General features: G+C 55.6%; 42 protein-coding genes (2 of these 42 cut by a window edge). 23 read left to right on the top strand and 19 right to left on the bottom strand.

Annotated elements, in window-relative coordinates; translation table 11 throughout:
- The 7 genes in view from BHW66_RS11305 to nuoD are tightly spaced (at most 52 nt apart) and all read right to left on the bottom strand, a layout consistent with a single transcriptional unit that may run on beyond the window.
- Window positions 1-273, bottom strand: the beginning of a protein-coding gene (locus tag BHW66_RS11305) for an NADH-quinone oxidoreductase subunit J (protein ID WP_022198757.1). 438 nt of this gene lie to the left of the window's left edge; only the first 273 of its 711 coding nucleotides appear in the window; its start codon is at window positions 271-273; its stop codon lies off the left edge, out of view.
- Window positions 274-301: 28 nt separating this feature from the next.
- On the bottom strand, window positions 302-865 hold the full coding sequence (locus BHW66_RS11300; RefSeq protein WP_012420644.1) for an NADH-quinone oxidoreductase subunit I: 564 nt from the start codon (window positions 863-865) through the stop codon (window positions 302-304).
- A gap of 34 nt (window positions 866-899) precedes the next feature.
- Window positions 900-2,168 carry a complex I subunit 1 family protein gene (locus BHW66_RS11295; RefSeq protein WP_012420645.1) on the bottom strand — a complete coding sequence of 423 codons (1,269 nt, stop codon included), beginning with the start codon at window positions 2,166-2,168 and terminating at the stop codon, window positions 900-902.
- A 35-nt stretch (window positions 2,169-2,203) separates the two neighbouring features.
- The gene (locus tag BHW66_RS11290) at window positions 2,204-3,940 is read right to left on the bottom strand and encodes a molybdopterin-dependent oxidoreductase (protein ID WP_022198758.1); all 1,737 of its coding nucleotides are present in this window, start codon (window positions 3,938-3,940) and stop codon (window positions 2,204-2,206) included.
- 52 nt (window positions 3,941-3,992) lie between these two features.
- Window positions 3,993-5,393 (bottom strand): NADH-quinone oxidoreductase subunit NuoF, encoded by a 1,401-nt coding sequence (gene nuoF / locus BHW66_RS11285; protein ID WP_022198759.1) that lies wholly within the window; start codon window positions 5,391-5,393, stop codon window positions 3,993-3,995.
- Between the two features lie 33 nt (window positions 5,394-5,426).
- Entirely contained in the window at window positions 5,427-6,008 is a 582-nt protein-coding gene (locus BHW66_RS11280) for an NAD(P)H-dependent oxidoreductase subunit E (protein ID WP_012420648.1), read from the bottom strand.
- A 49-nt stretch (window positions 6,009-6,057) separates the two neighbouring features.
- Complete coding sequence (gene nuoD / locus BHW66_RS11275; protein ID WP_012420649.1) at window positions 6,058-7,302, bottom strand: NADH dehydrogenase (quinone) subunit D; 1,245 nt, start codon at window positions 7,300-7,302, stop codon at window positions 6,058-6,060.
- Window positions 7,303-7,723: 421 nt separating this feature from the next.
- Here nuoD and BHW66_RS11270 point away from each other — a divergent pair, with 421 nt between their 5' ends.
- A complete protein-coding gene (locus tag BHW66_RS11270) occupies window positions 7,724-9,079 on the top strand; it encodes a DUF6056 family protein (protein WP_046435757.1) in 1,356 nt (451 codons plus the stop codon).
- 10 nt (window positions 9,080-9,089) lie between these two features.
- Here the strand turns inward: BHW66_RS11270 and BHW66_RS11265 are convergent, their stop codons facing one another.
- A complete protein-coding gene (locus BHW66_RS11265) occupies window positions 9,090-10,556 on the bottom strand; it encodes a polysaccharide deacetylase family protein (protein ID WP_046435756.1) in 1,467 nt (488 codons plus the stop codon).
- A 192-nt stretch (window positions 10,557-10,748) separates the two neighbouring features.
- Here BHW66_RS11265 and BHW66_RS11260 point away from each other — a divergent pair, with 192 nt between their 5' ends.
- Together BHW66_RS11260 and BHW66_RS11255 are read left to right on the top strand one after the other, a co-directional pair.
- Entirely contained in the window at window positions 10,749-12,362 is a 1,614-nt protein-coding gene (locus tag BHW66_RS11260; protein WP_286689039.1) for a putative Na+/H+ antiporter, read from the top strand.
- A gap of 24 nt (window positions 12,363-12,386) precedes the next feature.
- Complete coding sequence (locus tag BHW66_RS11255) at window positions 12,387-12,992, top strand: riboflavin synthase (protein ID WP_022198766.1); 606 nt, start codon at window positions 12,387-12,389, stop codon at window positions 12,990-12,992.
- Between the two features lie 191 nt (window positions 12,993-13,183).
- Here BHW66_RS11255 and BHW66_RS11250 read toward each other — a convergent pair whose 3' ends face one another.
- Window positions 13,184-14,044 carry a 50S ribosomal protein L11 methyltransferase gene (locus BHW66_RS11250; protein WP_102733509.1) on the bottom strand — a complete coding sequence of 287 codons (861 nt, stop codon included), beginning with the start codon at window positions 14,042-14,044 and terminating at the stop codon, window positions 13,184-13,186.
- Between the two features lie 378 nt (window positions 14,045-14,422).
- Between BHW66_RS11250 and BHW66_RS11245 the strand changes: the two genes are divergently transcribed.
- Window positions 14,423-17,587, top strand: coding sequence for an autotransporter outer membrane beta-barrel domain-containing protein (locus BHW66_RS11245; protein ID WP_286689038.1), 3,165 nt, complete (start codon window positions 14,423-14,425; stop codon window positions 17,585-17,587).
- A 94-nt stretch (window positions 17,588-17,681) separates the two neighbouring features.
- Here BHW66_RS11245 and BHW66_RS11240 read toward each other — a convergent pair whose 3' ends face one another.
- Window positions 17,682-19,541 (bottom strand): 4-alpha-glucanotransferase, encoded by a 1,860-nt coding sequence (locus tag BHW66_RS11240; protein ID WP_286689037.1) that lies wholly within the window; start codon window positions 19,539-19,541, stop codon window positions 17,682-17,684.
- Between the two features lie 378 nt (window positions 19,542-19,919).
- On the opposite strand from BHW66_RS11240, the gene BHW66_RS11235 reads away from it, so the two are divergent.
- A complete protein-coding gene (locus tag BHW66_RS11235; protein WP_022198775.1) occupies window positions 19,920-20,531 on the top strand; it encodes a hypothetical protein in 612 nt (203 codons plus the stop codon).
- A gap of 114 nt (window positions 20,532-20,645) precedes the next feature.
- On the opposite strand, the gene rimO is transcribed toward BHW66_RS11235, so the two are convergent.
- Both rimO and BHW66_RS11225 read right to left on the bottom strand, forming a co-directional pair.
- A complete protein-coding gene (rimO, locus tag BHW66_RS11230) occupies window positions 20,646-22,004 on the bottom strand; it encodes a 30S ribosomal protein S12 methylthiotransferase RimO (RefSeq protein ID WP_022198776.1) in 1,359 nt (452 codons plus the stop codon).
- Window positions 22,005-22,030: 26 nt separating this feature from the next.
- Complete coding sequence (locus tag BHW66_RS11225) at window positions 22,031-23,467, bottom strand: NfeD family protein (protein ID WP_022198777.1); 1,437 nt, start codon at window positions 23,465-23,467, stop codon at window positions 22,031-22,033.
- 179 nt (window positions 23,468-23,646) lie between these two features.
- Between BHW66_RS11225 and dnaG the strand changes: the two genes are divergently transcribed.
- The 5 genes from dnaG to BHW66_RS11200 all read left to right on the top strand — a co-directional run bounded on the left by dnaG (window position 23,647) and on the right by BHW66_RS11200 (window position 29,586).
- Complete coding sequence (gene dnaG, locus BHW66_RS11220) at window positions 23,647-25,446, top strand: DNA primase (RefSeq protein WP_161994098.1); 1,800 nt, start codon at window positions 23,647-23,649, stop codon at window positions 25,444-25,446.
- Window positions 25,447-25,505: 59 nt separating this feature from the next.
- Complete coding sequence (gene rpoD / locus BHW66_RS11215; RefSeq protein ID WP_094136472.1) at window positions 25,506-27,572, top strand: RNA polymerase sigma factor RpoD; 2,067 nt, start codon at window positions 25,506-25,508, stop codon at window positions 27,570-27,572.
- Between the two features lie 38 nt (window positions 27,573-27,610).
- Window positions 27,611-28,351 (top strand): M15 family metallopeptidase, encoded by a 741-nt coding sequence (locus tag BHW66_RS11210; RefSeq protein ID WP_022198780.1) that lies wholly within the window; start codon window positions 27,611-27,613, stop codon window positions 28,349-28,351.
- Between the two features lie 226 nt (window positions 28,352-28,577).
- On the top strand, window positions 28,578-28,994 hold the full coding sequence (locus BHW66_RS11205) for a hypothetical protein (RefSeq protein ID WP_022198781.1): 417 nt from the start codon (window positions 28,578-28,580) through the stop codon (window positions 28,992-28,994).
- Between the two features lie 76 nt (window positions 28,995-29,070).
- A complete protein-coding gene (locus BHW66_RS11200) occupies window positions 29,071-29,586 on the top strand; it encodes a hypothetical protein (RefSeq protein WP_022198782.1) in 516 nt (171 codons plus the stop codon).
- 199 nt (window positions 29,587-29,785) lie between these two features.
- Here BHW66_RS11200 and rpiB read toward each other — a convergent pair whose 3' ends face one another.
- Complete coding sequence (gene rpiB / locus BHW66_RS11195) at window positions 29,786-31,474, bottom strand: ribose 5-phosphate isomerase B (RefSeq protein WP_275539867.1); 1,689 nt, start codon at window positions 31,472-31,474, stop codon at window positions 29,786-29,788.
- 175 nt (window positions 31,475-31,649) lie between these two features.
- Complete coding sequence (locus BHW66_RS11190) at window positions 31,650-33,863, bottom strand: carboxy terminal-processing peptidase (RefSeq protein ID WP_237970313.1); 2,214 nt, start codon at window positions 33,861-33,863, stop codon at window positions 31,650-31,652.
- Window positions 33,864-34,380: 517 nt separating this feature from the next.
- Between BHW66_RS11190 and BHW66_RS11185 the strand changes: the two genes are divergently transcribed.
- The 11 genes from BHW66_RS11185 to BHW66_RS11135 all read left to right on the top strand — a co-directional run bounded on the left by BHW66_RS11185 (window position 34,381) and on the right by BHW66_RS11135 (window position 52,053).
- On the top strand, window positions 34,381-35,346 hold the full coding sequence (locus tag BHW66_RS11185) for a phosphatidate cytidylyltransferase (RefSeq protein WP_022198785.1): 966 nt from the start codon (window positions 34,381-34,383) through the stop codon (window positions 35,344-35,346).
- A 36-nt stretch (window positions 35,347-35,382) separates the two neighbouring features.
- A complete protein-coding gene (hrpB, locus tag BHW66_RS11180) occupies window positions 35,383-37,968 on the top strand; it encodes an ATP-dependent helicase HrpB (RefSeq protein WP_102737878.1) in 2,586 nt (861 codons plus the stop codon).
- A gap of 114 nt (window positions 37,969-38,082) precedes the next feature.
- On the top strand, window positions 38,083-40,323 hold the full coding sequence (locus BHW66_RS11175; protein ID WP_172973239.1) for an inorganic phosphate transporter: 2,241 nt from the start codon (window positions 38,083-38,085) through the stop codon (window positions 40,321-40,323).
- Between the two features lie 503 nt (window positions 40,324-40,826).
- The gene (locus BHW66_RS11170; protein WP_286689036.1) at window positions 40,827-42,125 is read left to right on the top strand and encodes a redoxin domain-containing protein; all 1,299 of its coding nucleotides are present in this window, start codon (window positions 40,827-40,829) and stop codon (window positions 42,123-42,125) included.
- An 8-nt stretch (window positions 42,126-42,133) separates the two neighbouring features.
- On the top strand, window positions 42,134-43,516 hold the full coding sequence (locus BHW66_RS11165) for a CCA tRNA nucleotidyltransferase (protein WP_232051404.1): 1,383 nt from the start codon (window positions 42,134-42,136) through the stop codon (window positions 43,514-43,516).
- 26 nt (window positions 43,517-43,542) lie between these two features.
- Window positions 43,543-45,312 (top strand): alpha-amylase family glycosyl hydrolase, encoded by a 1,770-nt coding sequence (locus BHW66_RS11160; protein ID WP_102734541.1) that lies wholly within the window; start codon window positions 43,543-43,545, stop codon window positions 45,310-45,312.
- 135 nt (window positions 45,313-45,447) lie between these two features.
- On the top strand, window positions 45,448-47,949 hold the full coding sequence (locus BHW66_RS11155) for an Amuc_1098 family type IV pilus outer membrane protein (RefSeq protein WP_046435745.1): 2,502 nt from the start codon (window positions 45,448-45,450) through the stop codon (window positions 47,947-47,949).
- Between the two features lie 78 nt (window positions 47,950-48,027).
- Window positions 48,028-49,611 (top strand): hypothetical protein, encoded by a 1,584-nt coding sequence (locus BHW66_RS11150; protein WP_146018658.1) that lies wholly within the window; start codon window positions 48,028-48,030, stop codon window positions 49,609-49,611.
- 15 nt (window positions 49,612-49,626) lie between these two features.
- Window positions 49,627-50,355, top strand: a complete 729-nt coding sequence (locus BHW66_RS11145) for a lysophospholipid acyltransferase family protein (protein ID WP_022198796.1) — start codon at window positions 49,627-49,629, stop codon at window positions 50,353-50,355.
- Entirely contained in the window at window positions 50,328-51,203 is an 876-nt protein-coding gene (gene folD, locus BHW66_RS11140) for a bifunctional methylenetetrahydrofolate dehydrogenase/methenyltetrahydrofolate cyclohydrolase FolD (RefSeq protein WP_022198797.1), read from the top strand. The genes BHW66_RS11145 and folD overlap by 28 nt, the downstream gene beginning before the upstream one ends.
- A 67-nt stretch (window positions 51,204-51,270) precedes the next feature.
- Window positions 51,271-52,053 carry an enoyl-ACP reductase gene (locus tag BHW66_RS11135; RefSeq protein WP_022198798.1) on the top strand — a complete coding sequence of 261 codons (783 nt, stop codon included), beginning with the start codon at window positions 51,271-51,273 and terminating at the stop codon, window positions 52,051-52,053.
- Window positions 52,054-52,195: 142 nt separating this feature from the next.
- On the opposite strand, the gene BHW66_RS11130 is transcribed toward BHW66_RS11135, so the two are convergent.
- Genes BHW66_RS11130 through BHW66_RS11120 form a run of 3 tightly spaced genes read right to left on the bottom strand, consistent with a single transcriptional unit; the run spans window position 52,196 to window position 55,260 of the window.
- A complete protein-coding gene (locus BHW66_RS11130; protein WP_022198799.1) occupies window positions 52,196-53,053 on the bottom strand; it encodes a diacylglycerol kinase family protein in 858 nt (285 codons plus the stop codon).
- The gene (locus BHW66_RS11125; protein WP_022198800.1) at window positions 53,050-54,189 is read right to left on the bottom strand and encodes a transglutaminase-like domain-containing protein; all 1,140 of its coding nucleotides are present in this window, start codon (window positions 54,187-54,189) and stop codon (window positions 53,050-53,052) included. Before BHW66_RS11125 ends, BHW66_RS11130 begins: the two co-directional genes overlap by 4 nt.
- Before the next feature lie 12 nt (window positions 54,190-54,201).
- Window positions 54,202-55,260, bottom strand: a complete 1,059-nt coding sequence (locus BHW66_RS11120; RefSeq protein WP_012420680.1) for a tRNA-dihydrouridine synthase — start codon at window positions 55,258-55,260, stop codon at window positions 54,202-54,204.
- Between the two features lie 70 nt (window positions 55,261-55,330).
- Here BHW66_RS11120 and BHW66_RS11115 point away from each other — a divergent pair, with 70 nt between their 5' ends.
- Entirely contained in the window at window positions 55,331-56,530 is a 1,200-nt protein-coding gene (locus BHW66_RS11115) for a 4-hydroxy-3-methylbut-2-enyl diphosphate reductase (protein WP_012420681.1), read from the top strand.
- Window positions 56,531-56,664: 134 nt separating this feature from the next.
- On the opposite strand, the gene BHW66_RS11110 is transcribed toward BHW66_RS11115, so the two are convergent.
- Complete coding sequence (locus BHW66_RS11110) at window positions 56,665-56,886, bottom strand: hypothetical protein (protein ID WP_022198802.1); 222 nt, start codon at window positions 56,884-56,886, stop codon at window positions 56,665-56,667.
- Window positions 56,887-56,966: 80 nt separating this feature from the next.
- Window positions 56,967-57,230: a 30S ribosomal protein S20 gene (rpsT, locus tag BHW66_RS11105; RefSeq protein ID WP_094140175.1), complete on the bottom strand. Its 264-nt coding sequence runs from the start codon at window positions 57,228-57,230 to the stop codon at window positions 56,967-56,969.
- 160 nt (window positions 57,231-57,390) lie between these two features.
- Between rpsT and BHW66_RS11100 the strand changes: the two genes are divergently transcribed.
- On the top strand, window positions 57,391-57,671 hold the 5' end (the start) of the coding sequence (locus BHW66_RS11100; RefSeq protein WP_012420683.1) for a beta-phosphoglucomutase family hydrolase. Its footprint extends 328 nt past the window's final position; 281 of the gene's 609 nt are visible here — the first part of the coding sequence; the start codon lies at window positions 57,391-57,393; its stop codon lies off the right edge, out of view.

The following is a 57,671-nucleotide window of genomic DNA, read 5'->3' as shown; positions in this document are numbered from 1 at the left end:
AGGCCTGCTGAAGGGGGATGTTTCCTGCTTCACATTCAGCAGCATGATGATGAACGCGAAGAGCACCATAATGGCCCCGGCGTATACAAGGATTTGGAGAATGCCCAGGAAGTGGGCTCCCAGCCCGATCATGACGGCGGCGGTGGCTCCAAAGGAAAGAGCCATCATCATGGCGGAGGAGACGGGGTTGCGCATGAAGACGACCATCAGGGACAGGACCACGGCCAGGGCCCCGAAAACGTAAAAAAGTATGTCGCTGGCAAAGATGTTCATAACGTACGGGAAATGGAGTGTTCGGGGGTTATTTGTATTGGTTCCACTTGTTGACCAGCCCCTTGCGGGTGCCGCCCAGTTCGTAGAGCTTGGCCTTGTTGTGGATGGCCTGGGTTTTATCCGTGGGGGTGAACAGGTAGTTATGGCTCATGAAGATGGCCTGTTCCGGGCAGGCTTCCTCGCACATGCCGCAGTAGATGCAGCGCAGCATGTCAATCTGAAATTCCCTGGGGGCTTTTTCCACTTTGCCCCACGGTCCTTCCTGTATGGGGCCGGGGGTGATGGTGATGGCGCGGGCCGGGCAGATGAATTCGCAGAGCTGGCAGGAAACGCAGCGTTCACGGCCGTCTTCGCCTTTCACCAGCACGGGAGCTCCGCGGTAATATTTCGGCAGATGTTTGTCCCATCTGGCTTCCGGATATTGCATCGTAACGCCGATGCCGGAACCGGCCAGTTCTTTTTTGTTGCGGGATTTGCCCAGCAGAGCCAGAACGAGGTGCCTGATAGTGAGCCAAAGACCGCCAAGAATGGATTGCAGATAGAACCGCTCTCCAAGGGAAATCTTCGGACGCTTGATCGTTTTGAAGGCCATAATAGTAATGTTGTCGGAATGAAGAAGGGGGGGATTACTTGACGAAGTACAGGATGGCGGCTGTAAGGAAGATGTTGATGACGGCCAGTTCAAAGAAGACCATCCAGCCGAGCTTCATCACCTGGTCATAGCGGAAGCGGGGGAGCGTCCACCGCACCCAGACGAAGAAGAAGGCGAAGAAGAGAAGCTTGAGCACATATGCGATGAGCTGGCAGATGACCGCCACCCAGTTGGCTACGTTTTCATTGAGCCAGCCGTCCAGGCCGAAGCCGATGGACCAGCCCCCCAGGAACAGCGTGATGACAAGGGAGGATCCCACCACCATGGCGGCATATTCCCCCATGAAGAATTGGGCGAATTTCATGGAGGAGTATTCCGTATGGTAGCCGCCCACGAGGTCCGTTTCACATTCGGACATGTCAAACGGCGTACGGTTGGCTTCCGCAAAAATGGAGGTGAGGAATATGATGAAACTGATAGCTACGGGCACCAGCAGTATCCAGCGCTGCCAGCTCAGGCCCTCGCCCCACACGGGAAGCAGGAGCCAGCCGTTGGCGGCCTGGTATTCCACGATGTTGGACAGGTCCAGCGTGCTGTAAATCATCAGCACAGGGATGATGGACAGACCCATGCTGATTTCATAGGAAATCATCTGGGCTGAGGAGCGCACGCCGCCCAGGAAGGGGAATTTGGAGTTGGATGACCATCCGGCCAGCACCAGTCCGTACACGGAGAGGGAGGAGATGGCGAACATCCAGAGGGGGCCTACGCTGAGGTTGGCCACCGCCATGTTGACGTTTCCGTAAGAGGTTTGAAGGTCTCCGGCGAAGGGAACCACGGCCGCCGTCATCAGCGGTGGCGCAAGCACTAGGATGGGAGCGATCCAGAAGTATACGCGGCGTACGAAGGGGGGCGTGAAATCCTGTTTCAGGAACAGTTTGCCGCCGTCCACCATGGGCTGCACGAGACCGAAGATGGGGATGTCGCGGTCCAGGCGGAAAAAACGGCACAGGTTGGCGATTTTGCCGTCATGGGGCAACCCGAAGTAGTCCAGCGTCTTTTTGAACGGCAGGTCGGATTTCATGCCGAAGCGGCGGAAGATGCTTAACGGAATGCCGGCGCGGTTGGGGCCTACGCGGTCCTGGATCCAGGCGGCCACCCGGCGTTCAATGTACACGCAGACCGGAATGAACAGAATGGTGATGGCAAAGCAGATGACGATTTTGATCAGCAGAGTGATGATATAAAACCACACAGGGTTGCTGAGCACCTCGTCGCAAAAGGTTAGAATCGAATCAATCATGGCGGATTAACAGGTTGTATGCGTGTGAAGTGTGATTAGCGGCCCTGGTTTTTTTCGCGTTCCACCACGGGAATGGTGACGCCGGTTTCCAGAATGGGCTGGCCCCCGTCTCCGATGGAACCCCAGGAGACTCCATTGAGTGCGCCGTATTCCGTGCTCATGGCGGTGAGGATGTCCAGGGCGGAGTTGAAGTCTTTCAGAGCAGGATTGCCTCCCAGCAGAAGGGTGATGTCTCTGAAAATCTGCCAGTCGTCCCGGGCGTATCCTATGGGCTGGATAGCGCGGTTCAGGCGTTGAATACGGCCCGTGACATTAATCATGGTGCCGAATTTTTCAGCGTAGGTGACGCCCGGCAGAACCAGGTCCGCATGGCGCGCCGTTTCATTGGCGCTGTGGGCGGTCATGAACAGGTAGTCCAGCTTGTCCAGATCTTCCGCCGTGAAGCCTGCTTCCGGGGAGATGAGGTCTTCCCCCAGGGAGAGGATGCCCTTGATGGAACCGCTGCGAACTCCTTCGCGAATGGCGTCCAGCCTGGAACCGGGTTCGATATCCAGCACCAGCCTGGCCCCGTTCGTGTTCGGGTTGCGATCCGCAGAAATAAGCATGCCGTCGCTTTCTCCCATGCGGGGAACGATGTCCACCATATCCGTGCCGATTTGGGCGGCCAGATGGCGGACCATGTAAAGCTCTTCATTGGTCATGCGCCCGGAGGCAATGATGGCGAGCTGGTTCGGAGCAATGCGCTTGACGGCTTCCGCGGCGGAAGCCAGAGCCGGTTCCCAGGTGGAGGGGCGGTGGGGCGCTTCCGCATCCGTACGGATGACGGGCTGGGGAATGCGGGTTTCCGCATTGATGTATTTGTAGTTAAGGCGGTGAGAGTCCGGCATCCAGCAGGAGTTTACGGCATCATTCTGGCGCGGGGTAATGCGGTATACCTTGTCTTCTCTTGTCCAGAGGGTGATATTGGTGCCCGTTCCGCAGTCCACGTCAATGGTCTTTGTTTCCTTCAGGAACCAGACGCGCATTTTAAAGCGGAAATCCTTGGAAGTAAGGGCTCCTACCGGGCAGAGGTCCACGGTGTTCATGGAGTAGTTGCTGTCCAGCTCGCGGCCGGGGTAAACCGTGATGGCGTTGAAGGTGCCGCGTTGGGACATGGTGAGCACCTCATCGTGCATGATGTCGCGCATGAAGCGCACGCAGCGGCCGCAGAGCACGCAGCGTTCCTGGTCCAGGTTCACGCGCGGACCAATGCTCAGGTTTTTTCCTTTTTTGGTCTTTTTCTCTTCAAAACGGCCTTCCACCTGGCCGTAGTCGTTGGAGTATTCCTGAAGCTTGCATTCCCCGGCCTGATCGCAGATGGGGCAGTCCAGAGGGTGGCTGGTGAGCAGGAATTCCATTACGCCGCGGCGCGCTTCACTGGCCAGGGGGCTGTCCGTGCGGATGCCCATGTTTTCCGCCACCGTGTTTGCGCAGGAGATGATGGGGCGGGGCATCCACTGGATGCGCTGATAGCCGTTTTCATCATAGGAGGGTGTCTGTCCCGGAGCGAGCCTGGGCGGCATCCCCTGTTCCACCATGCACATGCGGCAGGAGCCGGCGACAGCCAGCTTGGGGTGGTAGCAGAAGCACGGAATGGGCACGCCCACGGAACGGCAGGCGTCTGCAATCCGCGTGCCGCGCGGGAACCGGTGCCACGTTCCGTTGATTTGGACGTTCACCTTGCCTTCCGCGGCGGCAATGTCTTTGGGGAGTTTGGAAGCTTCTTCACTCATGATGACGGATGGGAGAGGGATGGTTTTGAGAACTGGTGTTGCGTGCTGCTGTTTAGCGGGTGAGGAAACGGTTTTGCTCCCTGCCTTCCTCCGTGTGGGGCAGACAGGCGTTGAATGGATCCGTCAGGGCTACGAATTCCTCCTTGAATTTGGAGACCATGGCCTGGGTGGGCCAGGAGGCGGCTTCACCAAAGGCGCAGACCGTTTTTCCTTCAATCTGGTTGGCCACTTCAATGAGCAGATCCACATCCGACGGGGCGGCTTTTCCTTCCAGGATGCGGGTGCTGAGTTTCATCATCCACGGACAGCCTTCCCGGCAGGGAGTGCACTGCCCGCAGGATTCATGGGCGTAGAAACGGTTGATGTTGTTCATGGCCCAGGGCATGGAGCGGGAGTCGTCCATGACGATGACCGCGCCGGAACCGGACATGGAGCCGTGCTGGGCGATGCTGTCCAGATCCAGCGGAATGTCGAAGAAGGTGATTTTTCCCATGGTGCCGTCCGGATTCTGCACTTTGTATTCCGCATCCGTGCGCATGACCTTGGAGGAGGAGCCTCCGGGTATCACGGCCTTGAACTGGCGCCCGTCCCGCGGGCCGCCGCAGACGTCATACAGCAGTTCACCGAAGGTCATGGAGCCGGAGACGATTTCATAGAACCCAGGACGTTTGACGTCGCCGGAAACCCCGATGATGCGGGTGCCGGGGGAACGTTTGGCTCCTTCCTGGCTGTAGGCTTCTCCTCCCATGGCCATGATGTGTTTCACCTGGCAGAGGGATTCCACGTTGTTGACAATGGTGGGGCATCCGTACAGGCCGATGGCGGCCGGGAAGTAGGGGGGCTTGATGCGGGGATAGGGGCGATCCCCTTCAAGGGAGTTGAGCAGGGCCGTTTCCTCACCGCAAATGTACGCTCCCGCTCCGCGGTGCAGGTGGATTTCCAGATTATAGCCGGACCCCTGGATATTGCTGCCCAGGAAGCCGCGTTCGCGAGCTTCCTGAAGGGCTTTGAGCATGATTTCCGCGGCGATGGGAAATTCTTCGCGCATGTAGATATAAGCCTGATGTGCCCCCACTGCGTAGCTGGAGATGACCATTCCTTCAATGAGCTGGTGGGGATCCTGATGGACAATGTAGCGGTCCTTGAACGTGCCTGGTTCGGATTCGTCACAGTTGCAAACCAGGTAAACAGGCTTCGTGTTGTTCGGCGGAATGAAGGTCCATTTCACGCCGGTGGGGAACCCCGCGCCGCCACGGCCGCGAAGACCGGATTTTTTCACCTCGTCAATGACGGCCCTGGGCTCCATGCCGAGCGCCTTTTTCAGTTCTTCATAACCGCCGTCGGCCAGATAGCAGTCAATGGAGGTATTCCAGCCCTCGCGGTTGACGTTTTTCAGAATGCGGCGCGTTTCCCTGGGGTGGGGTTCTTTACCGGGAAGATAGGTGATGCTCATGGCGAAAATCTGGTGCGTGGGAAATGGAAAGGGTTAGGCTGTCTGATATTTGGCAATCACTTCTTCCAGCACTTCCGGAGTGACTTTTTCGTACAGGAGATCGTTGACCATCATGTTGGGGCCAAAGCCGCAGTTGGCCAGGCATTCCACTCCTTCCACGCTCCACAGGCCGTCCGGGCTGACTCCAATGGGGTGGTGGTGGTCGATGCCGTTTTTGTCAATGCCCAGACGCGTGCAGATGGCGTCGAACAGGCTGTCCGCCCCCGCCATGGCGCAGGAAAGAGTGCGGCATACGCGGATGTGGTTTTTTCCAGGGCACATCTGGCGCAGACCGGGATAGAAAGTCACCACGCCCAGAACATGGGCGGCGGAGATATTCAGTTTTTCTCCCACCCAGGCAATGGCGTCGCCGCTGATGAAGCCGAATTTTTTCTGTATTTCATGCAGGATGGGCAACACGGCGGATTTTTGCTTGCCTTCCGGGTAATGCGTAACGTATTCGCTGGCGGCGGCGTCAAGTTCCGGCGTTACTTCAAAGGCCGGGTAAAACCGTTCGCCCGGGCTGGGCTGGTGGGCGATAGTCGCGTCGATGGCGTTTTCAGCGTAATCGGACATGGGGAGAAAGTTTGGTGTTTGCGTTGAAGTGGATGAAAGTGGCGGGTGTTTAACGGTCGCATTCGCCCATCACGAAGTCGAAGGAGCCGAGAATGGCCGGAACGTCGGAAACCAGGTGGCCTTTCATCAGTTCCGGCAGGATGGACAGGTTGCAGAAGGAGGGGGAGCGCATGCGCAGGCGGTTGGGAAGCCCGCCCCCCTTGGAGTCCAGGAAGAAACCCAGCTCTCCCTTCGGGTTTTCCGCGGCAAAGTAAACCTGCCCGGCAGGGGCGTTCACCCCCATGGTCGTCGTCATGAACTGGCGAATCAGGGATTCCATGTCCGTCAGGACTTTTTTCTTTTCAGGCAGCGTGCCTTTGGTGTCCACCATGTTGATGGGGCCGTCCGGCATGGTTTCAATGACTTGGCGGATGATGCGCAGGGACTGGCGCATTTCTTCAATGCGCACGGTAAAACGGTCGTAGCAGTCTCCGTGTTCGCCTACGGGGACGTCGAATTCGTAATTTTCATATCCCAGATAGGGGGTGAGTTTGCGCAGGTCCCGCTTAATGCCGCTGGCTCGCAGGTTGGCCCCCGTAATACCCCAGGAAAGCGCTTTTTCACGGCTGATGACGCCTACGCCCTGAAGACGGTCAATGAAGATTTTGTTTTTGAGCAGGAGGGCTTCCGTTTCATCAAGGGTTTTGGCCGCTTCATCGCAGAAGACGAGCACTTCCTTGAGCATTTCATTGGGAACATCACGTGTCTGTCCGCCGATGCGGGTATAGGAGGAAGTGAAGCGCGCCCCAGTGAGCTGTTCGTAAAAATTATGGATTTTTTCACGTTCCTCATAACAGTACAGGAAAACGGTCATGGCGCCTACGTCCATGCCGTACACGCCTACGCCCAGGATGTGGGAGGAAAAGCGGGAAAGCTCCAGGGCCAGTACGCGCAGGGCCTGTCCGCGGGGCGGCAGTTCCCATCCCAGCAGTTTTTCCACCGCGCAGGCATAGGCGATGTTGTTGGACAGGGGGGCCAGGTAGTCAAAGCGGTCGGTGTAGGGAACAAACTGGTTGTACTGGATGGTTTCGCCTATTTTTTCCATCCCGCGGTGCAGATGGCCAACCACCGGATCACAGCTGATGATTTCTTCACCATCAAGTTCCAGCACCAGGCGCAGCACGCCGTGAGTGGCGGGGTGGGAGGGGCCCACATTCAGGGTCATCGTTTCTCCGAGCGGTTCGGATGTATTGGTGAGATAGTCTGCGTTAGCGGCTGTATCTGCAATGGCGAAAGTTTTGGTGCTCGTCTTCATGTGGATGTCCGTGCCTGGCTGAACCTGATAATGGTGCCGGATGATTATGCCACTTCACACCATGCGGGCAAGCCAAATGTCAGTTTTTTTGGCATTCCGGGGAGGTGGTGCGGGAGTCTCCTCAATTGATGAATGTTAGTCTTTTCTAACAATAAGCTTTTATATGGAACCTGCCGAATATGGGAAAAAGCGGATTAGGAATCCGCATATAACGTGAATCCCGAAAAGGACTACGCAGGGAGGCCGGATACAAAGGAAGAAGGTTCTCCTCCGCTGCGTTCGGACACATCCAGCCATAAGGCCCGGCAGTCCTGTTTTCCCGGCACCCTCCATTCGGAAATAACTGAGCAAATTTGCATTAAATTATTTTTTCTCAAATTTGTAGGTTGACTCCGGATTCCTAATCCGTTAGGAAAAAAATATGTTGAAGCCGAGGAGAATTTTTGTCTTTCCCATTGCTGTAACATTTTCAGTATTATTTATTTTATATATTATTTCATGGTTTTCCCCTATTGCCGGGGATTCCTTTATTCACGACAGGACGGGGTACCTTGGGCAGTTTCATATCCGCCATGTCTGGAAGGCCTGCGTGGACAGTTACCTGTATTGGAATCCCAGGCTGGGGGAAATGGCTGCGTTTTTTATTACTTCTGCTCCCCGGCTGGTCTGGACGGTCTTGAATCCCGTGTTTGTGCTTGCCCTTGTTCTTGGTCTTTATGTGCTCGCTCTGGGGAGAATGCCCAATCTCCGGCGGGAGTGCGGCGCATGGACATGGTTGTTTACTTTAAGCATGTTCGTCTCAGCCGGGGTAACCGTTTATTATGTCTGCCTGACACGCGCAGGCTCCATGAATTATGTGTGGACCGGATGCCTGATCGTATGGTTCATGAATATTTACAGAACCAGGTGGGGGAAGCGGATAACCTCCTCTCGCTGGGGCCTGTCCTCAGGATGTCTGATTTATGGGATTTTCTGCGGCGCCTGTAATGAGGGAGCGACGATAGGAATGGTGGCGGCGTTTTGCATCATGGCCGCGGTTGGCATGTTCCGGGACCGCAGGGTGGGCGCTTATGTATGGTGCGGGTTTGCCGGAGTTGCGTTGGGAGGCCTGTTTCTATTTGCCGCCCCCGGGTTGTACTCGCGGCTTGGCCATGATTTGGGAGCGAGTGAAGTTTTGAGGAAGGGCGGTTTTTGCGCCTATGCGGAGTCTTTCGGGATATTGCTTTATTACCACGCGAGGATGCTGTGTAAAATATATGCCGTTTCCGCAGTATTAACGGGATTTTTGTTGTCCAGCGGCACGGAGCGGTGCCGGGAAGTAATCAGGAAGGAAAAGGAATCCTTCTTTTATATTCTTTTTTTATTGTTGCTGGGGTTCATCATGTCCGTTTGTTATTTTCCGGTGTGCATTCCCGCCCATCATGTCCAGTTCGTGTCGTCCCTGCCTGTTTTGGCGGCGTCAACCGTGTTGTTTTCCGTATTGTACCGGAATGAGATCATGGTGCGCGGATTGCGCGCGGTGACTGTTTGCCTTGCCGGAGCTACTTTGTTTTTCGGGGTGGTGTTCACCCTGGAGTATTATCATGTAGGCTCTCAGGCTTTCCAGAGAGAGGAGCTGATTCATAAGGCCTTCCAGGAGGGGAATCTGGAACCGGAAGTTCCTTCCATCTCTCCTCTTTTCTTTGAAGGAAAAGTGTCCGGAACGGATGGAAATTGGGGAGGGCCGGATACCAACCGCCGGTTTGGCATCCGCAAGCTGGTGGTGAAAAAGTCCTGAGGGAAAATGGCTATTTGACTATGTTCCGGGGAGTGAAGTGCATTTCCTGTTCCTCGATGCCGAATTGCCAGGTGGCCGTTTGCCACATGTTGACAGCAGGATTTTTCCAACGGACCTGGACGGTTACGGGGCTGAGCCGCAGGGGACGGGAGGGAGTCCATTTCAAAATTTTTTCCTTGGCGTCGTACCGGGCGTTTACCAGGCCGAAGCCGGAGACGCGCATTTCCATTTGCCTGGGATCCAGGGAGGGTTCCCCTGTCAGGGAAATGGATATATCGGGAGTCTGTTTTTTTACCACGGTATTGGCAGCCGGATAAACGGGCTGGGCCGGGGCCGGGTAGGAATTCAGCTTTTTCCCGCTGCTGTTGCCAGGGGGGGCCGCCGGAGTTTCCGGAGTGGAGGGAACGTTGAAATTCAGGGCTCTGGTAAATGTCTTAGGGTCTTTGCCGAAGACCATGTAGCGGTGAATCCGCCAGCGGTCCGTGTCCTTGGTCACTTTTTTGGGGATTACTGTAAAGGCCGCCTGGAATCCGGCTTCTTCCGCCTTGGAGATCATTTCCGGCAGGATGAAGCCGCCAGGATAGCAATAGGCCTCCACGGAAGAACCGGGGAATTTTTCCTGAAGGATTTTCCGGGAATTGCCTATTTCCGCCGTTGCCAGCTCCAGAACCGCTTGTGTACCTTTCCGCTGGGCAGCCCTCCAGGATCTTGGGTACAGGTGGCTGACGGAGTGGCTGCCCAGGGTGGCACCGTTATTCAGCATTTCCTGAATCTGGGCGGGGCTCATGGCTGAACCGCGGCCCGTGATGAATTTGGTGTATGGGAAAATGGTAAAGGGGAACCCTGTTTCTTTCAGGATGGGATAGGCGTCCGTGTAGACGCTCTTCCAGCCGTCGTCGATGGTGATCATGACGCATTTGGCCGGAAGCTGCCTGTCCCCCAGTTTCCATTCCAGGAATTCCTTCATGGAGATGACGGGCACTCCGGACGCCTTCAGCGCCTGCATCTGGGAGCGGAATACATCCGTATTCATGCGCATTTCCGTAGCGGGAAGGGTGCGGCTGAAATCATGGTAGCCCAGAATGGCTACGCGGGTTTCATGCTGAGGAACCGGAACGGGGGAAAAAGCCGTGGAGGGAATGGCAAGGGGTGCCTCCGCAGGTTGTGCCGGGGCATGCAGGTTCGTTTCTCCGGGAATGGGTTCCGCGTTAGGGATGGACTCCGCCAGGGGAGCGGAAGAGCCTGTCTCTCCGGGAATGGGTTCCGCCATGGGGATGTATTCATCCTTGCGGTTGGCTTCAATCAGGTCTTTGACGGGAACGATGCCGGCGGCCGGGTCTCCCTTGATGGTTCCCCCGATGACCGGGCCGGGAGTCAAGGGAAGGGGAGATGCCGGCGGCAGGTCGGGCGGAAGCTCCGCACATGCGACACCGGCTGCGATCAAGAAAACGGAAAGGAGGCCTGGGACGGAGCGCATATCTGCAACTACTATTTTTAAGTTTTCTGTTCAATCTTAAACTCAGGCAGGCATGACAGCCTGTTCCGTGCCGCGCGCGTTTTTTCCGGGGCATGTCTGGATTTTCCCGTTTGAATGCGTTATCACTAAAAAGCATGCAGACTCATTTTCCGCTCGCGGAAGAAAGGAGAGGCGTTTAGTCTGTCTGCAGACATGAGCTGTATTTGTCATTTCTTCAAAGTTCTGGCGCGCCGTGCAGGTCTGCTCACTGCCGTAGTTGCCGCCGTTTTTTTCCTGGGGGCTCCCGCCGGTGAAGCTTCGGCCCGCACGGCGGCTCCCGCTTATCCGGCCGCGGAAGTGGGGGGGGAATCCCAGTACAGCCATTTTCCCATTCCTCTCAATCAGTACAATCCGGTGCCGCCGGATGCCAGCCTGTACCAGGTGCTTAGTGAACGCAACAAACAGTCCGGCGGTTTCAACCTGGCAGTGACGCTCGTTTTCTTCGGCGCTATTATCCATACGTTTCTGGCCGGCCGCTTTGAGCGTTATTCCCATAAGCTGGCCCTGCGCTACAAGGAAAAGCTCAAGGAAACCAACTTCCGCGTGATGCATCCGGAAGAGCGCCTCCCGGTTTCCTTCGCGTCCGCCATTTTCCATTTTCTGGGAGAAGTGGAAGCCGTGTTCGGAATCTGGCTTATCCCTTTCATGTTCGTGTGCTGGAAGTATTATTCCTTTGAGGATTTTTCCGCCTATTTGAATTATGACTGTTCCTTCACGGAGCCGATGTTCGTGATGATTATCATGATTATCGCTTCTTCCCGCCCTATTTTCAAGCTGGCGGAATATGTCGTGAACTGCGGCGCCAGGCTTGGGAAGGCCACGCCGGGCGCGTGGTGGATTTCCGTGATGTGTCTGGCTCCCCTGCTGGGTTCTCTGATTACGGAACCCGCCGCCATGACGATCGGAGCCCTGATCCTAAGCAAGAAATTTTACGACCTCAAGCCGAAGAAAACCTTGATGTACGCCACTCTGGGGCTTCTCTTCGTGAATATCTCCATCGGGGGCACCCTGACGCACTTTGCAGCTCCGCCCGTAGTGATGGTGGCGGAAAAGTGGGACTGGGGGCTGGCTCACATGATCCAGCATTTCGGATGGAAGGCCGTTTCCGCCATCGTCATTTCCAATTTGGCGTATTTTTTCCTTTTCCGCAGGGAGTTCGCCCGCCTGGCTTCCCAGCAGAGGGAGTTCGACGAGTTTGACGACGCCGTTCCCCAGTCCTGGGAAGACCGCAATGACAAGATACCGTTGTGGGTGACCCTGGCGCATGTCTGCTTCCTGGTCTGGACGGTTCTTTTTGCCCATGAGCCGGTCATGTTCATCGGCAGTTTCCTGTTCTTTATCGGTTTCACACTGGCTACGCCGCAATACCAGAACCAAATGTCTCTGCGTGTGCCCATCATGGTGGGGTTCTTCCTGGCGGGGCTGGTCATTCTGGGCGGCGTGCAGGCCTGGTGGCTGGAGCCGGTGCTGACGCGGCTGGGGGACTACGCCATGGTCGGGGCTACGCTGCTGACGGCATTTAATGACAATGCCGCCGTCACTTTCCTGGCGTCTACGGTTCCCAACCTGCCGGAAGCCGTCAAATATTCCGTGGTGGCGGGTGCTGTGACGGGCGGCGGCCTGACGGTCATCGCCAACGCCCCCAATCCGGCCGGGCAGGCCATTCTGGGTAAATATTTCAAAGGCATCAATCCCCTGTGGCTGTTTGCCTGGGCGGCTTTTCCCACTGCCATCGTGTTTATTTTCTTCACCTGCTTCGGCCATTAATGGCCGGAGCGTGCTATCATTCTTATGTTTACCGGACTCGTTGAAACAACAGGAACTGTGGAAGGGTTTACGCCTATTAACGGCGGAGCCAGGCTGACGCTGACCATTCCGTTCGGCCGTGAACTTTCCCTGGGGGATTCCGTTGCCGTCAACGGATGCTGCCTGACGGTGGATGCCCTGGAGGGTGAACGCATCTCCTTTGATCTGCTTTCCCAGACTCTCCGCGTCACCAGTCTGGGAACCCTCAAGCCGGGGATGCTGGTTAATCTGGAACGCGCCATGTCCGCCATGGACCGTTTCGGAGGCCACTTCGTGATGGGGCATGTGGACCATACCGGTACGATTGCCGCTCTGGAGCCTGTAGGGCAGGACCACCGTTTGGAGGTGCGCATTCCGGAGGAACTCACCCGCTATTGTATTGACAAGGGTTCCATCACCATTGACGGCATTTCCCTGACCATAGCCAATTTGAGCGGCTCTCTGCTGGAGTTCTGGATTACTCCCCATACTTTCGGCCGCACGAATCTGCAGAATGCCGTTCCCGGCCAGCCTGTCAATCTGGAAGTGGATATGCTGGCCAAGTATGTAGAGAGACTGTTTTCTGCCCGTGAACAACGTGCGGAGGGATAGTCCTGCCCGTAAGGAGAATCACATGCCGGGCATGCGGGCTGGTTTTTCCTGCCGGACAATGAAAGTGCATTCCCGTTTTCTGCAGCAGGGGTGCCGGGATGCGGAGATTTTTGAACAGGAAACCGGGTATTGCTGTTCCGATGAAGGCAGGGCCGTGAGGGCGGAACAAAAATGCGGAGCGGGTTTATTTGCTACCGGGCTATTCCTCCCTTTGCCGTAATCCATTTCCCGCGTTTGACGACCCGTTCAAAGAACAGACCGTGACGTTCCGCTGCCATTTTCGTTTCTTCCCACTGGGAAGCCAGAATGCCGGAGATGACCAAAGCGGCATCCTTCTTCATGGCGGCGATGATTTGTGGAAAAGCCTTTTGCAGTATGGTTGAAAACAGGTTGGCGACGACAAGGTCACCCTGCTGGGATTCCGAAGGCTTCCATTCGAAGACGTCTTCCACAAATAAGTCCAGCTGTTCCGCCGTAACGGCGTTGCGGACCATGTTGTGCCGAGCCACTTCAATGGCCATGGGGTCAAAATCGAAAGCCGTGGCGTGCTCCGCCCCCAGCTTAAGCGCCGCCATAGCCAGCACGGCGGTTCCGCAGCCTATGTCCGTCATGCTCCATGATGTTTTTCTGCGGGATTTGGCAGCGTCGCAGATGAAACGCAGACAGGTGGATGTGGTAGCGTGGTCTCCTGTTCCGAAAGCCATTTCGGCGGGGACGCTCAGGATGCAGCGCGAGGGGAACTGTTTCCGCAGGGCGGCCAGATTCTCCGTAGAACTCTGCTCCGTAATGACCAGTGCGTCCCTTATTTTGAGCGGAGGGCGTTTTTCCCGCTTCTGGGTCGCTACCCAGTCCTGCGTCTTGATTTCCCTGACAGTTCCTCCAAAATATTTTTTCAAGGCCAGGGCGTCTTCTTCATCATCGCAGTAAACGGTGATTCGAACCGTTTTCCCCCCTTTGATTTTTGTAATAACGGCGTTCGGATTTCCGGCGATGCGTTCGCTCCAGGCGTCTTCCCATTTGGCGGCGGAAAGTTTGTTCCAACTCCATGTCATGCAGAAAGTATGGGATTTTTCCGGCAGGGAGGCAAGAATGGATTGATTGTAACTGCATTCCCTCTGTTTTTGGGGCTGTGGGGCTCTATTGTTGAAAATTTGATTTATTCAAAGAAGAATATAAAACATCAACTATCAAACCATTTTATTTTCAGTATGGTTGCGAATTTGGAATCCGGAGTAAAGATTATTTTTTTATATTCAATGGCCAACCTGTAAGAAGAGGAAGGAACCTTGTTCTATTCCAATCTTTTTTTCTAACAATAATTCATTGATTGTTATTTTGTTGTTTTGATGTTCGAATAACAACGGATTCCAAATTCGTACATTAAAAGGAGTGCTTTTGATATGCAAAAACATCCAAATGTACAGATTATCATGAAATTATTTACTCTTGTCATGTTGTCCTTGGTTCCTTCGGTTACTGTCTGTTCCGGTTTTTCCAAGGAAGTTGGTATTTATTCAGGAACATATGGAAACGATGATGTGGAAGTATTCCTGCCGGAGGAAGTGACGTATCATCTGACCGGGGGGGATGGCGTCTTTTATGAAGGTGCGTTTACGTTTGACAATTATAATCCGGACAAGGGGGGCGCCGGAAACAGGCAGGGCGTTTTCTCCGGCTATAGTACACATTTTTCCAGCACGGAAGGAACGTCTCTCGGCTTTCACTGCACCGGGCTTAATCCCGGAAAGAACAGTTCTGCTTCCAAATCTTTTATTTTTGTCATGGGGCCATGGGAAAGCGGGGAGGAGTTTGTCGCTCCTCAGGTTACTTTTCAGGATTTGGGCGATTTGAGCTTCATTGCGGATAATATGGACATGATCGGCATTACTGATGGCGCCACGGCCGGAACCGGTGGCGGAAGGTATGGGAAAGCTGATTTTGTTTCTTTCAACAATGTAGGAAATATCGAATTCCGGGGGCTGAATCATGGGGGTATAGGCTTCAGCCGTTTGAATTCCTTGGCTTTTACCAATACCGGGGATATTTCTTTTACGGATATGAAGATGGGATATTCTTCCCATGGAGGCGCCATTTTTATTAACCAGGGGGGGGATTCTTCCCTTTACTCCAAACCTGGAGATGGGAATATTTCTTTTGACCATACGGGAAATATTATCTTCAGGAATCTTGTTAAAACTTCTTATTACATAAGTTCTGCGGGGATTTTTACCAATGAAGGGAGTATTTCATTTAATGATACGGAAAATATCCTGTTTGAGAATAACACGTCCACCGGAGGACCTGCGGCGATAGGCATCGGATCCATATTCTTACCGGATAACCAGCCGTCTTTGTCGTTTAGCAACATCCGGGGAGATATTATTTTTAGAAATAATAAAGCTTCCGGAGGGAGCATGCCGGGGATGGCAGGCGCTATCACTATTTATGGATCTTTTAAGCTGGTGCAAACGGGTGATGTCCTGTTTGAAAATAATGTGACTGATAAAAATACGGCCGGAGCCATTTATTGCGGCAATAATGAAAGGAAAAGAATTGGAGGGCAATGGCTTTTGTCTGCGGATGGCGGGAATATCGTTTTCCGAGGCAACCTGGTTAAAGGAAGTTCGGGGGTCTTTGCCCGCGCCCTGGGTATTTTTGCTTATGCTCCCGAAAACGATTATACGGGCATGTCTCAGCCCAATGGGAATTTAACCATGGATTTCCGCGCCCAGGCCGGACGAGAAATTGTATTTTATGATGGTATTGATATTGAAAGTATTACTGTAGCCATGCCTACCCTGCATATTAACAGAATTCCGTCCGATTGGGCAGATTATGGAGGTATTCCTGTGGAGTTTGGAGGAACCGTGCGTTTTTCCGGTGCATTGACGGAGTCGTTTCTAGTTCGCAATGACGGGGAAAGTGATGGTGATTACGCGGAACGGGTGGAGGCCTCCCGCAGGGTGAAACTTGAATCAAATATTATTGTGGAAGGGGGGCGGCTGGTTCTTGAATACGGCATGAACCTGGCGAATGAGAGTGGGGAGGTATGGCAGGGAAGTTCAAGAGTGGAGCAGGACAAACCGGTGTTTAACCTGGCCGGCGGAGTGCTGGAAATAACGTCCGGTTCATCCATCAGCGCCCAGCAGGTGACTGTTTCCGGCCATGGCAGCGGCGCTATCCTGCGGGTGGGAGCCGCTCCCATCGGTTCCGACAGTTGGGAGGGGAAGACCTATGAACTGCCTTCCCTTTCCGCTGTCACCATTGACATGTCCCACGGGTTTGACTGGGATCTCATGCCTTTCTCGGAACGGGGGGACAGCGGTATCAACATCAACGCCTCCGGGGAATTTTTACTGGGGGGGACCATTGGAATTGCGGATACGCTGGATGATTACGCCTCTGCCGCCTGGGGAAGGGACAGGGAGTTTGTCATTTTTAATATGGATTCTTCCAGCAAACGGCCGCAAGGAGAGCTGAAAGGGGTTATTTCCAATACGACCCAGTCATCCACGGTTGATTCGCCCTATACCTACGGCGGTACCTGGGAATATGAATGGCGCGACATGGATGGAGATGGAGAAGATGACCAGCTGTTGGCAATTTGGAAACATGAAGCCGGATGCCGCCCGGATCAGGTCCGTCCGGAGCAGGCTGGAGAACTTGCGCTCAATTCCCTTTGGAGTTCCGCGTCAAACGCGGCTTCTCTTGGGAATACTGCGTTGGCGCAGTTAACCCCGGTGCGGTTGAATCAGCGGTATGCACGCAATGTATGGGGAATGGGGCTGGGGGATTTCGCCTGCCAGCGTTCCCGGGGCGGCGTAGATGGTTATGACTATGACGGGGGCGGATATTCCGTTGGCATGGATTCCGATTTTGGAGGAAAGAGCGGGATATGGGGGATAGCGTTCGGACAAATGCACGGTTTCAGCAGGAGCCGGGATTTCAATGGGAGGATTACCCAGGATTCTCTAATGGGAAGCATTTATTGGGGGCGGATATTCCGCTCCGGAGAGCGTTCCCTGTGGACGGTGAAAGCCGATCTTACTTGGGGAATGACTGATAACTGCATGGAAAGCCGGTTCAGCAACGGTATGGACGCTCATGGGGAATGGAACAACAGAACGTGGCTGGTCCAGACGGAAGTTTCCAGAAGCATTCAGTATGCAGGAGGATGGACTGTGTCTCCGTTTTTGAGGATGGAGTTTACACATGGCACGGAAGCTTCTTTTCTTGAAGACGGCAGCTATGCCAGAAAATTTGAAGGAGCGGTTTTGCGCCGGTTGTCCATCCCGGCAGGTGTGAGTGTTGAGAGAAGTGGTGACTGGAAAGGCAGGCCCTGGACGCAGGTGCTCCGCCTTTCCTATGTGGGAGATGCTATTCAGGATGTGCCGGAGGCTTCCGTTTACAGCATATACAGCGACATTTTCTGGAGGGCCCGTGGTGTCCAACCAGCCCGCCATGCCGTACGCGTGGAGTATGATGCCGCCTTGCAGTGGAATGACCGCTGGACGGTTTATGCCGGTTATGGCATGGAAGCCCGGGGAAGCTCCGTGTACCACCGCGTAAATGCGGGTGTATCCAGGGCGTTTTAGGAAACATCAGCACGGATAGAAAAAAGGGCACGTTTTCGAAGGAAACGCGCCCTTTTTTGATACTGCGGGGGGATGTTCCGGCAGGGGGGGACAGCTACAATGTTTTGCCGTTCGGCCACATCAGCATCCGTTTCAGGAAGCGTTCATTGTTGACGGTGATCTTCGGGAAGAGGCGTTTGCTGGATTCCTTGAGCGCCCTGATGGCGTCTTCACCCTGCAGCGGCGTGCGGCCGGATTCGTCGATGACGGTACGCAGCCATGCGGTCTGCGGCATGCCGCATGCTTCCACGGCCTTGAAGGGCATGCGTTCCCTCCAGTTGGTCCCTCCCGTAGTGCCGGGAATATTGAGCCGTTTGTTGATGCCGAAGAGAGCAGGCCAGAGAATGGTCGCATAACGGGAACGGGAACGGAACAGGGCGTTGTACATGGCCGTCTTGATTTCCTGGTTCCAGTAGGAAAGACAGGTTTCAGGCTGCATGCCGGAGAAATCCGCAAACCATTTCAGAAGGCGCGCTCCGTCCTCCGCCTGGCGCACGATGTTTTCCTGTTCCGGGCTGGACGGCGTTTTGGGGGAGCCGTTCTCCCACAGGCCCAGCTTGCGGGCGCGTTCGATTTTCGCGTAGCTGTCGTTCCATGTCTGCATGATGGTTTCGAAATCATGCGTTCCGAACGCCGCAAAGGAGCATTCGTGATACTCTTTTCCGGACGTAATGGTTCCGTCCGCCTTGATTTCCCAGTGGGGAATTTTGAAACCGGGGATATCCAGCTGGCGCATGTTCGGGCGCACGTAGTCCGGAACGCAGCCCAGGTCTTCCCCCACCACGCTGACGCCGGGAGCGGCGGAAAGCAGAAGGCGCAGGTACAGGTCCCCATCCGCCAGGTTCATGTTGCGGTCCGCAGCATTGTCATCCCCGCGCGGCTTGAAGCCGGGCAGCCTTCCGCCCGTTCTCTGGGCCGCCTGATCGGTGGAAAGCGGCAGGAATACCCCGTTTTCCGTGGGTTTCCACGGGAAGGAGTAAATGCGGTAAAAGCCCAGGATGTGGTCGATCCTGTACATGCTGAAAATCTTGGTGCAGTATTTTACCCGGCGGCGCCACCAGGCGAAGTTGTCCTGCGCCATGACATCCCATCTATACAGCGGAATGCCCCAGTTTTGCCCCCATTTGACCGTGAATGGGTCTTCCGCATAGCTGCCTTCCGCCGGGGCTCCTCCGCACCATTCCGTGTCAAACAGGTGGCGCTCAAAAAAGACGTCGGCGCTGGAAAGGGAAACGCCAATGGGGATATCCCCCATCAGCTTCACATTGCGTTCGTCCGCATAAATACGGATGAATTCCCACTGTTTTTCACAGAGCCACTGGAGCCAGCGGGCAAAATCCTTTTCCTCTTCGTAATCGGAGGCAATGGCCTTGGCCCGCGCCGGATCCTGTTCCGGCCAGTGCCACCAGATTTCCGTACCGAACAGGTCGCAGAGAATCTGGAAACAGACAAAGTCTTCCAGCCAGCTTCCCTGTTCTTTCACCCATTCCCTGAATTTGGGCATAATGCACTCATATTTCGGCTTGGTTTTGAAATTGTTCCAGGCTCCCCGCAGAATCCACATTTTCCAGAATCTGACCTTGGGGTAGTCCACCAGATCCGGGCCGGAGGGCTGTTCCCACGGCAGCGTGTCCCCCGTTTCATTGAATACGCGTTCTTCCAGGCCGGGTATGGTCCAGGGTTCCAGGGAAAGGTACAGGGGTTCCAAAGCTACGGAGCTGATGGCGGAATAGGGGGAGGGGCATTCGTCCCTGCCCAGGGCATTGACGGGGAGCAGCTGGAGGAACCCCACATGGGCATCCGCCGCCCAGTCAATCCATTGGCGCAAGGCCGTCAGGTCCCCGATTCCGTGGTCATTGTTACGGCGCAGGGAGAACAATGGCAGAACTACGCCGGCTAATCTTTTCTCATCCATATCAGAACGCATTACTTGAGCGGTTCCCCCGGATGGACCTGCGTCAGCCGTTGGAACAGTAAGCTCCAGAATAGCATTTCCGGCAGGAAGGCGGCAAGCTTAATACGTTGTCTCCGCGCCATGCTTTGCGGTTTTTCCTGGGAAGTGGAGCAGGGGGACGGTAAGACAGGCTGTTTTTTCCCGCCGCAGGAATAGACGCCTTACCGGGAATCCGATTATTTGTCCGGGATGCAGTTCGGAAGCGGCATGGTTTTCTCTGCGGGAAACAGCATGAACCGGAGGGAAAGGCGGAATTTTTCTTTTAGAAACAGTCTCTGGCGGAAACAGGCGCAAATTCTGCTTCCATCCGTAATCCCCGGCAATTAAGATAATCTGCAAATGAAATTGCTTTTTCTCCCTTCCGCTTTGCTGGTGCTGCTGGCCTCCTGCGGTCCGAACAAGCATGTGAATGCCTGGGACCGTCAGAGTTCTGCGTTGGATCCCGTGGGAATCACTTCCAAGAAAATGGCGGCTAAAAACAAGGCGGAGCAGGCATTTTACAAACCTGGGGAAGCCGTTACGTTCAAGAAGGACAGAATGATGGTGTTTGAACAGAATCCGGAAAGTAATTTTTCCACAAGCGGAACCGTCAGGGGTGGGGTGAAAACCGGGAAAGTGCTGGTCTGCGGGGATTTGTTCGCCAAAGTCGAGTTTGAAGACGGCAGCCAGGGTTACGTAAGCCTCTCGGAGATTGTTAATCCGCAGGAAATGATGGGTTTTTATCCTGTTTCCGCTTCTGATTTAATTGGTCCGGACGGAGCTTTGCTTCCTTTGCCCTCAAACATGGGCGCCGTCAGCCCGGAAGCCGCCGCCGCTTCCCGTGAGCTGGATATATCCCGGATGAATACCTCTCTGGTTCCTGTTCCGAATTCCGTTTCTCCGTCGGGAGCTGCGTCTCAGGAAGCTCCTCCGGAAAACGTTCCCCTGCCTGAATCCAGCGTGAAGCAGTAGGGCCTTTGCAGAAAATCCGGAAAGTCGGGCGGAAAACAGGAGGCAATATACGTCGGCCTGCGCTTCGCCTGTATTTTTGTTCCCGGGTTCTTTCCGACAGGAACGGAAGCAATTTTATTCCGCCGTCAATTCATACGCAACGGCATCCGTTACGGTGACAGTAGCGAATTGCCCGACGGGCAGCGTCAGAGGAACGGAAACGGTCCCGTCAATGTCCGGAGCATCCCATTCCGTTCTGGCGACTCCGGGAGCATCCACCAGCACGCGTATTTGCCTGCCGATTTGCTCCTGGCCCGTTTCCGAAGCGAGACGCGCCAGCAACAGGGTGGCTTCATTGTAGCGGCGAGCCTTGGTGCGGTGGTGCACCTGATTGGGCATCTTGTAGGCTTTTGTCCCTTCCTCCCGTGAGAAGGTGAAAATGCCGGCGCGTTCAAAACGGAATTCCTCGATAAACTCCATCAGTTCCTGATGGTCGTCTTCCGTTTCTCCGGGGAATCCGGTGATGAAGGTGGTGCGGATGGCGATGCCCGGAACGGCCTTCCGGATATTCCGGAGCAACGTGCGGATATAGTCTCCGTCCGTTACGCGCTGCATGGCGTCCAGCATATTATCGGAAATATGCTGGAGGGGAATGTCTACATAGCGGGCCACTTTGGGGCATTCCGCGATGGCTGCGGTCAGTTCGTCGCTCCAGTGGGCGGGGTGGGTGTAGAGCAGCCTGATCCAGAATTCTCCCTCAATGGCGTTCAGAGCGCGGAGCAGGGAAGCCAGGGATTCTCCGCGGGAGGAATCCACCGCGCTGCGGCGGTTTGGGCGCGCATCCGTCCATTTATCCATGCCGTAATAGGTGATGTCCTGCGCGATGAGGCAGATTTCCTTCACGCCGGACCGGATAAGGGTTTCCGCTTCACGCACTACGTCCTGCTGGGAACGGCTGCGGTGGCGTCCGCGGATCATGGGAATGATGCAGTAGGCGCAGCCGTGGTTGCAGCCTTCCGCTATCTTGATGTAGGCCGTGTGCGGCGGGGTAAGGCGGTAGCGCGGTGTGTTCCAGTCAGGAACGTACCTGCATTTTCCTTCAATGAAGTTCCGGTTCTGTATGGTCCGGTCCATCACTTGAGTGATGATTTCCGGCAGTTTGGTGATTTGGTCCGGACCGATAAAGGCGTCCACCTCCGGAAGCAGGGCGGGCAGTTCCTTCCGGAAGCGCTGGGACAGGCAGCCCGCCACGATGAGTTTCTGGTTTTCCGGATAAGCCCCGTTTTCCCGGGCACGCACGATGTCCAGAATGGCATCGATGGCTTCCTGCTTGGCCTGGTCAATGAAAGCGCAGGTATTGACCACCATTACGTCCGCGAGTTCCGGTTCCGGAGTCATGGTCATGCCGGCTTTTTGCAGGTGGCCGATCATGATTTCAGAGTCAACCAGATTCTTGGGGCAGCCCAGGGAAATGAGTCCAACGGTGAGAGGCATGGCAGTAGATAAGAAGCGTGATGGCGTCAATCCCCGGAGGGGGAGTCGTCCTTGACGACGACGAGGTCGAATGGCCGGATGTCCACGACGCGCACAGGGGTACCCTTAATCAGTATGCCTTGTCGAGAGAAAACCTCGCATATTTCGCCATGAATCATGGCTTTTCCATTGGGTTTTAGCTCCGTGACGGCGTTCCCGCGGTCTCCTACCTGAACGCGCGCGATATTGACCGCTTCCCCGGCGGAACCTCCGCTGACCGTGGCGTTGGTAACGCGGCGCATCAGGATGGAATCCGGGAGGTATTTCATCAGCAGGGCAATCAGAAGGGAGCCTCCGGTCAGGCCCAGGGCCAGTTTCAGGAGGGGGATGCCCAGGACTGCCGCCAGCGTGTTGACGTCATCCCACTGTCCGTCCCGGATGATATGGTCCCATTCCCAGGAGCTGACCATGCCGCCGAACAGGGCCAGAAAGATGCAGACGCCGCCCGCAATGGCCGCAATGAATGTGCCCGGGATAACGAAGAATTCCACGCAAAGAAGGACTATGCCCAGAACGAGCAGGGCCGCCGTCTCATAGCCGGCCAGATTCCCGGCAATGTTGTTGCCGAAGAAGAACAGGGCAAACGCGGCAATGGCCACAATGCCGCCGATGCCGAATCCCGGCGTTTTAAATTCCATGTAAATGCCGCCGATGCCCAGCAGGATCAGGATGGGGGAAGCCCATGCAATCCAGAGGCCGATGCGCTCAAAGGCCGTAGGTTCCGCCGTGACTACGGGGGCATTTACTTTCTCCTGGGCCAGCAGGTCCGTGACGGAGGAGGCTGTGCCCTGGGCCAGCAGGGGCCTGCCGTCTTCCAGACGCGCGGCGGCTTCCTTGCCCGTCAGGGTCAGGAGCGCGCCTTTTTCCAGTTTGACGGGGCCGAACTGCTGTTCCTGGTCGGACGGGATCATCATGGCTTTTACCACTTCCGGGCGGTAACCCTTTTCCGTCACGACGGAGCGGGTAAAGGCCCAGAAGGCGCTTTCCGCTTTCTTGCGCATGACGGGATCCATTTCCTCTCCGGATGAGGTGATGATGCCCGCTGCGCCGATGGAGGAGACGGGAGCCATGTAGATTTTGTCGCACGCCGCGGAGATGAGCGCCCCGGCGGACATGGCCCTGGGGTTTACGTAGGCGTAGGTGGGAATGGTGAGCGGCTGGATGCTTTTCATCATCATCTCGCTGGTCTCCCAGGCCAGGCCGCCGGGCGTGTTCAAATCGAATATTACCGCGCGCGCCTGCTCCTCCTGCGCTCTTTTCAGGATGCGGTTCATGAAGCCGAAGCTTTGTTTGCTGGTCAGGGAGTCCTCCCCTACGGGGATGACGACTACCCTGTCGCGGAAGGTTTCCTCCGCGGCCGCCCGGAAGGGGGCGCCGGCAAACAGGGCCAGCAAAGCCAGCAACAGAAGGTGAATGCGCTTCATGCGGACAGGCTAGCATGTTCCGCTCCCGCGCTCAATGGGGAAATGTGTTCCTCCGGGGCGGGAAGCCGCCGGTGCTGCGCCGTCTTTTCCCTGCCTGTGGAGGCCTTGTTTCCTCGCATGGCGTTCCGATTCTGTCTTCTTGTGCACCCGTACCCCTTGTGATAGACTGGTTCCGCCTTATGGGAAGGATTGATGAAGACAGTATCCGGCGCGTTCTGGAGGCCACTGACATTGTAGATGTGGTGGGGGCCTATCTTCCCCTGAAAAGGGCCGGTTCCCGGTGGAAGGCATGCTGCCCGTTCCACAATGAAAAGACGCCTTCCTTTATTGTGGACCAGAGTCGGCAGAATTTTAAATGCTTTGGCTGCGGGGAAGGAGGGTCTGCCATCACTTTTGTGATGAAGATGGAGAACCTGGGATTTGCGGATACCGTGCGAAGGCTGGCGGAAAAAGCCGGAATCTCCATTGTGGAGGAGGTCTATGACGCAGCGGAGGAAAGGCGGCGCAAGACACGCACGGCTTTGCTGGTGGCCCACAAGAAGGCAGCTGGGTTTTTCCACAGGCTCCTGCTTTGTTCCCCGAAGGCGGCGGAGGCCAGGGCTTACCTGAATTCCCGCGGATACGGGGCAGACATGGCGAAACGCTGGCAGGTAGGGTGGGCTCCTGACTCCTCGCGGGAGTTTCTGGCCTGGGCCCGCAGGGAGGGTATCCCGGACCAGGTGCTGATAGATTCCGGTCTCGCCAACCGCGGAGAACGGGGAGATTTGTACGCCCGCTTCCGGGACAGGCTGATGTTCCCCATCAACAATGTGTACGGAGAATGTGTGGCGTTTTCCGGCCGCATTCTGCGGCCTCAGGAAAACGTAGGCAAGTACGTTAATTCCCCGGAGACGGCCATTTTCAAAAAGGGGGACGTGGTGTTTGCCCTGGACAAGGCGCGCGGCCCTATGGGAAAAAGCGGCAAAGCCCTGTTGTGCGAGGGACAGATAGACGTTATTGCCTGCCACGAGGCGGGTATTTCTTTTGCCGTAGCCCCTTTGGGGACGGCGTTTACTCCGGAGCATGCCCGGATTCTTTCACGCTATGCTTCACGGATAGTATTGTGTTTTGACGCGGACAAGGCGGGCATGGTTGCGGCGGACCGGGCTTTCCGTGAACTGGCCCCTTTTGGCAAGGATATTTACCTGGTGAACCTTCCTGCCGGGGACGATCCGGATTCTTTCATGAAGAGGGAGGGGAAAGAGGCTTTTTCTGGGATGGTGGAGCGGGCCCGTTCCTTCTTTGAGGTTCGCATTGAACGGGCCAGGGAGAGCGGTTTGTTGGATGATGCCGCTTCCAGCGCCGCTTTTGCCCGTGAGATGACGGCCCTGCTGGCCTGCATGAGCGACCCGGTGGCCCGGGACCTGGCTACGGCTGACGTAGCCACGCGCATGCGCATGGCTGCGGATAATTTGCGCGGCGCCGTCAGAATGGCCGGACGCCGGAAGGGGCAGGAACAGGCCCAGTCCGCAGAGCGTAAGACGGCTGAGGAGGTTCCGCAGCATCCTCCTGTGAAAATGGATCGCGCCGTGGCCGTGCTCTGTGAACTGGCCCTTCAGAATTCCCGTGCCCAGGGGCTTATCGTGGACCGCATTGAAGAATTGCTGGAGCCGATGCGGCTGCTGCAGGGCGGAGGCATCTTAAAAAAAATTCTGGCCAGGCTGCCTTCTCCGGACAGCCCCGCGGCCGTTCAGGCTTTTTTGGCGTCCCTGCCTCAGCCGGAACGGGATGCCCTGGGTATGCTGAATCTGGAGCCCATACCTATTCCCGATGTGGACAGGAGTGTACAGGAAGCCTGCTCCGGCATTGCGAAGGCCGCTTTGGAGAGGCACATCGCTTCCCTGATGGCGGAACTGGCGGATCCCTCCACGGATGCTGCCAGAAGGCTGGAATTGTCCAAACTTAGTGTTGACTTGAAGCGTTTGCTGGGTACAATGTAGTGCCTCGATACCTCCGGGTATTGATATAATGGTGAATTGTGCCCTCTTCTTTTCAAGATATGTCCAAATCCGGTGACCCATCCCCCTCTTCTCCCAAGAAGACTTCCGCCAACAAAAAAGCTTCTGAATCCAAGGAAAAAATAACGGCCCGGCCCGCCGCAAAAAATTCCAAAACCGCTCCGAAGGCGGCTCCAGCCAAAAAAAACTCCGCCAGGGTTGCCGCTCCGGCTACGGAAAAGGCCGCCGCCAAACCCGTTGCGGAAAAAAAGGCCCCGGCAAAAAAAGCGTCTCCGGCTTCTGCCTCCAAGAAGGCGGCGCCGGCCGCCAAAAAGACTCCGGCAAAGGCGCCTGAAGCTGTTCCTGCCAAGAAAGCTCCAGCCAAGGCTGCGGAGAAGAAGCCGGCTGAGAAGAAGGCTGCCAAACCTGCTGCGAAGGAGGAAACGCCCAAAAAGTTAAGCGAAATATTGGAAGAGGAACGCAAGAGGGCTGCCAGCCGCAAGGTCACGAATCCGATTGACGCTCCGGAGATTCAGGAAAAAATCCGTGAACTTATCAAGCTCGCCAAGGAACAGGGGTATCTGACTTTTGACGATATTAATGACTCCCTTCCCAACGACATTGTCGATCAGCAGGATTACGAGGCCATCATGGACCGCCTGCGCAGCATGGCGTTTGACATCATTGACGCGTCTGATGTGGACAGCTACACGGACCGCACCCGCATCAGCACGGAAGAAGAGGACGAAGAGGAAAAGCTCGAAGCCAAGATGGACATTCTGGATGATCCCGTCCGCATGTACCTGAAACAAATGGGCCAGGTTTCCCTGCTTACCCGTGAAGAGGAAGTGGCCATTTCCAAGAGAATTGAGGACGCGGAACAGAACGTCCAGCGCTGTGTGCACCGCTTCGGTTTCATCGCGAATGCCTATCTGGACGTAGCCTATCGCCTGCTCGACAATGAGGAACGCTTTGACCGCGTTATCCTTGACAAAAAGATAGACTCCCGTGAGCGCTATATGAAAGGGCTGGCCCAGCTCTGCGCCCAGATACAGCAGACCCATCAGGACGCATCCGGTTCCTTCCGCAAGCTGTACCGCAGCAAGGAGGCGGCCAAGTCCGTCAAGGCCCGCCAGGCCGAATTCGACAAAGTTGCCGGCGTTTTGGTGAAGTTCTTCGGTCGCCTGTATTTCAAGCACAAGGTGATTGAGGATTTCTGTTCCATGATTGACGAGGCCCGCGACCGCGTGCTCCGCATGCAGAAGAAGGTTGCCCTGGATCCGGACAACAAGGAACTCAAGGAACATCTGGCAGAGCTGGAGCTTCGCATGTGGATGACTGCGGATGAGATGGGAGAAGCCTACCAGGAACTCCGCAAATGGCTTCGCGAAGCCCGCAGGGCCAAGGATGAAATGGTAGAGGCCAACCTGCGCCTGGTCATTTCCATTGCCAAAAAATATACCAACCGCGGCCTCTCCTTCCTGGATCTGATTCAGGAAGGCAACATGGGCCTGATGAAGGCGGTGGAAAAATTTGAATACCGCCGCGGCTACAAATTCTCCACCTATGCCACCTGGTGGATCCGCCAGGCCATCACCCGCTCCATTGCAGACCAGGCCCGCACCATCCGCATTCCCGTGCACATGATTGAAACCATCAACAAATTGATGCGCGTGCAAAAGCAGCTGGTGCAGGAGTACGGTAGGGAACCCACTCCGGAAGAAATCGCGGAAGAAATCCATCTGCCTGTGGAACGCGTGCGTTCCGTTTTGAAAATGGCCCAGCAGCCCATTTCCCTGCAAGCCCCCGTGGGGGATTCCGACGATACCTCCTTCGGTGACTTTATTGAAGACAAGGCGGCGGAAAATCCCATGGAGGAAGCCTCCTTCTCTTTCCTGAAAGAAAAAATCAAGGATGTTCTGGACACCCTCACGGACCGTGAACGCGAAGTTATTGAACAGCGCTTCGGCCTCCGGGACGGCAGTCCCCGCACTCTGGAGGAAGTGGGCCGCCAGTTCAGCGTCACCCGCGAACGCATTCGCCAGATTGAAGCCAAAGCCCTCCGCAAGCTGCGCCATCCCACGCGCATCAGCAAGATCAAGGGATTCCTGGAAATGACGGAATCCTGACCGGATTTGCGCCGCATGCCGTGCTACGCTTCGTGGTCATGAAGACTTGCGTAGCTGCGGTATGCGGCATGTTCATGTTACTGGTTTCCTGTTCCGGCAGCAGGGAATTCAAACCGGCGTTCAATCAGCCCCTTCAGCCCGTGATGCAGCCGGGCTTTGTGTATGTGGACCAGGTGGCACCCCTGGTAAAGACTAATTTGAAATATGCCGGATATGACAATTTTGTAGGGCGTCCGCTGGACGGTTACCACGGTCGGCGCGCCATCCTGCGCACCCAGGCGGCGCAGGCGTTGAAAAAAGTCTCGGAAGATTTGTATCGTCAGGGTTACCTGCTGGAAATTTATGACGCCTACCGTCCCCATACCGCCGTGCTGGACATTTGCAAATGGGGAGCTGACGAAGGGGACCAGAAGATGAAGTCCCGGTATTATCCCCATATTGACAAGGCCAAGGTGTTCGGAGACCACTATGTGCGCGATTTCTCGGAACATTCCCGGGGCGTGGCTGTGGATGTTTCCCTGCTGTACGCCAGGACCGGAAAGCCGGTGGATATGGGCGGCCATCATGACCTGCTGGATCCCAGTTCCGCCACGGACTCCACATTAGTGACTCCGTCCCAACGCAGAAACAGGATGATTTTGAAAAAGGCTTTTGAAAAACAGGGTTTTGCCAATTATGCTCCGGAATGGTGGCATTACCGCCTGTTGAATGAGCCTGAACCTACCCTGCATTATTACTTTCCCGCGTGGGACGGCATGACTTCCGCAGGCAGGCCATAAAAGAATTTTACATATCAAATTTTTGTAAAAATTTGTTTGTTAGTTGAGTGGCCGACCCCGTGCTGATTCCTATCAAGCAGAATGTAGAAGATCGTACTGACACCTGGAAAAGATACATTAGAGTAGAAAAAGCAGAACGGCATTATTTCCGCATCGACGGAGACGATGTTCTGACTCTCTAATGGTGTGAGCCATCTATGCGGAAGCCGATACGAAGGGTGCCGAGATGAGGGCGATTGCATTGGTGATGTTGAATCGTCTCGGCAACACGAAAGGGAATGCCTATCGAAATCCATTGTTGAGTATGTTGACGGAATTTGGAGAAATCAAAGACGGTAAGAATCCTAATTGGGCATCTGTAACAAATCAGCAATATGCCAAGGTTGAAGGGGAGAAGTACAGGGATATTGACAGGCTGAGTTGTGAAAAACCGGAAGAAGCCAGAAAGGCGCTTCTTGAGGTTCTGAGCGGTGGCGTAACCGTTCCTTATGATGGATTTAGAACGGCAGGCACTACTCCCAAGCCTCATGTTACTATTGGAGGAACTGACTTTTTGACTGAAAAACAGTACCGGACCTGCACCGTCAAACCAGACGGATGGGATAATTTGTCTGTCTGGCCCGGTGGCCCTTTGGATAGATAAATCATTCTGAAGCATCATCAGGCGGATCAGGTGATTGAGACTTGAGCCGTCTTTTTGATGAAGTAATATCCGGAAGATGAATGCCTCCTTGAAAACGTTTTTTTTCTCTTGCTGCACGGTTCCCCTTGTTGTGGCTTCTGGTGCGCCTTCTCCTCTTGTCGATCATCCTCCGGTAGATGGCGCCGCCTTGCGTTTTCACAAGCAGGAGATGGCTTTTCTGGAAAACTGTTTCCGGGACAATCCGGATAACAAAGTAATCTGGCAGGCGGACCATGAAGCCGCTTTAGTGTGGAGAACGCCTAGGGGCGCCAATTTCAACAGTTATGAATTTAAAGCTTTTCTGCGCCAGCAGGACGGTTCATTTAGAGAAATAGGAAGATATTCTGTTATGTCCGGTTATGGATATTGGGATGAAAAAAATATCCGGTTTTCCAATGAAGGTTTTAAGATTATTTTAATTGCGGATGGAGGGGCAACCCGTGCAAGCCATCAGTTCCATTATTCCCAACCTGCCGCTACCTTTGTTTTCCGGTTGGGCCGGGAAGAGGGCAAATGTTCCAGCGAGGACGTGAGGATGAATAATGATTGTTAATTTCCAAACCGGTTTGTCCGCAATATAGGAGAGGGAAAGCGCAGTTTGGACAATTCTTGGCTATTCCTTGACGAAGAGTTTTTTTGTTGCGGGCGTCTTGGCCGTCCGTATTGGGAGACCGTGAATACGGATTTTTAATTAAAAGGCCGTTCCGCGGAAACGGCGGAACGGCCTGAAAAGCGTTTATGCGCAGGAGATGTTAATGAGGCAGGCGGAAGTTGCGGTTAAACGCGGAAACTTCTTCCTTAAGCTGGGAGAAGCCGTCCGGATTCGGGCATACCTGGTCACCTACGTACAAGGCCAGCGCACGGGCAATGAATTCGGCCACCTGTTCCACGTCTTTTTCTTTCATGCCGCGAGTGGTTACGGCAGGCGTGCCGATGCGGATGCCGGAGGGTTTCATGGGAGAGCCCGTGTCAAACGGGATGGCGTTCTTGTTTACGGTGATGCCTACGCGGTCCAGGGCTTCCTGCGCGTCTGCGCCGTTAATGCCCTTGTTGCGGAGGTCTACCATGAAGACGTGGTTGTCCGTACCGTTGGAGACGACGCGGAAGCCGAGTTCTGCCATTTTGGCCGCCATGGCCTTGGCGTTTTTGACAACCTGGGCCGCATAGTCCTTGAATTCGGGCTTCAGAGCTTCCCCGAAACAGGCCGCCTTAGCGGCAATGATGTGCATGAGGGGACCTCCCTGCATTCCGGGGAAGACGGCGGCATCCAGTTTTTTGGCGTATTCCTCCTTGCAGATGACGAAGCCGCCGCGGGGGCCGCGCAGGGATTTATGCGTGGTGGAGGAGACGAAGTCCGCATAGGGAACCGGATTCGGGTGCTGCCCCCCTGCCACCAGGCCCGCGATGTGGGCCATGTCCACGAACAGGTAGGCACCGCAGGCCCTGGCAATCTGTCCCATGCGTTCAAAGTCGATTGTGCGTGAGTAGGCGCTTGCTCCCGCCGTGATCATTTGCGGCTTTACCTCCAGAGCCAGTTTTTCCAAAGCATCATAGTCAATAGCTTCCGTTTCCTGGGATACGCCGTAGTGAACCACATTGTACAGTTTGCCGGAGAAGTTGGCCCGGTGACCGTGGGTGAGGTGGCCGCCGTGGGAGAGATCCATCGTGAGAATGGTGTCGCCCGGCTTCAGAACAGAGAAGTAAACGGCCATGTTGGCCTGGGAACCGGAGTGGGGCTGCACATTGGCATGATCCCCGCCGAAAATTTCCAGTACGCGGTCAATGGCGATCTGTTCCACTTTGTCCACCACCTCGCAGCCGCCATACCAGCGTTTGCCGGGATAGCCTTCCGCGTATTTGTTGGTCAGCAGGGAGCCCTGGGCTTCCCGGACGGAGGGGGAAGTGAAGTTTTCAGAGGCAATCAGTTCAATGTTGTTGCTTTCCCGGCGTCCTTCTTCCTGAATGAGGGCCGCCAGTTCCGGATCCGTCCATTGCAGGGGGCTGCCGGAGGATTTGACGACGCGGCGTTCATGGCGCCCGCCTTCAAAGTCAGCATGCAGCCAGGCGTCCAGGACATCTTCCACACTTTCATTGTCCACATAGGCGGAAGCCAGGCAGAGCAGGTTGGAATCATTGTGCTGGCGGGAGAGGGCCGCAGCAGGGGCCGTGCGGCAGAGGGCGGCGCGGACGCCTACCCAGCGGTTGGCGGCAATGCTCATGCCGATGCCGGACCGGCAGATAAGGATGCCGCGGTCGTTGGTGCCGTCAGCAATGCTGCTTGCGACTGCATTGGCATAGTCGGAATAATCACAGGAATTTTTGGTCATGGTTCCCATGTCGGTCACTTCATGACCCCATGCCTTGAGGAGTTCTGCTACGGTTTCCTTGAGATCGACTCCGGCGTGATCCGCGCCGATGGCAATTTTGTATGTCGTATTCATGGTGGTGCTCATTGCTGACGGGCAAAAATACTGCCTTATTTCCCTCCGGCTGGCAAGCCCCGGATTCATTTCGGGCTGTTCGGGAGGCACGGCTCCCGGAATTGCCTCCGTGAAAAAGAACCCCGGTCCCCTGAATGGGGCCGGGGCGGCAAGGAGGTTCGCGAGGAGCGAGCCGTTATTTTCCGGAGGATTCCAGCTTCAGCATATCCTGGACGATGTTGATGCCTTCACGGAGTTCCGGATCAAGGCCGGAGGGGTATTCCGGGGAGTCGTCCAGTTCTGCCGTGGGGTCTTCCGCCAGGTGCATGAATTGTTCATTGTCTTTTTCCGGATCCGCCAGGGGCAGCTCCTTGGCGTTGACGTCGTCCAGCGTCAGGCGGTAAATTTTGTATTTGGTAGCGTCTTCCTTGGCCATTTCCGCGAAGCGGATTTTGCGTTCCTTGTTGATGGATTTGCGGCGTTCTTCCAGGGCGGAGTTTTCCTGTTCCCGGATTTTCTTGTTCAGGGAAAGCTTGTTGTCCTTGATGCGCTGTTTCATCATGGCGATATCTTCCCTGGCAATCTGGAGATCGCGGTCTTTTTCCACGCGCTTCGCGCTGGCATCTTTCAGCACGGGCAGCATGGCCGCGATGGAGGAGTCCTTTTTGTAGTTGGTGCAGGGCGTAATCTGGTCATAGGGCATCGCGTAGTCCAGAATGTCTTCTCCCAGCTCGAATGCCGCCGTAGCGGTGGGAAGCTGGATATCGCTTTCCACGCCTTTGAGCTGGGTGGAGCCGCCCGCCACACGGTAAAATTTCTGGGTAGTGACTTTCAGCAGGCCCGCACGGTCTCTGGCCGCGAAGAAAGGCAGGTATTGGCCGATGTCCACAGGCTGCTGCACAGACCCCTTCCCGAAGGTGGATTCATCCCCCACAATCACGGCGCGGCCGTAATCCTGAAGGGCCGCGGCCAGAATTTCAGAGGCGGATGCGCTGAGTTTATTAATGAGCACCACAATGGGGCCATTGAAGAGTTTCTGGCGGTTGTGAGCGGATTTGATATCCACGTTGCCGCGGGTGTCCTTGATTTGCACCACGGGGCCGTTTCCGGTAAAGAAGCCCGTCATCAGGCGCACTTCCTCCAGGGAACCGCCGCCGTTGCTGCGCAGGTCAATTACCAGGCCATCCACATTTTCCTTGTTCATCCGTTCCAGGATTTTTTTGACATCCTTGGCACAGCGGCGGTCTCCGCCTTCCATGTCTGCGTAGAAGGAGGGAAGGCTCAGCACGCCAATGCGGTTCCTGCCTTCCGGAGCTCCGGTAAGTTCAATGATTTCACCTTTGGCAAGTTCATCCTTCAGAGGTACCTTGGAGCGGGTCAGCGTAATGATTTTGGCCTGTCCGGGGGCGTCTGCCGGCTCTACTTTCAGGCGCATCTGGGTATTTTCGGCTCCGCGGATCATATCCACCACTTTGTCCAGCTTCATGAACAGGATATCCACCATTTCTCCGGAGTTGTCGGAGTCAATGGCAACGATGCGGTCGTTCAGCTTCAATTCTCCGGATTTGTCAGCCGGTCCTCCCACAACGATACCGGTAATTTTGGTGGAACCGTCGTCTTCACTGCCCAACAGGGCGCCGATGCCGGTGAGTTCCGTACCCATGGAGATTTTGAAACGGTCCACCTGGCGCGCACCCATGTAATCCGTATGCGGGTCATACGTCAAGGCTACGGCGCTGAGCAGTGTTTCCGCTACGTCTTCCAGATCCGTTTCCTGAATATTGCGCTGAATGCGTTCATAACGCATAAGCAGTTTTTCCTCCGCTGGTTTCTCATTGGCCAGGGGATCGGGCTTGTTCTGTTCCTTGGCCAGGCGCGCTACGGTTTCACGGCGCAGGATTTCGGACAGGAGCTGTTCCTCCACCATGTCTTTCCAGACCTGCTGCATTTCCGCCTCATCCTTGGGCCACGCGGCTGTTTTGCGGCGGGAACGTTCGATAGACTTGTCTTTGTCAAAGGTGAAGCCTCCCTTTTTCAGCAAATCCCGCGCATAGGAGATGCGCTGCATGGCGCGCTGGCGGTAAAGGGAGTGCATGGCCTGGGCCGCATCCATCATCTGGCCGGACATAAGGTAGTCGTCCAGCTCCTTACCGTATTTTCTTTTGAGGGCGTCTACGTCCTGCTGGGTGAAGAATATTTTGTTGGGGTCTACCTTGCGCAGGTAGGTTTCCAGGAATTTGGCGGATAGTTCATCGCTGAATTCTTTGCGGGAGAAGTGGAAATTCTGGAGCAGCAGGGACATTTGCTTGCCCACCTGGTTGAAGTCCGTAGCCGCAGAGGCGCAGGAAGTAATGGCGGCTGCGGCTAGGGCCGAGAATGCGGTGAGTCTAATCCAACGGAATGAGTGCATGTTCATAACGGAAAAGGGTGCGTTTTTTTCCATTTGGGGAAAAAGCTGACGCCGGGATGTAAGTGTTACTGATTTGCAGGTGATTGTCTATCTTATAAAACGTCCACATGACGCTATTTTGCTCTCCTTGTTTCCGGAAGAGGACAAGAGTAAATGGAAGCCGGTTCATCCGGAAATATCCGGCGGCGGCAGGGGGAGGAAAGAAGAGAATTCATGGGTGGATAAATCCACCATAAAGTTTGAAATTTTGTGCGGAAGTCCGGCATTTGTCATATTGGAGCTGCATGGAAATGGATTTCATTTTACGGATGTTTTTTCCGCTTTTTGTTGTTGCGTGCTTTCTTTGGTTTTCCGTTGCTGCATCCTTCCCGGAGAGGGAAAAGTGGCGGGATGACTGCTTTCCTGTTTGCAGCGGAGAGGGTGAGGATGGGGAGAACGGACGTTTTCCGAAGAGACGCCGCAGGAAAGGAAGCATTTCAGGATTGAGGTTGCAACGGTTTTCTGTACACTTCGCGTGATGATGAGCATACCGAATCGGGACAAGAGTTTTTCCGGAAGCAAGATGGGTGTTCTGGTGCAGCGTTCATTCAGCACCGTGGTTTTGCTTGGGTTGCTGGCCGGGGCTTTGTGGTGGGACTGCGAACTTGGGTATTACGGTCTGGTCTGCATTTTCTGTATTTTGGCCGCTTGGGAATGGCGGCACATGCTGCTGCGTTCCGGAAAAGCCTCCCAGCCGAACTTGAGCTTTCTTTTCGGAGTGGCGTACCCCGTATTGCTGTCCTGGTCATGCTGCATCACTAAATTCCGGGAAAGCGCCCTTGCGGAACAGGTTTCTTTCCTCATCCCCCTTCCTCTTCTGGTGGCGCTTGCCGCTCCGGTCCTCCTGGTAGTGGTTGCCTTCATCCGTGAGATGAAGTACCCGGTGGATGGAAGCAGGGCTCTCCGTTCCGTGGGTACTACGCTGCTTTCCTTTATTTATCCCGTCTGGCTGTTCTCTTTTGCCATTCTGGCCCTGCATCTGGCGTATATGAGGGCGGGGTATGTTTATCCGGCCATTGTCATGTGTGTGCTGTGGGTCGTTCTGGTAACGAAGATGGCGGACATTTTTGCCTACGTGAGCGGGTTCCTGCTGGGCGGCCGCCTTTTTTCCCGCAGGCTCATTCCCCACATCAGCCCCAAGAAAACGTGGGAGGGCCTCCTCGGTTCCTGGGTGCTGACGAATGCGGCGGCCATAGGGCTGGTTTTCCCGATGTTCGGAATTTCCGTCTTGTCCATAACCCAGGTATTGGTACTGATGGGATGCACATCCCTCATTTTCCTGCTTTCCGTTTACGGGGATCTGGCCGGGTCCCTGGTTAAACGCAGCCTGGCCATCAAGGATTCCGGTTCCCTGCTGCCGGGGATAGGAGGAATTTTTGATTTGATTGACAGCCCTTCCTTTACCGTGCCGTTTTTCTGGTTTCTGCTGGCCTGCATCGGCTGAATGTCCCCGGCACGAACGGATTCCCTGTAACCCGTTATGGTTTTTTCTTCTCTTCCCATTGAGGAAATCCGCGGAGAATTGATGGAGGCTCTGCGGGTTCCTTCTCCGCGCATTTTGTTGAAAGCTCCTACCGGCTCCGGCAAGTCCACCGGCGTTCCTCCGATGATGGATGACGCCGGTCTGGGAGACCGTGGCCTGATTGTCGTTGTACAGCCCCGGCGGATGGCCGCTCGCCTGCTGGCGCGGCATGTGGCCCGGCTGCGCGGGGTGGAGCTGGGAAAAGAAGTGGGGTATGCGGTGCGTTTTGAACGGTACATTTCCTCCCGCACCCGTATCGCGTACGTGACGGACGGCATGTTGGAGCGCTGGCTGACGGAACGGCCCTCCCTGGAAGGGGTGAGCGCCGTGGTGTTTGATGAGTTCCATGAACGCAGCCTTTCCGGGGATTTATCCCTGGGGCGTGTGCTGGATCTGCAGGAAGGGCCGCGCCGGGATCTGGCCGTGGTCGTGATGTCCGCCACACTGGAGATATCAGGGCTGCGGGAATATATGGGAGGTTCCTGCCGGGTTCTGGAAGCGCAAGGCAGGCAGTATCCCGTGGAAGTCGTTTACCGGGCTCCCCGCTTGGTCAGTGACGGACGCGGCAGGGTGGCTCCTCCCCCCATATGGGAGCAGGCGGCGGATGTTGTGCGGGAGGCGGTGAGGGAGGATGACTGCGGGGATGTGCTGGTATTTATGCCGGGCGTGTATGAGATACGGAAAACGGTGGAGTTGCTGGCAGGAAAGCCGTGGATGAGCGGCCGGGACGTTTTTCCCCTTTACGGGTCTCTGGCGCCGGAGCAGCAGAATTGCGCCGTGGAGCGGGGGGATATCCCCCGTGTCATTGTTTCCACTAATGTGGCGGAAACTTCCCTGACGATTGAGGGAGTGCGTACGGTGGTTGATTCCGGGCTGGTCCGCCGGTCCGGATGGGATCCGTACCGGGGGATGGATACGCTGCATCTGGTGAAGATTTCCAAGGCGTCCGCCGCTCAGCGCGCGGGCCGTGCCGGGCGCGTGGCTCCGGGGCGCTGTTTCCGGCTGTGGAGTGAGGCGGAACAGGCCCGGAAGGAGGATTTTGACCCGCCCGAATGTTTCCGGGTGGATCTGGCCGGAGCCGTTTTGAATTTGGCTGCCTGGGGCGTCACCGTACCGGAAAATTTCCGTTGGCTGGATGTTCCTGCCCCCCTGGTGATGCAGCGGGCCGTGAATTTGTTGGCTGCCCTGGGTGCGACGGAAGAGGATGGAAGCCTGACGGATACGGGAAAAAGGATGACCGCTTTTCCCCTGCCGCCCCGGCTGGCCCGTCTGATGGTGGCCGGCCAAGATGAACAGTGTGCCGTGGAGCTGGCCGCCGTTGCAGCCCTGATGCAGGGAGAAGGTGTTGCGGTAAAGGGGGGGCTGAACGATCATTTGCGCGATTCTGCGGATTACACGGATTTCCAGGCGGAGTGGCGCGCGGTGGAGAAGGCTGTGGATGCCGGTTTTGGGGCGGCGGCGTGTACCCGCTGGGGCATCTCTTCCCGCGGGGCGCGGGAGGCATGGATGGCATACCGGCAGCTTCTGTCCGTCGGCAGCCGGGGAAAAGCCCGGGAAACGCCGGGACCGGATTTTACGGCGGCGCGCCCTGCCGTAGTCCGTGCAATGATTGAGAGTTTTGCGGACCATGTGGGTGTGCGAAATGGCGTGGCAGCCAATACATGCCGCATGGCCGGCGGGGTGGGCGGCAGGCTGGCGGAAGGAAGCGTGGTGTTTCAAGGAGAGCATTTCGTAGCCGCAGAGGTGGCGGAATTGTCCGGAAAGGCGGTGGAAACCCGTGTGGGACGCTGTACGCTTATTGCGCCGGAAGATTTGCGTTCCATTTGGCCGGAGCGTTTTTCCTGCGGGGAGGAAGCCGTCTTCGATGCCGCTTTGCGGCGCGTGCGTCTGCACCGGAAGCTGATGTATGGAGATCTGGTGCTGGAGGATCGTGACCGCGGGGATGCCCCTACGGAGCTGGCCGCCCCGGTTTTGGCTGAAAAAGTAGTGGACGGAACCCTGAAGCTGGTGAAATGGAATGATGCCGTGGAACAGTGGATACGCCGTCTTAATGGTTTGAGCGTTTGGATGCCGGAACTGGGGCTGCCCCGGTTTTCGGAGGAGGACAAGCTGGTCGCCATTTCTCTGGTCTGTGAAGGGGCCGTGGGTTATAAGGACATCAAGGAAAGGGAAATTATTCCCGTGCTGAGGGATTGGCTTTCCGGCTGGCAGGCGAAGGCGCTGGACGATTATGCCCCGGTAAGCCTCACGTTGCCCAACGGCCAGCACGCCAAGGTCAGGTACGGGGAGGATTCCTCCCCGGTGATCAGTCTGACGGTGCAGCGCCTGTTCGGCGTGGCGGTTTCCCCACGCATTGCCAACGGGGCCGTACCCGTGATTGTGGAGGTGCTGGCCCCCAGCCAGAGGCCGTGGCAGGTAACGGGATCTCTGGAAAGTTTTTGGCGGAACGGATACGGGCAAATGAAAAAGGACCTGGCGGGGCGTTATCCCCGGCACCGTTGGCCCGACCCCGGGGAACTGGATTTCCTTCCCCGTTCCCGGTGATAAGGAGAAAGGATTTTTCTGTAACAAAACAGTAGCAAAATCGACCGTTTCCGTGTAAAGAGGCGGTGGTGCAGCTCGCGGATGCCCTCCGCCCACCATTCACAAGAGACAGTTATGGACTCAATTTACTGGATTATCATCACAGCCCTGCTGCTTCTGGCGGCATTTGACTTGATCAACGGCGTAGCGAATGACGCCGTCAACTTCCTCAATTCCGCCATCGGTTCCAAGGCTGCACCCGTGCGGGTGATCCTGACCGTAGCTTCCATCGGCGTGCTGGTGGGGGCCTGTTTCTCCGGAGGCATGATGGAAGTAGCCCGCAACGGTATTTTTCACCCGGACATGTTCAGTTATCATGAAGTGATGCTGCTTTTCCTGGGGGTAATGATCAGCGAAGTGATTCTGCTGGATACCTTCAATACTTTCGGATTGCCTACGTCCACCACCGTTTCTCTGGTATTCGGTATTTTGGGGTCTGCCGTAGCGACGGCCCTGTTCAAGATTTCCAAGCTCCGCCTGGTTCAGTCCGTGTGGGATTTCATTAATACGGACAAGGCTTTTGAGATTGTCACCAGCATTCTTCTTTCCGTAGCCATCGCCTTTACGGTGGGCACCATCGTCATGTGGATTTCCCGTCTGGCGTTCACGTTTAAATACCAGTCCCGGTTCAAATGGTTCGGCTGCTTCTGGTGCGGCATTGCCATGACGGCGATAGCCTATTTTGCCGTTTTCAAGGGCTTGAAGGAGTCTACCCTGATGGAGCCCTCGTTCATCCAATACATTGACCAGAATCTGGGCATGGCCCTGCTCACGGCCTTCGGCGGTTTTTCCGTGCTCATGTTCCTGCTTCAGCATTTGTTCATGACGAATATTCTGCGCCTGACCGTTCTGGCGGGCACTTTTTCCCTGGCTCTGGCCTTTGCGGGCAACGACCTGGTGAATTTCATCGGCGTTTTCATGGGTGGTCTGGATTCCTTCCAGTACGCCAGCGGCGTGGCGGCGGCCGGTGGCTCTCCCGCATCCATCACCTCCATGGAGTGTCTGATGCCGGGGCAGGGCATGCCGGTAAACCATTATATTTTGTTCGCCGCGGGCTGCATGATGATTTTTGCCTTGTGGTTCTCCAAAAAGGCAAAAACGGTGATCGCCACCGGCGTGGAACTTTCCAGGCAGGGTGAAGGCGGTATTGAGCGTTTCGGCTCCGTCCCCCCCGCCCGCGCCATCGTTCGCAGCGCCATCGCCCTGGGACGCGGGGTGAAAAGGCTTATTCCCGCCCGCATGCTGGTGCGCATGAACCACCAGTGGGATCCCGCCCCCCAGCCCTTGAATCCCAAGGACCGGGTGGCATTTGACCTGATTCGCGCCACGGTGAACCTGACGGTTGCTTCCCTGTTGATTGCATGGGCTACTGGCAGGCAGCTCCCTCTTTCCACCACGTACGTGACGTTCATGGTGGCGATGGGCTCCTCCCTGGCGGACAAGGCATGGGGAAGGGAGAGCGCGGTTTACCGTGTAACCGGCGTGCTGACGGTGATTTCCGGCTGGTTCATGACCGGGCTGGCTGCCTTTACGCTGGCCGCCGTCATGGCTACCATCCTGCATTACGGACAGGTGTACGCCATCTTCGGTCTGCTGGCCCTGGTGGTTGTCATTCTGGTAAAGTCCACCATCATGCACCGCAAGCGGGAAAGCAAGCTTTCCGTAGAGCGTTTTGACCAGATTACGGAAGAAAATATCCTGGATGTATGCAGCCACCAGATTGTGGACAGCACGCTCAAGCTGCGGGAAATTTACAATGACACCGTGGAAAACTTTTTCCAGGGGGACAGGAAGGCCCTGAAAGAACTGGCGGATGCCGCAGAACGGCTGGCCATGACCAGCAGCGAACATCACAAGTACGATATTCTCCCTATTCTGTACAAGATGCAGTCCCGCTCCCTGGATATGGGCTACCACTTTGTGCAGGCCCTGGAGCATTTGAATGAAGCTACGCAGAGCCTGTCGCAGTTTTCCGAGTCCATCTTCACGTATGTGGATAATAACCACACGCCGTTTACGATTGACCAGGTGGACGATTTGAAGGAGGTACATACCGCCCTCATCAAGCTGCTGGATGAATATTGCAAAATGCTCCAGACGGGGACGTACATTCAGTTCGACTATACGATGGTGGCCCAGGAACAGCTTCTTCAACTGGTGGCAAAAGCCACCAAGCGCCAGATCAAGCGGGCCCAGCGCAACCAGACGCGCACCCGTTCCTCCCTGCTTTATCTGAACATGCTTAATGAAATGAGGTTTATGGCCGTGCAGGTGCGGGCCCTGACCAATGATGAACGAAACTTTGTAGCGGCCTGAAGCGGCGGTTCTCTGTTTTTTTCACGTAAGGAAAAAAATTCTTGAGCGTTTAATTCGTGAAGGTATCCTGAATGAACAGGGATGTTCGATAAGGGAGGAACGAGAGCTTCCCTTGTCACCAGGAATAACCCTGATTTCATAGGTAGTTAGTTGGAGCGGCTACGGGAGAAATTCCGTAGCCGCTTTTTTGTCTTCCCGGGCCTTGTGTCATACAAAAGAAATAATGTTTGAACATATTTGCCGTGTGTTTGTCTCACCCATAACGGTTATGATCCGGATGCAGTGAAAGAGAGAGCGCTTCATCCACTTAAGGACTCAACCGTCTTCATAGGTAGTTAGTTGAACAGCAGCCCCGGCGAAGGGATTCGCCGGGGTTTGTTCATTTCCGGAAGATGTATTCCGCGCTGTAAACAGCTGGAAGGGAGGGGAAAAGAAAAAATAGGCTGCGTTTTGCCACGGGGTTTGATTGACGTGTGGGACGCGTCAGGGCATAGTGGCAGGGTATGAAGAGAGCGTTTTGCGTGATAGCCGGTGCATGCAGCCTGCTTGGATGGGCTCCGGCGGACGAGACGGGCATGAACAATGTGCTGGAGGATTGGCGGATGAGGCAGTTCGACTGGGAATCCGCATTGAAAACGGCTGAAAGCGGGGAAAAAAGGGCGGAATTAATGAAAAACCGTCCGGATGCCGTTCCGGTGGCTCGGGAATTATGGAGGCTGGTAGGGCGCGACCTTCAGAAACCCGAGACTCAAAAATCCTGCCTTCTTCCGGCTGTCGTCTGGTTTCTGGATCATCCCCTGGCTGTAGCGCAGGCGTTCCCCAATGGAGACATGGCCAGGAAAATTGTCGTGTTCTGCCTGGATTCCCTGGAAAATACGCTGTTTCGGGAACAGGGGGCGGGAAAGGCGGCGTATGCCCTGAGCAATTCCCGAGACCTGCGCTGCCGCGTTATTCTGGAACAGATCAAGAATTACAACCAGTTCCCTGAGGACCAGGGCCTGGCTTCCCTGGGCCTGGCCATGGTGATGAAGGAAACGACAGGGATGCTTCAGGATGACGTCAGGCTGGTGGCGGCCCGCGGAAAATTGCTGAAAGACGCCATTATCAAATGCTATGATTCCAGTTTCGGCCCTATTCCGGTTCAAAATATTGTGAAGGAGGAACTGTATGAAATACGCAATCTCAATATCGGGCAGACCGGGCCTGAAATCAGCCTTCCCTCTACCGCGGCGGCCGGAAAAGTGACGCTCCCCTCCGGGAATAAGCCCGTGCTGGTGGTTTTTTGGGATCCGCAGGATATGCGTTCCGTTCAGTTTTTGCAAAAGGCCGCGTCTCTCCGAAAAGAATTTCCCGGTTTGACGGTGATGCCGGTGGCTCCCGGAAAGAGAGAGAACATAGAAAAGGCCCTGTTGAACTTGAAAATGGATATGCCCTCCCTGGTGGATGAAAAAGCGGCGGCGTTTAAGGATTACCGGGTGAGGCTCACCCCGCGGGTGTATCTGCTGGACCCTGCGGGGAAAATCCTGATGCGCGGCACGCCGGATATGCTGTTTGACGCCAACCTGTACGCGGTCATGGGCAAACTTGAGGGAAAAAAGAAAGAAAAGCCGGATGGGAAAAAGTCTCCCTCCTCCCCTGCTTCCTCCAAGCCTGTTTCTCCGCCGGCCAGGATTAATTCCCCGGATACGCGCGTTCCCTCTGTTTCCCGGCCTGATAGGCCGCGGCCCGCGTTCCCTTCCGCCCCCTCCGGTGCGGAGGACCATTCTCTTTCCGCTCCTCCTTTGAGGCCCATGCCTGAATGATCCGTTTCATGGAGGGGATTCTGTTGAGAAAGGCCGCGGAGGACGTGGCCCGGGTTCTTTCCGGAGCAGGACACACCGTATATTTTGTGGGCGGCTGTGTTCGGGACAGATTGCTGGGATATTCCGTGAAGGATATCGATATTGCTACTTCCGCCCGCCCGGATGAAGTGTTGCGCCTGTTTCCGGATGCCTGGGAAGTGGGCGCCGCCTTCGGCGTGATGCTGGTACGCCGCGAAGGTTTTTCCTTTGAGGTGGCGACCTTCCGCAGAGACGGAAGCTACAGGGATGGCCGGAGGCCGGAGGCCGTCTGTTTCACGGATGCGGAAGAAGATGCCCGGCGGCGTGATTTTACCATGAACGGCCTCTTTGAAGATCCGTTTTCTTTGCCTCCGGGCCGTGTGGTGGATTATGTAGGCGGAGTGGAGGATATCCGGGCCCGCGTATTGAGGTGCATCGGGGAGCCGGACCGTCGTTTTGAAGAAGATTCCCTGCGGCTGATGCGCGCCGTACGTTTTGCCGTTACCAGGGAAGTTCAGGTGGAGAAGGAGACTTGCTCCTCCATTTTCAGGAACGCTCCGCTGCTGGCCCGGATTTCCCCGGAACGCATCCGGGAGGAACTGGACAGGATTTTATTGTCTCCCGGAAGGAAACGGGGTGTGGAAATGCTGGTGGAAACGGGGTTGATGAAGCATGTCATTCCGGAAATATACGATATGATAGGCTGTACGCAACCTCCCCAATGGCATCCGGAAGGAGACGTATACACCCATACGCTGATGATGCTGGATGCGCTGGGAAGGGACGGCTCCCCCGTGTCTTTGGAGCTGGCCCTGGGGGTTCTGCTGCATGACATCGGGAAACCTCCCTGCCGTCAGGTGGATGAAACGGGGCGCATCCGTTTTTCCGGTCATGACAAGGAAGGCTCTTCCATGGCCAGGGTCATTTTAAGAAGGCTGAAATATTCCAATGCCGTGGTGGATGCGGTGTGTTCCATGGTGGAGCGCCATATGCGCTTCATCAACGTGAGGCAGATGAGGAAATCTACGCTGCGAATGTTCATGAACGCTCCTCATTTCCGGGATGAACTGGAACTCCACCGCCTGGATTGCCTTTCCTCCAACGGACTGATGGACAACTGGCAATTTGTCAGGGACTTCATGGATTCCTACCGGAATGCCCCTCTGGTGCCTCCTCCTCTGGTGACCGGGCGTGATCTGGTGAATCTGGGGCTGTCCCCGGGGCCTGATTTCGGGAAATGGCTGTCCCGTCTGCAGGAGCTTCAGTTGGAGGGAACGCTCCGGACCAGGGAGGAAGCCCTGCTGCAGCTGGGACAAATTGCCCCGGTGGAACAGAATGCGCTTGCAGAATACCTGAAAAAGTTAGCATTATAAGCGTCAAAATTTGATTATTTCAACTCATGCGTCCTGTCATTTATCAACTATTTGTTCGTCATTTTTCCAATATGGAGACCCATGGAGTTGACTGGGGGAGCCGGGAAACGAACGGGTGCGGAACTTTTAATGGAGTGACGGATAAAGCCTTACGTGAAATAGCACGGATGGGTTTCACACACATCTGGCTGACCGGGGTGCTGAGGCACGCTACGCAGACGTCCCATCCCGGGCTAGCCGCCCAGCCGAAATCCATCGTAAAAGGCCTGGCAGGAAGTCCCTATGCCGTGGTGGATTATTTTGACGTGGATCCGGATCTGGCCTCCTCCCCGGAGAAGAGAATGGATGAGTTCAAGGCTCTGGTAAAGCGTTGCCGGACGGTGGGGCTGCTGCCGATGATGGATTTTATTCCCAACCATGTTTCCCGAGCCTACCTGGCGGACTGGGACGGGCATGACGATTTTGGAGAAGGAGATGATCCCCATACGTTTTTTTCTCCGGAGCAGGGGTACTTTTACCTGACCTCCAACAGCCCTGGGGACGGTCCACCCCTGCGTCTGCCGGACGGCCTGTTTGAAGGGGAAATGACGTTCGGACGTGTGACGGGCAACAATGCCGTTACATGGAATCCCGGCAAGTACGACTGGTATGAAACGGTCAAGCTCAACTACGGCTATAACTTTATGGCCGGTCTTCCTGCCCTCCGCCTGTTGCCGGGGTGGACCAGCCCCAAGCAGCATGTGCCCAAGACATGGCGCATCATGGACGATATCCTTTCCTTCTGGCAAAGCCTGGGCATCGGCGGTTTCAGGTGCGACATGGCCCAAATGATCCCCATGGCTTTCTGGAAATGGGCCATTTCCCGTTCCCGGGTGCGTCTGCCGGACGTGTTTTTCATGGCGGAGGCATACAACGACCACATGAAAACCACACCCGGCGATCCGTGCGCCGCCCTTCTGGATGCCGGATTTAATGCCGTTTACGATTCCGACTGCTATCATCTGGCGCTCCATATGTACACGGAAAATAACTGGGCCAATGACTTCGACCGGCTTTTCCGAAGCAATCCCATATACATGACCCACGGCGTCCGCTACGTGGAAAACCATGATGAAACTCGCGTGTGCTCCCCTCTTTCCTGGGGCGGCGTGGGACGCGTTGTTCTGCCGGCGGTCATGACGCTGGTGTATGCCTCCGGGAGCGGTCCCGTGCTGGTGTACAACGGGCAGGAAGTGGGGGAACGGGCGGAGGGGCCCGGCGGTTTCGGCGGACATGACGGACGTACCAGTATTTTTGACTATACCTGCCTCCCCCGGCTCCAGCCCTGGGTGGCGAATGGCCGGTTTGACTCTTCCCTGCTGCCGGAAGAGTCCGCAGAACTGAGAAATTTTCATCGGAAGCTTCTTCCTCTGATGCAGCATCCGGCGCTGGACCGGGGAGATTTTTACGGCCTGAACTGGGCTAATATGAAAAACACCACTTTCGGCAGGGAACCGGCGGAAGACACTTCCGGCCACTGGGTATATGCCATGCTCCGGCATGATGCCCGCGCCAGGGCTACCGTGCTTGTGGTGGGGAACCTTTCTCCAAATATCAATTTCTACAACCTGCGCATTTCCATTCCCCAGCACGCTTTCGGCTGGTGCGGCATCCAGACGGATCGGGTACGCGTCAGAAACCTGATGGACGCCGAGGATGAGGAGAGGATTTTTGAGCGGCGGGAATTGATGGACTGCGGTCTGTCCCATCCCCTGAAACCGGGACATGTGGGCGTGCTGGAACTGTCTGCCGTTTAAAGAAACGTTCCCTCCGGAGGGAAGCTGCAGCCTTTGCCGATATTTTTTACTCTGCTGGGCGTTTTTATGATGACGGGCGGTTTTTAATTCGGTATAGTCCCGGAAATTCCTATGACTAGACGTTTCCCTCACTCCATGTCTGCCATTCAGCAAATTGCCATGGCGCTTGCCGTTGCCGGTATTGGAGCCGGCCAGGGGCTGGCCCAGGAGGGGGCAGGGGCCGCACGCCGGGCAGCAGCCCGGATGGAAGAGCAGGCTCAGGCTTCCATGCTGCTGTTGGGGCAGGCGCGTCAGCAATATTCCGAGGGCAAGTACCAGGAAGCTCTGGACAATTACCGCAGAAGCCTGACTGCGCTGCCCAAATCCCCCAACATGGAGAAGCGCCGCCGTTTCCTGGAAACCAGCATCGCGGATGCCAGCGTGGCCGTGGCCCAGGAATATATCAAGGCGGGGCGTTATGATGAGGCCGTCAAGTTGCTGGAAGATGCCCTGAAATCCACTCCGGACCATGCCCTGGCCAGGCGCACGTTGGAAATAGCCCGCGACCCGGTGCGTACGAATCCGGCATTGTCTCCGGAACACGTAAAAAATGTAGAGGAAGTCAGCCGTCTGCTTCACCTGGCTTTCGGCTATTATGAACTGGGCCAGTATGATGCGGCCCTGAAGGAATTTACGTCCGTCCTTAAGACGGACCCTTACAATACGGCGGCGCGGCGCGGCATGGAACTAGTTAACCGCGCCAGAACCGCCTATTTTAGCGCTGCCAGGGATGAAACCCGCAGCAGTGCCCTGGCGGATGTTTCCAGACAGTGGGAGATGCCCGTTCCTTTGACGGAAACACCGGAAGAACCCGCTTCATTTTCCCGTCCCCTGGATAACCCGGTGGTGAATGTGGACCAGAAACTGGGCATGATCCGTCTGCCCCGTGTGCAGCTGGATGGAGCGACGGTGCAGGAAGCCGTGGACTATCTGCGCAGCCAGGCCAGGACGCATGATGCCACGGCCATGACTGCGGCGGAACGCGGCGTGAATATTTCCGTGGATCCCGGTCCTGCAGACAGCGTTTCCGCCAGGGACGCCGCCGCCAAGAGAATTACGCTTAATCTTCAGAATGTACCTCTTCGTGAGGCCCTGGAATACGTGGCGCGCGCATCCGGCCTTATTCTGCGGACAAATGCCTTTGGTGCGGAACTGGTATCCAGTTCAGACGGAACTTCCTACATGGTCACCAAGTCCATTACCCTTCCGCCGGGCTTCTTTTCCGGATTGTCGGAGGACTCCAGCGCCGAAAATTCAGACCCCTTCAGTTCCGGTGATTCCGGTTCTTCCGGCATGACCCTGAAACGGGTGGATCCGCAAAAGGCGCTGGCTTCCATGGGGGTGAAATTCCCGGAAGGCAGTTTCATTAAATACAACTCGGGCAACTCCACTCTTCTTTTCCATGGCACGCCCAGAGATTTGAGCATGCTGGAGGAGCTGGTAGCGGCCAGGACTGCGGAACAGCCCCTCCAGGTGGTGGTCAGCGCGACCTTTCTGGAAGTCAATCAGACGGACTTGGAGGAATTGGGCTTTAACTGGATCGTCAATCTGAACCTGGACCCTACCAAGTGGTTCATGGGCGGCGCGGGAACCGATAAAAATGACTATAACAATTCCGTGCTGGACAGCGCCGCCAATGTGGCCGGGGCCGTCGCTCCCGCAGGAGTGGTGGGCGGCCTGCGTTCCGGCAACCAGGTTTTTACGGAAGATAGCATTGACAGCATGATAGAACGCGGCACTTCCGCCAGAAGTTCTGATGCGACCTATGTTCCCGGCGGTGCTCCCAGCATCGTCACTCTGCGCGGCATGTGGAGTCACGCGGATATCACGATGATTATGCGCGGCCTGAGCCAGAAAAAAGGCACAGACATTATGCAGCATCCTTCCGTGATTGTGCGCCCCGGTGAAAAAGCCACCTTTTTCAGCGGCAGGGAACTGATTTACCCTACGGAATATGATCCGCCTGAAGTTCCCAACAGCACGGGCAATAATAATGACTGGGGCGACAATGACAATAACGGCGGCGGTATTCCGGTCATGCCCATGACTCCCGCCCATCCCACTGCCTTTGAAACCAGGCAGCTTGGCACGATCTTCAATGTGGAAGTGACCGGCATCAGCGATGACAAATCCATCGTGGAAATGACCGTAGTGCCGGAAATCGTGGATTTTGACGGTTTCATCAATTACGGTACGTCGCTTTTCGTTCCCATGGTCTCCCAGGAAAAGGACGCAAAGGAAGATGTCGTCATGGTGAAAACTTCAGACAACTTCATCCTTCAGCCCGTGTTTTCCACGCGGCGCCTGACCGCTCCGGTGCGCATAGCCACCGGCAATACGCTCGTCATCGGCGCCTTGAAAAAATCCACTTCCATTACGTATGAGGATAAAATTCCCGTTCTGGGGGATATTCCCTGGGTGGGGCGCCTTTTCCGTTCCAAGGGGTCCAAGGAACAGCGCAAGGCCATCATCATCATGGTAAAGGCGGAAGTGGTGGATCCGGGCGGCAAGAAGCTTTATACGCCGGATACTTCCATTCCGGACGAGGAGGTCCCGGCAGGGGACGCTTCTCTCCCCGCCCTCAGCAATGTCCAGTAACCTTTAACCGGATCAAGACCATTGAAAAACAGCGGTTCCGATTTTGAGTCTTCTCCTTCCCAGGGGGCTGATAATATCATGCGTCAGCTGCATGCGTCGGATTCCCACGGAGTAGAACGGAGAAGGGAAGTAGTAGTGCGCCCGGACGGCAGCAAGGTGATCCGGGTGGAAAAGCGCCGGCGGACTTACAGTGACGACCAGCGGGAGCCAAACAGGGGCATGTTGAAAAACAAGCGTTTTTTAATAGGCCTTTGCATTCTGGTTCTGCTGGCTGCCGGTGCGCTGGCGGGGACGTATATGTACCGCCTTACTTCTTTCAATACGGAGGAATTTGCCGGCCGTCTGCAAGCTGATCTTTCCGCCGCCTGGGGCGGAGATGTGAAAATTTCCGGAATGGCGGTGGATGGCCTTACCATGAAGGCTTCACGCATCAGGGTATCCTTTCCGGAAGATTCCTGCCTGTCCTTTGTGGCGATGGAAGGCATCTCCGGGGAAATTTCCGCCGTGCCCTTATTCATGGGGAAAATCAAGGGGGAAAGCCTTAATGTGTCCAGGGCGGTAGTCGGTTTGCGGCCCGGATTCGTTAAATTTGCCGTACCGCAGACGAAACGGGAATTGCCGTTCGTTTTCCGGCGATACACAGCGCCGCGTCTGGAAGTGGGGTATGCCCATGGGACGGAAGAATTTACTCTGGAGAGGAATGGCGCTCCCTTTTATATGACGGCGGAAGCCTACATCCGCACGTCCGGGAACGGACCTGAACCGGAATACGTGCTGGATTTGTCACAGCAAAAATTGAAAATCAAGGGCTGGCCGCTGATGGGGGTTGATTCCGGTTCCGTCATTCTAAACGGGAGCGGCGTCAAGCAGCTCACTTTTTCCGGTTTTCTGGACAAAGGGCGCCTGCTCAATAAGCCTACGGATCTCAGCCCCTTCATGATTACGGGGAATTTCCTTCTGGGTACGGATTTTCGTCACCAGGCGTGGACTTTGACAGGAAAAAATTTCGATCTCGCTTCCCTGCTGGGAGATGATTTCTCTTCCCTTCTCAAGGTGCAGACGGGAGAACAGGAAGGGGATGAAAAGCATGAATTGAAGCTGGATTTTGCTTTGCCTGTAACAACTGAACAGAAGAGGCCCTCCCTAAAAGGATACAGCGGTTCCGTTATCAAGGCGACCATGATCAGGCTGCCTGTTTTGCGCCTGCTGGCGGCCATGGCTGCCCGGAATACGGAAATAAGGCTGCCGTACTCTTCTCCCGTCTTTACGTCCGGTTCTTTCCTGCTGGAAAGCGATGGAACGGGCCGTTCCGCCTCCCTGAAGGAAATTTCCCTGTTTGAGCAGGGCTTTCTGGGAGTGACCGGGGGGGTGTACAGTAACGGTACTTCCTTGACGGGGAAGCTGGTTTTTAAAATTCCTTCCTACATGGTGGACAGCCGGAAACTGCCTTCCGGCGTGACGCAGGAAGGGCATGAAATTATTCTTCCTGTGAAAATTTCCGGTACTCCGGAGTCTCCACAGGACAACTCTGCCGGAATGTTCCAGGAAGAGGCGCCGCACACGGGCCGCCCGGAAATGCATACCGCTCCTTCCCGTGGAATAGCTCTTCCAGCTCCGTCAAATTCCTCTCCTCCCCGTATTACGGTAGACGGATTCATGTGATATTGCCAGGACTCCATGCTGCTGCTCAATCCTATTGTTCGGAAAACATCTGAAAAGCGTTCCCGCTGGTGGACCAGGCTGGCCGGATTTGGCCTGTGGTCCGTACTCCAGCCCATTTGCATGAGCCTGAATATCCGTTCCATCAAGGAGGAGCATGATGATGTTTATACGGCGCCTTTTCTGGTAGCCCTTTGGCACAACCGCACGATGGTGCCGGGTTATGCGTGGTCCCTGGCCCAGAAGCCACTCAAGATGAGTGTGCTTACCAGCGCCAGCAAGGACGGCGCCCTAGTGGAGGCCGTATGCAGGCATTTTGGCCTGGGTGCCGTCCGGGGATCTTCCGGACGGCGGGGGGCTCTGGCCTACATGGAAATGATGCGAAAGATCCAGGAGGGGGACGTCTGCTTCTGTTTTACTCCGGATGGTCCGCGAGGCCCTATTTACGAAGTGCACCACGGTATTGTCAAACTGGCCTCCCAGTCAGGGCTGCCCATCGTTCCCGTATGTATCGAATATGAAAGCTGCTGGCGTTTGAACAAGACCTGGGACCGCTATGCCATTCCCAAACCGTGTTCCAACGTAAATATTCTATGGAAAAAGCGCCTGTTCATTCCTCCGGACGCAACGGATGAACAGGTGGCGGATTATGCCCGTCTTCTGGCCGGGCTGCTTGGCGAGGGGCTTCCGGACTTCCCGCCTCTTAACCAATCATTATTATGCAAATCATCGATGGAAAACAAGTAGCTTCCCAGGTGCTGGAAGAGGTTGAAAGGGATATTGCCCGGCTCAGGGAACAGGGAATAACGCCCGGTTTGGCCGTGGTTCTGGTAGGGGAAGATCCCGCTTCCCAGGTATATGTAAATTCCAAGGTGAAAAAGTGTGCGGAGCTGGGGATGAATTCCCGTAAAATAGTTCTCCCTTCCGACGCCTCCCAGGAAGAACTGCTCCGGATTGTCCGTGAATTGAACGTGGATCCTGCCGTCCACGGCATACTGGTGCAAAGCCCGCCTCCTCCCCATATCGACGAGGCGGCCGTGGTCCTGGAAATAGACCCTGCCAAGGATGTGGACGGCTTCCATCCGGAGAATGTCGCCAAGCTGGTGCTGGAAGATGAGACCGGTTTTGTGCCCTGTACCCCTCTGGGCTGTATGAGGCTGTTAAAGGCCGCCGGCATTGAAACGGCGGGAGCGAATGCCGTGGTCATTGGCCGCAGCATGATTGTGGGCAAACCGATGGCGCATCTTTTGATGTCCAAACAGGCAAACGCTACCGTAACCGTGGCTCATTCCCGTACGAAAAACCTGCCGGAACTTTGCCGTTCCGCTGATATCATCGTGGCAGCCATAGGCCGGCCCGCTTTTGTGACGGCTGATTTTGTGAAAGACGGCGCCGTAGTGGTGGATGTGGGCATCAACCGTGTGGAAGATGCCTCCGCCAAGCGCGGCTACCGGATTGTGGGAGACGTAGCCTATGACGAGGTGGCTCCCAAGTGCCGGGCCATTACTCCCGTGCCCGGCGGCGTGGGGCCGATGACTATCGCCATGTTGATGGCTAATACGGTCAAAGCGTGCCGCCAGCAGACGGGAGCCTGACGAAAATGCCGTGACGTCCGTTTTTCTTGTCAAATGAAGGAAAGTAAGGCAGTATTCAGTTACCATTATGTCAAGTAAATTACTCGAAGGCAAAGTTGGTGTCGTAGTCGGCGTAGCGAACAAGCGCAGCATCGCGTTCGCAATTGCCAAGGCATGGCATGAAGCGGGCGCAAAGCTCATCTTCAATTATCAGGGAGAACGTCTCAAGGACGGAGTTCTCAAGCTGATCCATGAGAACTTCGGAGAGGATGTTCCCGTTTATGATCTGGATGTCAGCAGTGATGAATCTGTTAACGCTTTCTTTGAAAGGGTCCGCCAGCATACGGATAAAGTAGATTGTCTGCTGCATTCCGTGGCTTTTGCCCCGAAGGAGGCTCTTGGCGGCAGTTTCCTGGAAACGGGCCGCGAGGCGTTCAAGATTTCCCTGGATATCTCCGCTTATTCCCTGGTAGCTCTTTCCCGCGCCGTGGAACCCATGATGTCCGACAACGGCAGCATTTTGGCGATGTCCTATCTGGGATCCGAAAGAGTGGTTCCTAACTACAATTTGATGGGAGTTTCCAAAGCTGCCCTGGAAGCCTGCACCCGTTATCTGGCTTATGATTTGGGCCGTTCCCGCGGTATCCGTGTCAATTGCATCAGTGCAGGTCCCATGCAGACGCTTGCTGCTCGCGGCGTTTCCGGTTTTAACACCATGTTCAAGGTGTATGAGGAGCATGCCCCTCTGGGCCGTTCCTGCACGGGTGAGGAATTGGGAGCCACCGGCGTTTTCCTGGCCAGTGACGGCGCAGCCGCAATCACCGGGCAGGTGATTTACGTGGACGGCGGTTATCAGATCATGGGAATGTAACGCGTTCCTTGCGGAAGCTTTCTTCCTGTTCACAAGCCGTACCGGTTTTTCCGGTACGGCTTGTTTATGGTTTTATGGAGAAGGTAAGGGAGGCTGGGGGCTTCCTGGCTTCTGTCGGAAAGGCCTGTTTCCCCGCTGCGTTTCAGGGGACGAACACTTTCAGCGAGCCGGGGCGGGTGATGCGGACCGGAGCGTTTCCTGCATAATCGCCGTCCAGTTCGCAGGAGGCCTGTCCGGCGGAGGTGACGGTTCCTCCCGTCATCCGGATGTATTCAAAACTGCCGCTCCTCCGGGAATGAAAGCCCCCTTGGACTGCGGCCATCAGGAATTCCCCGATGATGGAAGTAATGGAATGCCTGAATACTACTGCGTCCAGAAGGCCGTCACTGTTGTCCGCTTCAGCAAAGAAGTTAAGCGGCCCGCCATACTTGCGTCCATTGCCGAAGATGATGGAACGGCCTTCCAATACCCGGCCTTCATCTGTGGTCAGGGTGAGGTGCGGCTGTTTTTCCGTACAGACGCGGGCGCCGGCAATTACATAGGCAAGGGCTTTCCATTTTTTTTTCATTTCCCATGTGGTCAGTTCTACGGCTCGGGCATCCGCGCCAATGCCCGCCATTTGGAGAAAAACTTGCCCGTTGAATGCGAACAGGTCCACATTTTTGGAACGCCCCGTGTTCAGAATGTGCAGGGCGTGGTCGAAATCCGGGCGGATTCCTATTTCCCGTGAAAAAACATTCATGGTACCCGCAGGGAAGGGGGCCAGCACCGTTTCCGTATTGCAGAGAGCCCTTGCCGCGATTCCCAGCGTGCCGTCCCCGCCTGCCACAGCAACGGCAGGCGCTCCGGAATTAGCCTGAGAAACCAAATGGTTCAACATGTCTTCCCTGCTTTCCGGTTCAATAACGTCAAAAAAATCCCGGTGCCGATCCAGCCAGCGGCGGAATCGTCCGGCTCTGGCGCTGCGCGCCGTGTTATTGAAAAACAGGGGAATTTTCATGGAGCGGACACGAAGAAGTTCAAAATCTGAACCGGGGCTTCCGTGTGTGCCACAGGTTCATGGCGCACGGTTCCGTCAGGCAGCTTGAACTCCAGCATGCCGCGGGAAATATTGTCCGGCAGGAGTACCTCAAGAAACTTCCTCATGTCGTCGGACGGTCCGGGTGTAATGCCTTCCGCCAGAACTTTCCCTTCTTCCGATTTGAGGACGACGTGCAAGGGAAGCCTTCTGGCACCGTTTTTTCTCTCTTCCCTGATGTCCAGCATCAGCCGGCTGCCGGGCACATATTCCGGTTGGGCCGCCACCCATTCATTCGCCAGTTTCATGTAGCGGTCCGTGATATTGACGGCGGGGACGGTACGGCTTTCCGGAGGGAAAGCCAGCGCGTGCCGTTTTTCGTCGTAGCGGGCTTCCCATATCATAGGAAAAAAGGCTCCTGAAGGTTCTTTTTTCCAGGAGGTGGCATAAATGGCGTTCTCCGGTTTGCGGGGATCCAGCATGCTGATGGCGGACATCACCCACGGGGTGTTGAAGTCCTTTTCATTGTATTCCAGCATTTTCCATTCTCCGTCACACCAGGCTTCCACCCAGTTGTGGTTGCCGCGCACGTGGTTCCAGGTAAGAACGCCCGCCATGCGGGCCGGAATGCCCACGGAGCGAAGAGCGCAGATTAGCAGGATGCTTTGGCCCGTACAGGAGACCTTGCCGGATTGCAGGGATTCCTTGACTCCCTGGTGGGGAACTCTTCTCTCCGTGGAATAGCGTACATTCAGGGTTTTCTGGATGAGGGAGGCGATGGCGAGGGCGGCTTCCCGCCCCGTCTTGCATGGGGAAACAAGCGGTGCGAAGAGGTGATGGAACTGCTCCCTCCATTCGTCTCGCGGTTCGTTGACCACGGCATAAGGGAGAACATTATTTTCATAAAGTTCCCACGGAACCTGGGCAGCCCAGGGGAATTGGCTCCGTGCAGCCAGGGCGAGGCGGACTTCCCGGACCAGCCTTTCTTGCGTAACCGTTCCCCTGTCCTGCGCGGGCATGTGGGCACGCAGAAACTCCACCCCGTCCTGAATGGCGTCATGGGCGGCGCAAATAGCGGCGGTCAGGCCCGGGAGAAGGGCGAAAGGCAGCAGATTCATGAACGTTGAAATTCATACCTGAATTCCGGGAGGGAGACAAGCTTCCTCTTGCGCAAGAAGGGTATGGAAATGGGCAAAGAGATGCGTGTCTTCCGGCGGAGTGGGGGCAAAGGGTGCGTCGTTATCCAGAATATCCTCGCAAATGCGCATGAAATCGCGGGCGGTTTTCGCCCTTTTCATGTAATGGTCAAAAGTGTCGGGAAGTCCCCGAGCGGTATAAACCAGATATTTTTTCATGCGGTGGATGTGTTTTTCCTCCACATAATGTTCCTGCATTTCCCGCGTGCGTTCATAAAGGCGGCGAATATAGTGCAGCACGTTCCGGAAAGTAAGGTCTGCTGCAGGATGGCCCTGAAAGCGGGAATGAAGCTGTGAAAATATCCAGGGATTGCGCAGGGCTGCCCGTCCAATCATCAGCCCAGCTGGCCGGGCCAGCCGCACCCATGCCTCCGCTGTGGCTGCATCCACAATATTTCCGTTGGCGACTACTGGGCATTTCAGCATTCCTGCGGCCCATTTCACCCATTCCGGGTGTACCGGGGAGCGGTAGCCCTCACGGACGGTGCGGGCGTGGATGCACACCCTGTCCGGGGAATGGGAGGCAATTACCGGAAGAATCCGTTCAAACTCGTCCGGTGTTTCGTATCCCAGGCGGCATTTGACGGTGAAGGCTCCGGGGGGCAATACGTCCCGAAGCGCTCCCAGGGCCGCGTCCATGGCCTTCAGGGACCGCAGCATGCCTCCGCCCGCATTTCTCCGGCATACGATGGGAGCGGGGCAGCCCATGTTCAGATCCACGCCTGCACAGGCGTGTTCCATCAGGACCTGCGCATCCCTTGCCAGGTATTCCGGTTCATGGCCCACGAGCTGTCCGTAAATGGGGCGGCCTGTAGGATTTTCATCAATGGAGCGCAGAATGTATGGCGACATCTTTTTATGATGGGCCACCGTCCGGAAATACTCCGTGATGAAATAATCCGGCAGGGAATTCAAGTCCTTCAATGTGTTGAGGAAAGCCAGATCCGTCACATCTTTCATGGGGGCCAGGGCCAGGAGCATGGGTCTGTGCATACCGTGAAAAGCTCCGGTTGGCAAGCTGTGATTGTCTTGACGAAAGAAGGAAAGTGTGGAAGCTGGGAGCATGAATCAGGACTCAACCCGCAAAGCCAGAGTGAATGTGAGACGGGCCGAAGTAATGGAGCAGGTGGAAAAGGAAATCCAGCAGCATTACCAGAGTGAATTGATTTCCCACATCCGTTCTGCGGGCAATGTGTACAATCTGGGCCATACGGAATTTTTTCTCGCCCGGGAGTTCGGGTTCTGCAACGGCGTGCGCCGTGCTATTGATATAGCATATGCGGCACGCAGAGTGTTTCCTGACCGGCGGATTTTTCTGATTGGGGACATTATTCACAATCCGGAAGTGAACCGGCAGCTGGAGGAAATGGGCATTCGAAAACTTCCCTGGAAGCAGTTGGATTCCTCCTATGACCGGGTTGCTCCGGACGATGTGGTGATTATTCCCGCGTTCGGTGTTCCCACTCCTTTCATGGATGCGCTGGAGGAGAAGGGCGTGCAGATTGTGGATACGACATGCGGAGACGTGATGAAGGTCTGGAAAAGAGTGAAGAATTACGCCGCCATGGGGATTACCTCCATTATCCACGGTAAGGCTACCCATGAGGAAACCAGCGCTACGGCTTCCCGGGCTCTTGGGGAACGGGGAAGGGGGAAATACCTGGTGGTTTACGATTTGGAGGATGCCCGTATCCTGTGCGACTACATCATGGGCCGCGGAGACCGCGAGGCATTCCTGAAACGGTTTGAAGGATGCTGTTCCCCGGGATTCGATCCCGACCGGGATCTGGAGGAGGTTGGCATCGCCAACCAGACCACCATGTTGAAAACGGAGACGCAGACGCTCCAGAAGATGGTGAAGGATGCCATTGTTCAGAGGGACGGGGACGATGATAATTTTTATGTGTTTGACACCATTTGCGGTGCTACCCAGGATCGCCAAGATGCCCTGTATGAACTGCTGAAAAATCCTCTGGACGTCATGTTTGTGGTGGGTGGCTACAACAGTTCCAACACAACGCATCTGGTGGATATTGCCAGGGAGCATGTGCCCACGTACTTCATTGAGTCCGCAGAATGCATCAAGTCCATCCAGTATGTGGATGCTTTTGATACGAAGACGCGGGAAGTGCGCCGCATGACTACGGAACCGGTAGTGCAGAACCTGGGCAAATCCCTGAAGGTGGGAATTACGGCGGGCGCCTCATGCCCGGCCAACCTGATTGAGGCCACCATCCTCCGCATTGCGGATCTGCGCAAGTAGCAAAACGCCTCCGGTTTGGTGAATGAGAAAAAAAGAGTTCTCTTTCAACGGCGGCACGGCCGTTTTTTCCGTAACACGGCGCAGTTGCCTGGGCCGCGGAAGAAAGCATAGGGAAAACTGCGCGGGAGCGTTTCCTAAATTTCCAAATCTTCCGGTGTAACGGAACGTTGTTCCCGGGATGCAAGCAGTACAGCTTGTTCCACGACATATTCCGTATTGGAGTCAAAACGGTAGGCGTTGCAGTTGGGACACACTGCCGTAGTCAGGGATACGATGGAACCGCAGGCTTCGCAAACCTTGAAGTCCCCGGGACGGTCAATAATCAGTTTGGCTTTATCCAGGCGGGATTGCTGCATGGGAGTAGAAAATAAAACAAGCCGCTCAGCAGAACAGAGCGGCTTGCCATAAAGAATCGTCAGAAAACCGAAGTGAAAACTCAGGCGATTTTTGCGATGGCCTTGGCGGCCTTGCTCTTGTAGTTGGCTGCACGATTGGCGGGGATGATGCCAACCTTGGCGGCTTTGTCAACGGCTGAGGAGAAAGTGTTGTAGGCAGCAGCAGCGGCTTCCTTGTCGGACGTTTCCACCGCAGCGGCAACTTTCTTGCGGAGGGTCTTCAACTTGGAGGTCACGGCGCGGTTGCGGGCGGTGCGGGTTGCTGTCTGGCGGATGCGCTTGAGTGCGGATTTGGTATTGGCCATGTTTAAAAAAGGTTCGGTTTCCGTTTCGAGGTGGCAAAAACATTAGAATAACAGGACAAAATGTCAAGCTCTTGATGTATTTTTTAAGGCATTCCTTTCCTGCACGGGCTGACTGTGGGCTTTACCGGAAAAGGAGTTTGTGGCACTATATTCTCCCGTTATGAAGAAACGCGTGGATTTGCCTGAAAAAAAATATGAAGGATATATTTTTGATTTGGACGGCACCCTGGTGGACAGTATGCCGCTCCATTACAGGGCATGGCGTGAAGCCCTGGCTCGAGCGGGGGCTCCGGACCATGTGTTCCGGGCGGATGAATTTTATTCCTGCGGCGGAAAATCCGCCAATGATGTGGTGCGTTTTTTAAATGAACGGTACGGCATGCACATGGATGCGGCGTCCACAGCTGCGGACAAGCGCCGCATTTATTTGGAAATGCTGGA

The organism is Akkermansia sp. 54_46 (genome assembly GCF_001917295.1).
GTDB lineage: Bacteria > Verrucomicrobiota > Verrucomicrobiia > Verrucomicrobiales > Akkermansiaceae > Akkermansia > Akkermansia muciniphila.
Note: the sequence above shows the minus strand (reverse complement) of the source record. Positions and strands in the feature narration are given on the sequence as shown.

Coding starts and splice junctions, on each gene's coding strand:
- BHW66_RS11245 (WP_286689038.1), top strand. CDS start 14,423: ATGAAATTATTTACTCTTGTCATGTTGTCCTTGGTTCCTTCGGTTACT.
- dnaG (WP_161994098.1), top strand. CDS start 23,647: ATGGGAAGGATTGATGAAGACAGTATCCGGCGCGTTCTGGAGGCCACT.
- BHW66_RS11280 (WP_012420648.1), bottom strand. CDS start 6,008: ATGTCCGATTACGCTGAAAACGCCATCGACGCGACTATCGCCCACCAG.
- BHW66_RS11155 (WP_046435745.1), top strand. CDS start 45,448: ATGTCTGCCATTCAGCAAATTGCCATGGCGCTTGCCGTTGCCGGTATT.
- BHW66_RS11270 (WP_046435757.1), top strand. CDS start 7,724: ATGTTGAAGCCGAGGAGAATTTTTGTCTTTCCCATTGCTGTAACATTT.
- BHW66_RS11120 (WP_012420680.1), bottom strand. CDS start 55,260: ATGCACAGACCCATGCTCCTGGCCCTGGCCCCCATGAAAGATGTGACG.
- BHW66_RS11125 (WP_022198800.1), bottom strand. CDS start 54,189: ATGAATCTGCTGCCTTTCGCCCTTCTCCCGGGCCTGACCGCCGCTATT.
- BHW66_RS11295 (WP_012420645.1), bottom strand. CDS start 2,168: ATGATTGATTCGATTCTAACCTTTTGCGACGAGGTGCTCAGCAACCCT.
- BHW66_RS11170 (WP_286689036.1), top strand. CDS start 40,827: ATGAAGAGAGCGTTTTGCGTGATAGCCGGTGCATGCAGCCTGCTTGGA.
- BHW66_RS11185 (WP_022198785.1), top strand. CDS start 34,381: ATGATGAGCATACCGAATCGGGACAAGAGTTTTTCCGGAAGCAAGATG.
- BHW66_RS11115 (WP_012420681.1), top strand. CDS start 55,331: ATGAATCAGGACTCAACCCGCAAAGCCAGAGTGAATGTGAGACGGGCC.
- BHW66_RS11210 (WP_022198780.1), top strand. CDS start 27,611: ATGAAGACTTGCGTAGCTGCGGTATGCGGCATGTTCATGTTACTGGTT.
- BHW66_RS11250 (WP_102733509.1), bottom strand. CDS start 14,044: ATGACATGGAGTTGGAACAAACTTTCCGCCGCCAAATGGGAAGACGCC.
- BHW66_RS11165 (WP_232051404.1), top strand. CDS start 42,134: ATGGAGGGGATTCTGTTGAGAAAGGCCGCGGAGGACGTGGCCCGGGTT.
- rpsT (WP_094140175.1), bottom strand. CDS start 57,230: ATGGCCAATACCAAATCCGCACTCAAGCGCATCCGCCAGACAGCAACC.
- BHW66_RS11235 (WP_022198775.1), top strand. CDS start 19,920: ATGAAATTGCTTTTTCTCCCTTCCGCTTTGCTGGTGCTGCTGGCCTCC.
- BHW66_RS11300 (WP_012420644.1), bottom strand. CDS start 865: ATGGCCTTCAAAACGATCAAGCGTCCGAAGATTTCCCTTGGAGAGCGG.
- BHW66_RS11160 (WP_102734541.1), top strand. CDS start 43,543: ATGCGTCCTGTCATTTATCAACTATTTGTTCGTCATTTTTCCAATATG.
- rpiB (WP_275539867.1), bottom strand. CDS start 31,474: ATGAATACGACATACAAAATTGCCATCGGCGCGGATCACGCCGGAGTC.
- nuoD (WP_012420649.1), bottom strand. CDS start 7,302: ATGAAGACGAGCACCAAAACTTTCGCCATTGCAGATACAGCCGCTAAC.
- nuoF (WP_022198759.1), bottom strand. CDS start 5,393: ATGAGCATCACCTATCTTCCCGGTAAAGAACCCCACCCCAGGGAAACG.
- BHW66_RS11240 (WP_286689037.1), bottom strand. CDS start 19,541: ATGGATGAGAAAAGATTAGCCGGCGTAGTTCTGCCATTGTTCTCCCTG.
- BHW66_RS11175 (WP_172973239.1), top strand. CDS start 38,083: ATGGACTCAATTTACTGGATTATCATCACAGCCCTGCTGCTTCTGGCG.
- BHW66_RS11255 (WP_022198766.1), top strand. CDS start 12,387: ATGTTTACCGGACTCGTTGAAACAACAGGAACTGTGGAAGGGTTTACG.
- hrpB (WP_102737878.1), top strand. CDS start 35,383: ATGGTTTTTTCTTCTCTTCCCATTGAGGAAATCCGCGGAGAATTGATG.
- BHW66_RS11110 (WP_022198802.1), bottom strand. CDS start 56,886: ATGCAGCAATCCCGCCTGGATAAAGCCAAACTGATTATTGACCGTCCC.
- folD (WP_022198797.1), top strand. CDS start 50,328: ATGCAAATCATCGATGGAAAACAAGTAGCTTCCCAGGTGCTGGAAGAG.
- rimO (WP_022198776.1), bottom strand. CDS start 22,004: ATGCCTCTCACCGTTGGACTCATTTCCCTGGGCTGCCCCAAGAATCTG.
- BHW66_RS11260 (WP_286689039.1), top strand. CDS start 10,749: ATGAGCTGTATTTGTCATTTCTTCAAAGTTCTGGCGCGCCGTGCAGGT.
- BHW66_RS11145 (WP_022198796.1), top strand. CDS start 49,627: ATGCTGCTGCTCAATCCTATTGTTCGGAAAACATCTGAAAAGCGTTCC.
- BHW66_RS11135 (WP_022198798.1), top strand. CDS start 51,271: ATGTCAAGTAAATTACTCGAAGGCAAAGTTGGTGTCGTAGTCGGCGTA.
- BHW66_RS11290 (WP_022198758.1), bottom strand. CDS start 3,940: ATGAGTGAAGAAGCTTCCAAACTCCCCAAAGACATTGCCGCCGCGGAA.
- rpoD (WP_094136472.1), top strand. CDS start 25,506: ATGTCCAAATCCGGTGACCCATCCCCCTCTTCTCCCAAGAAGACTTCC.
- BHW66_RS11265 (WP_046435756.1), bottom strand. CDS start 10,556: ATGCGCTCCGTCCCAGGCCTCCTTTCCGTTTTCTTGATCGCAGCCGGT.
- BHW66_RS11205 (WP_022198781.1), top strand. CDS start 28,578: ATGAGGGCGATTGCATTGGTGATGTTGAATCGTCTCGGCAACACGAAA.
- BHW66_RS11225 (WP_022198777.1), bottom strand. CDS start 23,467: ATGAAGCGCATTCACCTTCTGTTGCTGGCTTTGCTGGCCCTGTTTGCC.
- BHW66_RS11150 (WP_146018658.1), top strand. CDS start 48,028: ATGCGTCAGCTGCATGCGTCGGATTCCCACGGAGTAGAACGGAGAAGG.
- BHW66_RS11190 (WP_237970313.1), bottom strand. CDS start 33,863: ATGCACTCATTCCGTTGGATTAGACTCACCGCATTCTCGGCCCTAGCC.
- BHW66_RS11200 (WP_022198782.1), top strand. CDS start 29,071: ATGAATGCCTCCTTGAAAACGTTTTTTTTCTCTTGCTGCACGGTTCCC.
- BHW66_RS11130 (WP_022198799.1), bottom strand. CDS start 53,053: ATGAAAATTCCCCTGTTTTTCAATAACACGGCGCGCAGCGCCAGAGCC.